The sequence below is a fragment of the Virgibacillus sp. DJP39 genome, from assembly GCF_049310925.1.
Taxonomy (GTDB): Bacteria; Bacillota; Bacilli; order Bacillales; family Amphibacillaceae; genus Virgibacillus_F.
Map to the genome: position 1 here is coordinate 1 of NZ_JBMERP010000003.1, position 57671 is coordinate 57671.

Consider the following 57671-nt stretch of genomic DNA (forward strand, 5'->3'; position numbering starts at 1 on the left):
GGAACGACTAAAAAAGAAAATATTGTGGCAACAAGAGGTTAGAAAAGTGATGGGTTATTAATCGTTTTTATAAAGGTGGTGGACCTAAATATCCACCACCACATTTGACAGAGAACCGATCTTTCTTACTGCATAAGTGCAACTAAGTGGTCATTAATACTTGGCGATAAGCAAAGTTTTCTAACGATGATTAATATTGCAATCTAAGGGAAAAACAAACATGAAGTAGGTATACATAATGGTAAATCACTGAAAAAAAGGAGGACTTTTTTAAGATGAACAAAAAAACGCTGAAGGATTTAGATTTAAAAGGCAAAAAAGTGTTTTGTCGTGTTGATTTTAACGTACCAATGTCAAATGGTGAAGTTGGCGATGACACACGAATTAAAGCTGCACTTCCAACAATAGAATATTTGACTGAACAAGGTGCAATTGTTATTTTAGCGAGTCATCTTGGACGACCTAAAGGCGAAGTAGTTGAAGAGTTGAGACTTGACCCAATTGCTAAGCGGCTGAGTGATTTAACTGGAAAAGAAGTAACAAAAACCGATACATTGTATGGTAAAGAGGTAAATGAAGCGTTGTCACGTTTAAGTGATGGTGACATTTTACTAATTGAGAATGTACGTTTTGATCCAGGTGAGGAAAAAAACGATGAGCAACTTGCCCAAAACTTTGCTGACATGGCTGATTTTTATGTTAATGACGCATTTGGTGCTGCTCATCGTGCACATGCATCAACAACAGGCGTTGCAAAAAAACTGCCTTCTGCGGCCGGCCTTTTGATGGAAAAGGAAATTGACGTGCTTGGTAAGGCTTTAGAAAACCCTGAACGTCCGTTTACTGCAATAATTGGCGGAGCAAAGGTGAAAGATAAAATTGGTGTTATCGACCATCTGCTGGATAAAGTGGACAACCTCATTATTGGTGGTGGACTTGCATATACTTTTATCAAGGCACAGGGACATGAAATCGGTAAGTCACTTGTAGAAGAAGATAAAATCGATGTAGCAAAAGAATTTATGGAAAAAGCAAAGGCAAATGGAGTTAATTTTCTAATACCTTCTGATGTAGTAGTTGCTGATGATTTTTCAAAAGATGCCAACACCAAAATAGTTGCTATTGATAATATTCCAGCTGATTGGGAAGGGTTGGACATCGGTCCAAAGACACGTGAAATATTCAGCGATATTATTGCGGATTCTAAGCTTGTTATTTGGAACGGACCGATGGGCGTTTTTGAATTAAACCCATTCGCAGGTGGTACTCAAGCAGTTGCTGAAGCTTTAGCCGAGACAAACGGTTATACTGTTATTGGCGGTGGCGATTCAGCTGCAGCCGTAGAAAAGTTTGGTTTCGCTGACCAAATGGATCATATATCTACTGGCGGTGGAGCATCATTGGAATTTATGGAAGGTAAGGAACTTCCAGGTCTAAAAGCATTAGATGATAAATAAATTAAACGAGGTGAGACGATGCGCAATAAGGTAATTGCAGGAAACTGGAAAATGAATAAAGTATTAGCTGAAGCGGAAGAATTCGTACAAGAGGTTATAAAAAAGGACCCAGCAGATCAAAATGTTGAGGCAATTGTCTGTGCACCTTTCCCATTTCTAGCGACATTGGTACAACAAACTAGAAATTCAACTGTTAAAATTGCTGCCCAAAACATGCATTTTGCCGAAAATGGAGCATATACAGGTGAAGTTAGTCCTGTGATGCTAAAAGATTTAGGCGTGACGCATGTAGTTATCGGTCATTCGGAACGCAGAGAGCATTTTGCTGAAACAGACGAAACAGTGAATAAAAAGGTAAATGCGGCATTTGAACATGCACTAACTCCAATCATGTGTGTTGGTGAAACACTTGAGCAGCGAGAATCAAACGAAACAATGAACCATATAGAAGAACAGGTTAGTGCTGGATTGAAAGGTTTAACAGAAGATCAAGTTGCAAAAACGATTGTCGCTTACGAGCCTATTTGGGCAATTGGAACTGGTAAAACAGCTTCAAGCAGCGATGCTAATGAAGTTTGCAAGCATATCCGTAATGTGATTGAAAAAGTGACATCTGAAGAAACAGCTAACCAGGTAGTCATTCAATATGGTGGAAGTGTTAAACCAGCAAATGTTGATGAATTGTTAGCACAGTCAGATATTGATGGTGCACTTGTTGGCGGTGCAAGTCTTGAGGCTGATTCATTTATCCAGCTTGTGGAGGCAGGTAAAAAATGACGAATAAAAACTTAGCTGCATTAATAATTCTTGATGGTTTTGGTCTTCGTGATACGGAGATGGGAAATGCAGTTAAACAAGCAAACACACCTAATTTTGATCGGTACTGGAGTAAGTATCCACATAATCAATTGCAGGCGAGTGGTAAGGCAGTTGGCCTCCCGGATGGTCAAATGGGTAATTCAGAAGTAGGACATTTAAATATTGGTGCTGGAAGAGTAGTTTATCAAAGTTTAACAAGAGTTAACCTTTCCATAGAGGAAGGCGATTTCTTTGAAAAAGATGCTTTTATTGGTGCTATCAAAAATGCTAAGGAAAAGAATAAGGCATTACACATATTTGGTTTATTGTCAGACGGTGGTGTTCACAGTCACATAAACCATATGTTTGCCCTGTTAAAACTGGCGAAAGATAATGGTTTAAAGGATGTATATGTTCATGCGTTTTTGGATGGACGAGATGTTGGCCCACAAACTGCTATGGCGTACATTAAACAGGCTGAAGATAAAATGATAGAATATGGAGTAGGGCAGATTGCAACAATATCTGGTCGCTACTATTCCATGGATAGAGATAAGCGATGGGACCGTGTGAAAAAAGCTTATGATGCAATGGTTCATGGTGAAGGTCCAAAGTATCAGGATACCAATTCACTGGTTGAGGACTCGTACAAAAATGGTATTCATGATGAATTTGTAATTCCATCCGTATTGACAGATGAGAATGGCGAGCCAAGAGGCACTGTTGAGGATGAGGATTCTATTATCTTCTATAACTTCAGACCAGATCGCGCAATTCAAATTTCCCGTGCTTTTTCGGATGATGATTTCCGTGATTTTGAGCGTGGTGAAAAGGTACCAAAGAATTTACATTTCGTAATGCTCACGAACTTTAGTGAATCAGTAGATGGTTATGTAGCCTATACTCCTGTTAATTTAGACAATACAGTAGGTGAAGTTTTGGCACAACAAAATATGAAGCAGCTTCGAATTGCTGAAACAGAAAAGTTTCCGCACGTCACGTTTTTCATGAGTGGTGGTCGGGAAAAAGAATTTCCTGGTGAAAAAAGAATCCTAATTGATTCGCCAAAGGTTGCCACATATGATCTGAAGCCAGAGATGAGCGCCTATGAAGTTACAGACGCGCTGTTACATGAATTGGATTCAGATACACCAAATGCGATTATCTTAAACTTTGCCAATCCAGATATGGTTGGTCATTCTGGTATGCTCGAGCCAACAATTCAAGCCATTGAAGCAGTTGATGAATGTCTTGGTAAAATAGTTGATAAAGTAGTAGAATTAGGTGGAAGTGCAATTATTACAGCAGATCATGGTAACTCTGATGAAGTAACTACACCTGAAGGTACACCAATGACAGCACACACAACAAACCCAGTTCCTGTCATTGTTACACGAGAAAACGCAACACTACGTGATGGTGGAATTTTAGCAGATTTATCTCCAACATTACTGGATCTATTAGACATTGATTTGCCAGATGAAATGACTGGCACATCATTGATTTATAAAAAATAAAAGATAAGGGAGCGATTCACATGCCATACATTACAGACGTTTATGCACGAGAGGTATTAGATTCACGCGGAAATCCAACAGTAGAAGTAGAAGTATTTACAGAATCAGGTGCATTTGGTGCTGCATTGGTACCAAGTGGTGCATCAACTGGCGAATATGAAGCAGTTGAACTACGTGATGGCGACAAAGATCGTTACCTGGGTAAAGGCGTACTTAAAGCAGTAGAGAACGTAAATGAGCTGATTGGTCCAGAACTTGTAGGATTAGATGTAACGCGCCAAAATATAATTGATGAGATTATGATTGAACTCGATGGTACAGAAAATAAAGGGAAGCTCGGTGCTAATGCAATTCTAGGCGTATCAATGGCAGTAGCACACGCAGCATCCAGTTTCTTAGAAATTCCGTTATACAACTACTTGGGTGGCTTTAATGCAAAAACACTTCCAACACCAATGATGAATATTTTAAATGGTGGAGAGCATGCAGACAACAATGTCGATATCCAGGAATTTATGGTAATGCCTGTAGCTGCTACATCATTTAAAGAAGCTGTTCGTACTGGAGCAGAAATTTTCCATGCATTGAAAAAGGTATTAAAAGATAAAGGCTACAACACTAGCGTAGGAGATGAAGGTGGATTCGCACCTAACTTGAAGTCAAATGAAGAAGCGCTGCAAACGATTGTAGAAGCAATAGAAGCTGCAGGATATAAGCCTGGAGAAGAAATTAAACTCGCAATGGACGTAGCTGCATCTGAAATTTATGAGGATGGCAAGTACAACCTTAAAGGTGAAGGTGTCGTTCGTACATCGAAAGAAATGGTTGATTGGTATGAAGAAATGGTTAATAAATATCCAATTATTTCAATTGAAGATGGGCTAGACGAAAATGACTGGGACGGCTTTAAGATGTTAACCGATCGAATTGGCGACCGTGTACAATTAGTTGGAGATGACCTTTTCGTTACAAACACGAAGAAGCTTGCACAAGGAATTGAGCAAGGTATTGGAAACTCTATTTTAGTTAAGGTGAACCAAATCGGTACATTAACCGAAACATTTGATGCAATTGAAATGGCTAAGCGTGCAGGTTACACTGCAGTAATCTCACACCGTTCAGGTGAAACAGAAGATGCAACAATTGCAGATATCGCAGTAGCAACTAACGCAGGTCAAATTAAGACTGGTGCACCATCACGTACAGACCGTGTAGCTAAGTACAACCAGCTGCTACGTATTGAAGATGAGCTTTCAGGACTTGGTGTCTACGCAGGAATGAACGCTTTTTATAACTTGAAAAAATAATTATAGGTAGTAGAAGAGGAGCAATTCAATTTTGAATTGCTCCTTTTTTGTGTTGGCTTTTTAAACATTTTATTGATGTGCTAAAATATCTATATAGTTTGGAAATAAGCAACATATATATCAAAGTCTTTTGTGAAGATTTTTTCATAAGTTTGTTGCTGTTCTATCTTCACAGTTGATACAAACTGCGACATAGTGAAAATTCTCTTGACGCCACCGTTCCGGCAGAATACTTCGCTTTCCACGGGCGCGGCCTCAGTCTCCTCAGAAGCAAAGAACGCTTCTTCCGGGGTCTTCGGACTCGCGCTGTTCCCGTAGTCTACGTATTCTGCCATCACTATGAAAAATGCGCATGACCCCTATGTTTGACTGGGAGTCCTTTACCCTTGAGAAAGAATCTATCTAAGCTGCGGAAAAATGCGAGACTCCAGTGGGAAAGGAACAGTCTGAAGACCCCGCAGCGAGCGGTTTTTGCTCCGAGGAGGCTGAAGCGTTCCCCACGGAAAGCGAGTGTTTTTCAGCAGCGCTGGATCAGCACCAATCTAATAAATGGTGGTAGAAAATCAATCCAGCTGTTACGTCGCAGTTTACAGATATTTGTGTTAAAACATATAAAACCACCTTGTAAAATCTTTGTACTAGGATAAATTAAAATAATGGAGTATTGGGGTTGCTGGGAATCAACCTTCCTTTGAAACTATCTACCATTATTTCTATATTATCGACCGTGGTTAAAATAAATCTACCGTAATACAATAAAAATCTACCTTTAACAGGATAAACATTCTATAAATGAGGTGACCACACTGGATATATTATAGGCAATAAAAGAAAGAAGATCTATACATAGTTTTAAAAATGAAGAAGTGCCATTGAATAAACTGAAAGAAATTTTTACATATGGTTCATATGCGCAAACGCACTATATGAAAGAGCCCTGGGAAATTAAGCTTTATCAGGAGCAGGGGAAAATGGAATTAATTAAACATATTATTGAAAGCTATCAGCGGATAGGTATGTTGAAAACTGACAAGGAAGCAAAGACGATAAAAATGATAGATTCCATGAAAGATTTTTTAATGCGTATTCCACATCATGCCTTAATTTATCACGAAATAGAATCTGATCCAGTCCGCGCTGAAGAGGAAAGTGCAGCAGTTTCTGCGTTTATTCAAAATGTCCAGCTAGCAGGATGGGAATTTGGTGTTGGTACGCTTTGGACGATAACACCATTCATGCACGATCAGGGATTTATAAGGGCAATAGGATTAGATGAAAGTAAGTATAAAATAGCTGCAGTATTGCAGATGGGTTATCCGAAGAGAATACCACGGGATAGAGGCCGGACCTCTATTGAACAGAAAATAGAAGTAATAAGAGGGAAGTAAACTAAAAAGTCAAGGCAGGTTTAATAATTGTTTAAAATGAGGTATACTATAGTTAGAAAGTAATATAATAATAAAGACTGAATGGTGCTAGTTACACCATTCAGCCTAAGTGCAGTAACCCTTCAAAGGGGCAGCTCACATATTTAAGGTAAATCACTAAATAATCACCCTAAACAGCTTGCATGGCAATAGGGTGGTTATTTTTTTTGATTTGACAGAATAGCAACAACCAGACTTCCAAAGGAAACCATTAGAAAAATCGTTTCAAATACTGTCATATCTTATCACCCCCTTTCGAAAAAAGGGAGTGAGCCACCACCCATGAAAGCCATCATACACTTATCCTGAGTATATCAAACTGTTTAAAAAAAAGCTTGCTATTATTTTCAGTAGAAGCGCAGAAATGTTTTAACGAAATAACGCGGCGAGGGAATATCCCTCCACCGCGTTATTTTGTTTACTGCTCTGTTTTTTCTTTTACAAACGCTACTACTTCATCTGCAGTTCCCATAGATAGTAGTGTGTCTTTATAGGACGCCATATCTGCCTTAGATAGCTGACGTAGCTGTGTTCTTGCTGGTAAAATGGATGTTGCACTCATACTGAATTCATCTAGTCCTAGTCCAAGTAAGATTGGAATTGCTATTGAATCGCCGGCCATCTCACCACACATACCAGTCCATTTTCCTTCACTGTGAGCAGCTTCAATTACGTTGTTTACCAAGTTCAATATTGCAGGATGATATGGTTGATACAGATACGAGACCTGCTCGTTCATCCGGTCTGCTGCCATTGTATATTGAATCAAATCGTTTGTTCCAATACTGAAAAAGTCAACTTCCTTGGCAAATTGTTTAGCCGTAACTGCAGTTGAGGGAATTTCAACCATGATCCCTACTTCAATGTCGTCTGAAACGTCAACATCTTCATTTAATAAATTATCCTTCTCATCCAGTAAAATAGCTTTTGCTTGTCTGAATTCTTCAAGCGTTGCAATCATAGGAAACATGATTTTCAAATTCCCGTGTACACTTGCACGAAGTAATGCTCTTAGCTGTGTACGGAAAATTGGTTCATTCTCCAGGCAGAATCTGATTGCACGGAATCCCAAGAATGGGTTCATTTCTTTCGGAAGGTCAAGGTAGCTGAGTTCCTTATCCCCACCTATATCCAATGTACGAACAACTACAGGCTTGTCTCCCATTTTTTCAAGGACGGATTTATATGCATCGTATTGTTCATCCTCTGTAGGAAGCTGATTTTTGCCCATATACAAAAACTCTGTACGGTAAAGTCCGACACCTTCGCCACCATTATTTAACACACCCTCTACATCTTCAGGGGTGCCAATATTAGCAGCTAATTCGACATGGCTACCATCAGAAGTCACAGAAGCCTCATCTTTTAACTTTGCCCATTCGTCTTTTTGTTCTTCGTATGCAGCCTGCTTTTCTTTGTAGGAATTTATTTCGTTATCAGTTGGATTTACCAATACTATGCCATTCATCCCATCAACAATAATGACATCATTTTGCTCAATGATCTTTGTACTTTCCTTTGTACCCACTACTGCAGGAATCTCCAGTGATCTAGCCATAATAGCAGAGTGAGAAGTCCGTCCACCAATATCGGTTGCAAAGCCTTTCACAAACTCACGATTAAGTTGTGCTGTATCTGACGGTGTTAAATCCTTGGCGATGACGATTACTTCCTCATCAATTAACGCAGGATCTGGAAAAGTTGCACCAAGCAGGTGAGCCATTACGCGTTTTGTTACATCATGTATATCTGCAGCGCGTTCGCGCATATATTCATTATCCATATTTTTAAACATGTCAATAAACATATCGGCTGTTTCCTTTAACGCAGCTTCAGCCATTTCATTTTCCGTCATAATTTTATCTTTAATTGGCTTGATTAATTCTGGATCACTTAACACAAGGAGATGTGCAGAGAAAATCTCCGCATGTTCGTCACCTATTTCTTTTTTTGCATGTTCCCTGATTTTTTCCAACTCGTCTTTTGATTTTGCTAATGCAGCTTCAAGACGATCTATTTCATCATTCGGATTGTCTATTTTCTTTTTTTCAAAAGTTAAATCTGGTTCTACTAGTTGATATGCCTTTGCAATTGCTATTCCGCTTGAAGCAGCTATCCCATTTATTTGTTTCATGACGTTGTCCAACCCTTCAAAATAAAGTTCATAACTTCTTTCATTTACTCATAAAACCCTTGTCTTTTCAAGGAATCAAGCATGTTTTAATCTGGAAAAAGCATGTGTAAACGCTTACTGTCGTTGAACGTTATCATTTTTAGTTCATTTGGTCTTCTAGCCATTGGTATAACAAATTAAATACCTCTTCTTTGTTTAACTCATTCAAAATTTCATGGCGGTCATCTTGGAAAAACATGGTTTTAATAGTTTCAATGCCAGCCTTTTCATATAAGTTTGCAGCTTGCCATACACCTTTCGTATAGTCCCCCACAGGATCTGCTTCCCCACTAACAAACAGCATTGGAAGATCCTTGCGTATAGCCTCATTATGCTGCTTGTCCTGGATGGTCCTGATGCCTTCTAAAAGGTCATAAAAGAATCGTGCTTTCGGAACGAATCCACAGTACGGATCTTTAATGTATTCCTGTACTACTTCTTGGTCGCGTGTTAACCAATCGTATGGTGTATGTTTATTTTCGACACGTTTATTGTATGCTCCAAACGTTAGTGCGTTCATAAGCTTTGATTCTTCTTCAGGAGGTAACCTGGATGCAAGTTGTTTACCAACCATAGATTGTGCTTTTGGAAAATAACCTGTTCCGGAAAGGATAACACCGTCTATATCCTGACTATAACGCTGTACGTATGCACGTGCCAGAAAAGAACCCATACTGTGACCTAGGATAAATAATGGTATATCCGGATATTCTTTTTTAATTTCCAAGGTTACTTCATAAAGGTCATTAGTCACTTTTTCAAATCCATTATCCTCTGCAAAATATCCTAGCGAACCTTGTTTATTTCCAGTCTTTCCATGGCCTCTATGATCATTTCCGAAAACAACTATATTTTTTTCAACCAAAAACTCACTGAATAAATCATACCGGTTAATATGCTCAGCCATCCCATGTGCCAATTGAACAATCGCTTTAGGCTTCTGATCTGGTTTAAACCATTTTTTTACATAAATTTCTGTATCGTCGTACATTGACAACCAAAATTCTTTTTCCATTATTCACTCATCCTTTTCTTTAAGTTGTTATCTCCATGATAAGATGAAATCATTGTTTAGTCCAAATATAGTAGTTTTTTACAAAATAAACTTGCTAAACAAACAAAATTTATGCTAAAGTACAAGTAGGTATTCGTACGTTTGATTATGGAGGTGTAGTACTGATATGGCTAATTTAGTAAATATAATATTGGTAATAGATGCAATTATTATGATTGTTTTAGTGGTATTACAGTCAGGTAAAAGTGAAGGATTATCTGGAGCGATTTCAGGTGGAGCGGAACAATTATTTGGTAAACAAAAAGCAAGAGGTGTTGATTTAATCCTACACCGTGGTACCGTGATAACTGGTACATTATTTATCGGTTTGGCTTTCGTAAGTGCATACATTTTACAATAGAAATTGATAATCCCTTATCACATTTGGAGTGATAAGGGATTATTTATGTTTACTTTAATAAATAATTCGTAGTTTAATGTTTTTCGTACATAGTAAAGGGTAATAATAACTAGTAGGTTTAAAAGGAGAATAATGGTATGAAAATAAAAGAACCAAAAGCATTTACATTTAAGTCCGGTGAACGTGCGGCCCTACTTTTACATGGATTCACAGGACATACGGCCGATGTTCGTATGCTTGGCAGATACCTGGAAAACCAAGGCTATACATGTCACGCACCAATTTACAGAGGACATGGTAAACCACCAGAGGAGCTTATCGAAGCAACACCGGAACAGTGGTGGCAAGACGTTAAAGATGCTTATAATCACTTAAAGGACTTGGGGCATGAAGAGATTGCTGTTGTGGGACTGTCTCTTGGTGGGGTTTTGGGATTAAAATTAGCATATTCTGAGAAAGTTAAGGGTGTAATCCCTATGTGTGCACCAATGTTCTTTGATAATGAAACGGAATTAACAAAAGGTTTTCAAACGTTTGCAAAAGAATATAAAGAGCTTGAGGGAAAGAACCATGATACAATAGAGGAAGAAGTTGCCAATTTACTAGATGAATCTGATTCTATGTTTGACCAATTGGGTAATCTTATTAATGATGTAAAAAGCAACGTCGACACTATTTATACACCAGCGTTTATTGTACAAGCTAAAAAAGATCAAATGATCAATACCAGCAGTGCCACATATATTTACAAAAATATTGAATCCGATGTGAAGGATATTAAATGGTATGAAGAATCTGGCCATGTCATTACATTAGATAAGGAAAAAGAGCAGCTGCACGAGGATATATATAATTTTTTAGAGAGTCTGGATTGGGAAAAATAGTATGATAAATTGGTAAATCAGGGTAACAATAGAAGGGAAAGAAGGTGAACAAAATGGAAGGTATTATAACAGAACAATTACAAGAATATTTTAAAGAAAATAATACAAAACCCTTGTCGGTGGATGAATTGAAAGAAGCTTTAAGCATTACTGACGCAGAGGATTATAAAAGCTTAGTTAAAGGCTTAAATGAATTAGAAGAAAACGGTTCACTTGTTCGCACCAGGAAAAACAGATTCGGCTTACCTGAAAAAATGAACTTAGTAAAAGGCAGGATCCAAATGCATGCGAAAGGTTTTGCTTTTTTAATTCCAGAAGATGATGCGCAGACGGATGTGTACATTCATCATTCAGATCTTGCTTCAGCAATGAATAATGACACGGTCCTCGTTCGATTAGAAAAAAAGGACGATGCAGGTAACCGACCTGAGGGTACCGTTATTCGTATACTCGAACGTGCTGTGCATCAGGTTGTCGGTACGTTTGAGGATAATAGGTCCTTTGGTTTTGTAATTGCTGATGATAAGCGTATTCCAAATGATATCTTTGTTCCTAAAAGCATGACTATGGGAGCAGTAAGTGGTCACAAGGTAATCGCGACAATTACGAAATATCCTGAAGGAAGAAAAAGTGCTGAAGGGGAAATCACTCAGATACTTGGTCATAAAAGTGATCCGGGAATTGATATCATATCAATTATTTACAAGCACGGAATTACAATAGATTTTCCTGATGAAGTCCTTGAGCAGGCCGGTAATGCGCCGGAAACAATTAATGAAGATGAAATTAAAAACCGTAAAGACCTGCGTGATCAGGTAACCGTTACAATCGATGGAGCAGATGCAAAGGATCTAGATGATGCTGTATCGGTCACAAAGTTAGAAAACGGTAATTACAAGCTCGGTGTGTATATTGCTGATGTCAGCTATTATATGGGTGAAAATTCACCAATGGATAAAGAAGCATTTGAGCGCGGGACAAGCGTATACTTAGTTGATCGTGTTATTCCGATGATTCCACACCGTTTGTCAAATGGGATTTGTTCCTTAAATCCACAGGTTGATCGGTTGACACTTGGTTGTGATATGGAAATTAACGAAAATGGCGAGATTGTTAATCACTCGATCTTTCAGAGTGTAATTAAAACCAATGAACGTATGACATATACCGATGTAAATAAAATTTTAGTTGATAAAGACGAGGAAGTTCGAGATCGCTACGATGCACTTGTTCCTATGTTTGAGTCAATGGAAAAACTAGCGTCGATTCTTAGAAGCAAGCGTGCTAAGCGAGGGGCAATTGATTTTGATTTTAAAGAAGCAAAAGTAATTGTGGACGACGCTGGAAAAGCGGTTGACGTTGTTATACGTGAACGTGGCGTAGCAGAACGTTTGATTGAGGAATTTATGCTTGCTGCCAATGAGACAGTTGCTGAGCATTTCCACTGGATGGACGTTCCTTTTATCCACCGTATTCACGCTGAACCAGACGAATCGAAGCTACAGCACTTTTTTGAATTCATTGGTGGCCTTGGATACAAAGTAAAAGGAACTGCTAACGATATTCACCCGCAAGCATTACAGAAGATTGTAGAGGATGTCAAAGATACACCTGAAGAGATGATTATCTCTAAGTTGATGTTACGTTCTATGCAGCAAGCGAAATATGATCCGAATAGTATTGGTCACTTCGGATTAGCAACTGATTTCTATACACACTTTACTTCACCAATTAGAAGGTATCCAGATTTAATCGTACACCGTTTAATACGTACTTATTTAATTGAGAAAAAGATGGATAACAAGACACTTTCAAATTGGAAAGAGAAAATGCCGGAAATCGGTCGTCATACCTCAGCAAAAGAACGGACTGCGGTTGATGCAGAGCGGGAAACCGACGATCTGAAAAAAGCCGAATACATGTCAGATAAAATAGGTGAAGTTTACGCAGGTGTTATAAGCTCTGTAACTAATTTTGGACTGTTTGTCGAGTTAGAAAACACGGTAGAAGGCCTTGTACATGTGAGCCAGCTAACAGATGACTATTACCATTATGACCAACGAAACTATGCAATGATTGGTGAACGAACGGGTAATATATATAGAATCGGTGATGCGGTTGAAGTACGAGTAATTGCTGTCAATACCGAAGAACGCGTGGTAGATTTTGAAATGGTTAGTCCAGGAAAAAAAGGTGAACCAACCAATTCAGGCGGAGAAAATAATAAAAACAAGAAAAAGCAAACAAAGAACAGGAAAAAATCTGGACGAAAAAATTAATTTTTATTTATGACTAATTCAGCTCAATTGCAATGAGCTAAGAATTAGTCTTTTTTTTTGAAAAAAATGGTTGCAATTGTTCAACAGATAGAATAGTCTAATCAATATAGATATGTTTCCCTTAGGAAACTTTTATAAACTAGTACAACAAGGGGGATTATTATGTCTGAAGAAGTAATATTGGCTTTTTTGTTTACCTTATTTGCAGGTTTGGCAACCGGGATAGGAAGTATACTAGCTTTTTTTACAAAAACAACAAATAAAAAGTTTTTGTCTTTTTCGTTGGGTTTTTCAGCTGGGGTAATGATTTATGTATCGATGATTGAAATATTTGTGAAAGCACAAGATGCCTTAATCGGTGAGCTGGGTGAAGTGCAGGGCAGTTGGGTGACGGTTTGTTCTTTTTTCGGAGGAATCTTTTTAATCGCATTAATTGATCAGTTTATTCCAAAGCAAACGAATCCACATGAGCTGAAAAAAGTAGAGGAAATGAAGGATACAAGTAAATCAATTAATAATCCTGACTTATTAAAAATGGGTACTTTTACAGCACTGGCAATTGGGATTCACAACTTTCCAGAAGGCATTGCAACGTTTACAGCGACTTTACAAAATCCAGAAATCGGTTTTGCGATTGCTGTAGCAATAGCAATTCATAATATACCAGAAGGAATCGCGGTATCTGTGCCAATCTATTACGCGACAAATGACAAGAAAAAGGCATTCAAATTATCGTTTCTCTCAGGATTATCTGAGCCAATTGGAGCAGTACTAGCTTTCTTGATTCTGATGCCTTTTTTGACTGATGTATTATTTGGTGTAATATTTGCGAGTGTAGCTGGGATCATGGTATTTATCTCACTTGATGGATTGTTGCCTGCAGCTAAGAAATATGATGAGGCACATACATCAATTTATGGTTTAATCGGAGGGATGGCATTAATGGCTATTAGTCTGCTACTATTCATCTAAATGGGGATTTAACGCTATTTTGGTTGGAATAGAATCGAATCTTTGATAAAATAAGGAAGCACGTAAGCAGTAGGAGGAAAGACTATGCCAAAAGGACTTGGAAAAACGTTAGCTCAAAATAAAAAAGCATCGCATGATTATTTCATAGAAGAAACATATGAGGCAGGAATCGTATTGCAGGGAACTGAAATAAAGTCCATTCGTGCTGGCCGAGTTAATATTAAAGATTCACATGCAAGAATTGATAAAGGCGAGGCTAAACTGATCAATCTGCATATTTCAACGTACGAGCAAGGGAACAGATTCAACCATGACCCAACCAGGACTCGTAAACTGCTTCTTCACCGCAAAGAAATTGATAAATTAATAGGTGTAACACAGCAGCAAGGCTATGCGCTGGTTCCATTAAAGGTATATATCAAGAATGGCTATGCGAAAGTTTTAATTGGAGTAGGGCGAGGTAAGAAAAAGTATGACAAACGGGAAGACCTGAAACAGAAGCAAATGAAGCGTGACATCGATCGTGCAATTAAAGATCGTGAGTAAAATGACCTATATACGGTTGCAATTTCTTATGATTATGCTATAATAAGGGTTGTTGTAAAAAGTTATTCACAATTTAATAGATGCTCAATTTTTTTCCGAGCGTTTCTCTTAATGGGGACGTTTAGGATTCGACAGGGATAGATTGAGCTCAGGTTGCGCGTCGAGGTTACGGCTCGTAAAACGTTACACGCCTATAATTGGCAAAAATAATCAACCTGCTTTAGCAGCTGCGTAAGTAGTTCTGAAGCGATCCTTCCTGCATTCGCCCGTGATGCAGATCGAAGGGTCTCAAATGAAGCGGGCTACACTACCATCCACCGTCTGAGGATGTTAGTTGAAACCAATCAGACTAGCTACATTGAAGCCCGTTGGTAGGCCGAGATGTTAGCGAATGATAATATACCAACTACACGCGTAGAAGCCTGAGTGGCGATATCCTTGGACGTGGGTTCGATTAGTAATTAGTCGCCTTTTGTAGTAATACAGAAGTGATAATCCGGCTTTATCGGTGAAACCTAAGTTACTTTAAAAGTAATAGGGCAATGCCGAGCGGTATGTGGAGTAATCCAACAGCCGTGTATCGACTTATAGGCTGCCATTTATGGTAGTACTAGGATGTGGAATTCAGCCTGAAAAAGGCAAAAATATATTCTGCATAAGACGCCGGAGGACCTGAATTATTCAGGTTCAAGATATAGTCAGTGCCATGTCGAAAGCATGGAAGAGCATGTCCCACCGTCTCCACCAATACATATGTTGGTGGTTTTTTTGTGTTTAATATGGTTTTAGTCATAAGTTTGTTGCTATTGGCATCTTTATGCTTAAAAGTTTACGGCAAAAATATACTGAAATTAGCTGTAGATATTAAAGTTTGCAGTTTTTTGTAGCAATATTTCGGTAATGTGTCGTATTTGTAGGCTTGTCAGTTTGGAATTAAAGAGTAAAGAATCTCTCTTCAAATAATATTTTATTACTTAACATGGTTTCATTATATTTTCCATTACGGGGAGTCACGGAATCATAGTTGCTCAAAATCCATTCGGCTCGTTTTTTCTTTCGTTCTATTCTTAAAAATGCATGAACTACACCCAAGGTTTGAAAAACATCTTCTTTTTTCTTTATGTAGAGTGTATAAGAATTTTGGAATTTTGAAGGATTATAATTTTTTTTATTATATATACCTCCACCCACTAGATTTTGAATAAAAACTAGCATTTCTTTATCATTTGAGGATATTGATATACATGGTCTTCTATGTTCTTTACTGTGCATTCGAGTCAAGGTTATACTTCCTTCACCATCTATTATTCCAGCTATATAAGCCGCTTCCCATTCTTTCATTCTTAAATCACTCCCCTTTTAATGAACGTATGTTCTCTTTTTATTTTAGTCTATTTACGTTAAGGAATCAATTTATAAATTTTATTTTATAGTGATTACAGAAGTGGATTAAATATTTTTAGACTCCCACTTTACTCTAGTTAAAAAAATAACCATCTAAGCCTGGATAAGACTTAGATGGTTATTTTTCTCTAACATTTATACTTGGTCATACTGATTCACTTCAAATAAATCAATTAGGTCAATCTTAGGGTTTTTATCTGCAAACCACTGTAGGGCAAAATTGTTTTTAAATAAAACAATATAGTTACCTTCCCGGTCCTGGACAAGCATGTTTTGTGAATCGAATAATGATGCATCTACTTGGTCTTCTTTTAACCAGCGTGGAATTCGCTCACCTATTGTTTCCAGCATAACTTCAACATTGTATTCGTTTTTCATGCGATATTTAAACACTTCATATTGTAGCTCGCCAACTGCACCAAGGATATTAGATTCACTCTTATGTCTCTTAAATAGTTGAATCGCACCTTCTTGAACTAGTTGTTCAATTCCTTTTTTAAATTGCTTGGATTTCATTACGTTGCTAGCAGTTACCTTTTTAAATAGTTCCGGTGGAAATTGTGGTAACTCGTCATATTCAAACAAACTGTTTCCTTCAACAAGCGTATCTCCAATCCGGTAAACATTTGGGTCGTAAATACCTATGATATCCCCGGGGTATGCTACTTCAACTGTATCCCTGGACGATGCAACAAATTGTTGAGTTTGCGCAAGTTTGATTACTTTATTGGATCTTGCAAGTTTCACACTCATTCCTCGTTCAAATTTACCAGAACAAACACGTAAAAATGCTACTCTATCGCGATGAGCAGGATTCATATTCGCTTGAATTTTAAAGATAAATCCTGAGAATTCAGGGTTATCTGTTTGAACAATGCCGTTAGTTGATTTTCTTGGTGCAGGCGCAGGCGCCATCGAAACAAATGTATCAAAAAATGTTTGCACTCCGAATGGTGCAATAGCGCTACCAAAAAATACAGGCGTCTGATCTCCAGACATGACTGATTCCATTGAAAATTTATCTCCCGCTTCATCAACTAATGTCAGTTCATCTTCAGCAGCCTGATAAGATTCGTGGGATACTAATTCCTGATGCTCATCTTTGGTTAACTCATCATACGGAATGTAGGTTTCTTCTTCATTACCATTATATTGAATAAACTGTTTGCCTTTACGGTCGAAAATACCAAGAAACCTTTTCCCCATTCCAACTGGCCAGTTCATAGGGTAAGTCTCAATATTTAAGACCTCCTCGATTTCTTCCAATAATTCCAGTGGCTCTTTTCCTTCACGGTCTAATTTATTTATAAATGTAAAAATAGGTATACCACGCATTTTACAAACCTTAAACAACTTTTTAGTTTGAGCTTCAATTCCCTTTGTCGAATCAATGATCATGACCACACTGTCTACCGCAGTTAACGTCCTATACGTGTCTTCACTAAAATCTTCGTGTCCAGGTGTGTCTAATATATTTATTTGGTACCCTTCGTATGGAAAGTTCATCACACTCGAAGTAACTGAGATACCACGTTGTTTTTCTATTTCCATCCAGTCAGAGGTAGCAAATTTTCCGGATTTTTTCCCCTTAACAGTTCCGGCTGAACGTATTAGGTTTCCGTACAAAATCAATCGTTCTGTTAATGTTGTTTTACCTGCATCTGGATGCGAGATAATAGCAAATGTTTTTCGTTTATTAATTTCGTCTTGTAGACTCATAAAAAATCCCTTTCGTTAGATAATTGTATGTGAAATTCGAACTAGTTACATTTGGGATTTTTAATTTACATCGGATTAATTCTCCTTTAAGAGTATCTCGTTTATTATACATCAAAAGTAGCATGTTGTGAGGGCTGAAGTCAATGTGAATCATCCTGTTACTAAAGCGATTATTTTGAATAATCCCGATCTTAAAAAGTTTATACTGTTAATCTAAATTAAGTAACTGTAAAATGAACTTGTTAAGGATTAGAAAGGAGCAATTATTTTGAGTACATACCCAAAGATGAATGAAACGAAAGAATTGATTGAACAGCTAGTATCTATCCCTAGTCCTTCAGGGAATACTGAGCAAGTAATTACATTTGTTGAAAGTTTTTTAAAAGACTTGCAGGTTGAAACAAGACGTAATCGTAAGGGCGGGTTAATCGCAACACTACCTGGAAATAACAAAGATGAGCACAGAATGTTAACTGCTCACGTTGATACACTTGGTGCAATGGTAAAAGAGGTTAAAGATAATGGGCGACTGCGCCTTGATTTGATTGGTGGATTTAAGTATAACGCCATAGAAGGAGAATACTGTGAAATACATACTTCCAGTGGAAAAGTGTTTACAGGAACAATTTTAATGCACCAGACTTCTGTCCATGTATATAAGGATGCCGGTGATGCCAAGCGTAACCAAGAAAATATGGAGGTCCGTATTGATGCTAAGGTTACAAATGAAGAGGAAATTCGTGAGCTCGGTATTGAAGTAGGGGATTTTGTATCATTTGATCCCCGTGTTCAACAAACCGATAATGGATTTATCAAATCACGCCATCTGGATGATAAAGCAAGTGTTGCAATACTCCTGCAACTTATTAAGCGCATAAAAGAAGAGAACATCACTTTACCATATACAACACATTTCCTGATTTCTAATAATGAGGAAATCGGGTATGGTGGCAACTCAAATATTTCACCTGAAACCGTTGAATATTTAGCCGTTGACATGGGGGCTATGGGTGACGGTCAATCAACCGATGAATATACGGTTTCAATATGTGCAAAAGATTCTAGTGGACCTTATCACTATGGATTACGTAAACATCTTGTCGAACTGGCAGAAGCAAACAAGATTGGTTATAAATTGGACATTTACCCATACTATGGATCAGACGCGTCCGCAGCTATTCGTGCTGGACATGACATTATCCACGGGCTTATTGGCCCTGGAATTGACTCATCACATGCCTATGAAAGAACACACGAATCATCACTGGATTATACAGAACAATTACTGTATCACTATGTGTTGTCAGGAATAGTATCTCATTAGAAAACTCTAGTTGCACTTATGCAGTAAGAAAGGATTTATGCTTTCTTACCTGCCTAGAGGGCAAGAAGAAAGACTCACCAAAATCGGTGAGTCTTCTTTTTAAAATATTTTATTCTATTATTTAACCCTGTCTTATTATAAGATAGTACTAGATTAAGTTATGCAGACAGGAGTATATTAGATGAAGAAAAAAATCTATTTTTTTAGTGGGACACTGGTGGTTTTAGCATTAATTGGGGTTGGTATAGCAGGTAATTATTTTTACGGAGAAAGTGTAAAGCGTGGTAAATCTGTAGACTTATACAGTGGTGCTTCACCGGCCAATACCATTGAAACCAATGCTGTTATTGAAGAGGCTAATCGCTGGTATAATGAACAAACTATACAGACATTTGAACTCACAACCTTTGATGGGTTAGTGTTGAAAGCAAATTATCTTTCACATCACAAGTCGACTGGTAAGGTAGTTATTCTCGCACATGGTTACCGTGGGAATAAGGAAGACATGAGTGAATATGTCAAGCTCTACTATGATTTAGGGTATGACGTTTTGATACCTGATGCACGTGGTCATGGAGAAAGCGAAGGAGATTACATAGGGTATGGATGGCATGATCGGAAAGACTACCAAGAATGGATTCAGAGATTAATAGATGAAGAAGGAAAAGATACAATTTTATTGCATGGAAATTCGATGGGCGCAGCCTTAGTTTTGATGGCAAGTGGTGAAAAACTTCCACAAGAGGTGAAGGGAATTATTGCTGATAGTGGGTATACTTCGGTTCAGGATGAACTAACCTATCAATTGAAGCATTTGTATAACCTCCCGGCTTTCCCACTTATGGGAATAACAAGTGTAATCACAAATATTCGAACTGGATACACATTTGAGGAAGCCTCAGCAATAGAACAGGTAAAGAAGAATTCACGTCCACTCTTAATCATTCACGGTGCTGCTGATCAATTGGTTCCAACAGAAATGGCTGATGAACTGTACGAAGCAGCAACTGGTAATAAAGAGTTATGGATTGTACCTGATGCTGGGCATACGGAAGCATTTACAGTTGCGCCAGTGGAATTTCAAAAACGGGTGAACGAGTTTGTACAAAAAGTAACTGATTAAGTAAGGTGTAGAGCTTGAAAAATCCATCACAAAAGCCAGATAGCTAAGAACAGTTTGGTTGATAGCCATTATGCTATAATAATGAAAGTGCAAAATGGATAGGTCTAGACGCTTCTTTGCTAATTTTAATAGTGCTCCATACAATTATAGTATAGAAAGCAGGTAATACCTTTGCGGCTTAGTATATTAGATCAGGCGCCAATATCAGTTGGCATGACTCCTCAGGGTGCGCTCCAAGCTTCGATAGAATTAGCTCAACTTGGTGATAGATTAGGATATACACGCTTTTGGATGGCAGAACATCATGATTTATCAGGATTAGCGTGTCCTTCTCCAGACGTAATGCTAGGTATAATTGGATCCAAAACAACCAACATTCGCATTGGCTCAGGAGCAGTGTTGGTACCTCATTACAGACCTTTTAAGATTGCAGAGACATATAATCTGTTGGCAACACTTTATCCGGGTCGGGTTGATTTAGGGATTGGGCGGGCACCCGGAGGTTCTGCTGAAGCCACCATAGCACTTTCCAATAATTTTCTCGACAATGTACGTAAAATACCGGAAACAATTGATGAGTTATTGAAATTTTTATACAATGACTTCTCAAAAGACAATATATACTCTAAAATTAAACCTACACCTGTACCCCAAAGTTCACCTAAACCATGGCTGTTAGGTACTAGTAAGAAGAGTGCAATGTTAGCAGCGGAAAAAGGCATGGCGTACGCGTTTGGTCACTTCATGAGCAGTCAGGATGGCCCTGAAATTGTCAGGAAATATTACAACGACTTTTCTAGAGGATACGACCTATCAAAGCCGGAAGTAGTTGTAGCCATATCCGTAATTTGTGCCGATACAAGTGAAGAGGCAGAAGCACTAGCCTTAAGCAGTCAATTATGGAGTGTAAAGCGTGGTAAGGGTGAGGATATCGGCATTCCGTCTGTTGAAGAGGCAATAAGTTATGCTTATACTGCTGACGAACGTTTATTAATTGAAAGATCTAAGCAAAAGATGGTTATTGGAAACCCTCAGGCAGTAAAAAGTCAGCTAAAAGAATTAAAGAAATTATACAATGCAGATGAGCTAATGATTGTTACCATAACCCATAGATCCGAAGCTAAATTAAAATCGTATGAATTAATTGCTAAAGAAATGCTTGCAAAATAGAATGGAGGAGTTATCTTGATTGATTTACGCAGTGACACAGTAACAAAACCAACACCAGAAATGAGACAGGCTGCCTTTGATGCAGTGGTTGGTGATGATGTATATAATGAGGACCCAACACTTCAGGAATTGGAAAACTTAGCTGCTGCTAAGCTTGGAAAAGAAGCCGCCTTGTTCGTGCCAAGTGGGACACAGGGTAATCAAATTGCCGTACTGACGCATTGTCAGCTAGGCCAGGAAATTATCTTGGAAGCGGAATCTCATATTTTTTATTATGAGGGTGCTTCCATTTCTGCTTTTGCAGGAGTACAGCCCAGAACAATTAGCGGTACTCGTGGTGTGATGGATCCTGCATTAGTGAAGGCAGCTATTCGTGATGATGATATTCATATGCCTGAAACAGGACTTATTTGCCTGGAGAATACACATAATCGTGCAGGTGGTGCAATTGTGCCGCTTGAAAATATGAAAGAGATTTATAGAATTGCTCAAGGTAATAATATCCCTGTTCACTTAGATGGTGCGAGATTATTCAACGCTGCTGTCGCCTCTGGAGTAGATGTAAAAACGTATGCAGCAGAAACAGATACTGTGCAGTTCTGTTTGTCAAAAGGACTAGGTGCACCTGTAGGCTCCATTATTGCAGGGTCAGAGGAATTTATTAAAAAAGCAAGAAAATGGCGTAAACGACTTGGTGGTGGATTAAGACAAGCTGGAATCATAGCAGCTCCTGGTTTAGTTGCCTTATCGAGCATGGTGGATCGTTTAAAAGAGGATCATAAAAATGCTGCGTTTCTTGCCTTAGGTCTAATGGAGATAAATGGAATTTCCATCGAAAATAATGTAGATACGAACATTGTTTTGGTGAACACAAAGGAAGCTGGATTAAATTCTAAAGAGTTTTTAAACAAACTAAAAGCTGAAGGCGTATTGGGTGTACCATTTGGGCCAGAAACTACTCGGTTTACTACTCATTTTGATGTAACCCGAGAAGATATTAAGAATGTTATACAAAAAGTGAGTAAGCTCATTTAATATAGGAATAATCGTGAACGAGTTCATAAATAATGAACTCGTTCTTTCATTAATTTTTAATTAAATTTGTAAATTAATTCATTTTTACCATGCAAACTAGTATATAATAAGAAATCGACGTTAATCAAATTAATAGACAAACATAAGCTTATAATAGGTAACTACGGAGGTAAGACATGGAGAACTGGATTACGGATTTCATGGAGCAATTTGGGTACATAGGTATTTTTCTTATGATGGCATTAGAAAATGTGTTTCCACCGATTCCATCCGAAATAATTCTTCCGTTTGGAGGGTTTTTGACTACTGATACTCATCTTACTATAGTAGGAGTAATTATTTCTGCAACTGCCGGATCTGTAATAGGAGCAATAATCTTATACGGAATTGGTAGGTTGGTTGATGTTGAGCGATTGGAAAGAGCTATTGACCGTTTTGGACATATCATCCGTATTAAAAAGGAAGATATTTATAAAGCAGATGCATGGTTCGATAAATATGGATACTGGACGGTACTATTCTGCAGGATGATTCCTCTCATTCGAAGCTTGATTTCGATACCAGCGGGTATGTCTAACATGAGATTTTCACTGTTCCTGTTATTTACTACAGTTGGAACGCTTGCCTGGAATATCATTCTCGTACTGATAGGGGCGGGTCTTGGGGAATCATGGCAGGACATATTGAAGTATATGGACATCTATTCCACAATTGCTTACGTTGTTATTGCAACTGGATTGGTGTTATTGTCACTGTTATATTTAAGTAGATTAGCGAAAAGAAAAAAGTAGATTAGGAGATTGCATTAAATGGACATAATGGAACTATTAAAAGCAGTTATTTTAGGACTGGTCGAGGGGCTTACTGAGTTTGCTCCTGTGTCATCAACCGGTCACATGGTTATTGTGGATGATATGTGGTTAAAATCAAAGGAATTTCTAACAGAGCCTGTGGCAAATACATTCAAAATCGTCATACAGCTAGGTTCTATTTTGGCAGTGGTTATCGTATTTAGAAATCGTTTTATTGATCTCTTAGGGTTGCGGAAAACTAAAAAAGAAACGAGTGCCGGACAGGGACGTTTAAAGTTAACCCAGGTAATTGTAGGTCTGATACCCGCAGGAATCCTTGGAGTTTTATTTGAAGATTATATTGATGAGCATTTGTTTTCAACGCAAACCGTGCTAGTAGGGTTACTAATAGGATCTGTTTTGATGATTTTTGCTGATAAATTCGCACCAAAAGAACCAATCGTTACAACAGTAGATCAAATTACTTATAGACAGGCGCTTACTGTTGGTATGGTTCAATGTTTCTCTCTGTGGCCAGGTTTTTCAAGATCTGGTGCTACTATCTCTGGTGGTGTGTTAACTGGTATGAGCCATCGAGCGGCCGCGGATTTTACATTCATTATGGCTGTCCCGATTATGATGGGAGCAAGCGGAATATCACTTTTAAGCAATTGGCAGTATTTCACGCTTGATGCATTGCCTTTTTTTGTTGTAGGTTTTATTAGTGCATTTGTGTTTGCTTTACTTTCCATAAAGTTCTTCTTAAAGCTTATAAATAAAGTGAAGTTAACACCTTTCGCTATTTACCGAATTGTTTTAGTGATTGTTATTTATTTGATTTATTTCTAAGCCGACCATATCAGAATCATTGTTGCTCCAACATACAGGTTGGAGCATTTTTGATTTTACCGCAGTTCGGATTGTCTCAACTCTCTGTATTATGTATAAATACTATAGTTCTGCAAAAGATAACACATACTAAAAATGAGGGGTTGTTTAAATGGGTATATTGTCTATAACACCAACAAACATGGATTTCTGTATAGAATCGTGTGTCAGATGTGCTAGAGCATGTGAAGAATGTACTACTGCTTGTTTGCAGGAGCCAGATGTACAAGCAAGAGTAAAGTGTCTACAAACGTTAAACGACTGTGCTGAAATTTGTTTGCAGTCGGCAGCATTTATGGCTCGGAATAGCCAATTTGCAGCAGCGCATTGTAAGCTTTGTGCTGAAATTTGTGAAGCATGTGCAGTTGAATGTGAAAAATTCAAAGATGAACACTGTCAAGAGTGTGCTAAAGTCTGCCGCGAGTGTGCAGAAGCATGCAGAAGCATGGCTCAATAATTGTAAAATCAAAAAGTTAACAAAAAACATCCCTGCACAAAAGTGTAGGGATGTTTTTAAGTATTTTTATAGTAAGCTACGGCACTCTGCAAGACATTCTTCCAGATCAGTGGAAGCGTGTTGCATTTTTTGTTTGGCAGTGTCATGTGCTTTACCCATTGCCTTGTTTAAGTGAGTTAATGCACTTTCACACTCAGTAATACATTCCTGAAGCTGTTGTTTATCCATGATAAATTCTCCTTCTGTTTTTAGTTTTTCCTACATTAATAGTGTGTGTATTATAACCCAATTTTATTAATTACCTCTTTATAATTAATAGAAAACCTCACAGATTCCTCACAATTATCGTACATACTAGTAAAGTATGATTTATGGGTATAACCACATCTCAACATAAATTAAGTGAAATTTGAGGGATACTATGGAAGACATTAACTTACTTTTAGCCTTTGCGGCAGGGGTGTTATCATTCATTTCACCATGTTGCCTTCCTTTATACCCCGCTTTTTTATCTTACATTACTGGAATGTCAGTTGATGAAATAAAAGACGGGAAGGGATTGTTACAAAAACGAGCATTTTTGCATACCACTTTTTTTCTAATGGGGTTCTCAATCATTTTCATTGCTTTAGGCTTTTCGGCTTCTCTATTGGGAGACTTTTTTACTTATTACGGTGATTTAATTAGGCAGCTTGGAGCTATACTGTTAATAGTAATAGGGCTAGTAATAGTGGGATTTTTTAAACCTTCATTTATAATGAAAGAAAAAAGAATGACTTTCAAAGACAAACCTTCTGGATATATTGGTTCAAGTATAATTGGTTTTGCATTTGCAGCTGGGTGGACACCTTGTACAGGTCCAATTCTAGCAGGAGTGATTACTTTAGGAGTTTCAAATCCTGACCAGGCAATATTTTATATGATTGCATATGTACTTGGATTTTCTGTTCCATTTTTCTTTATGTCATTTTTTATCGGGAGAATGAAATGGATAAAGAGGCACAATCGATTAATTATGAAAATTGGTGGAGTTACAATGGTCCTCATGGGAATCTTTTTGTTTTTTGACTGGATGACCAAATTAACCTCTTTTCTAGCTAGCAATTTTTTTAATGGGTTTACAGGTTTCTAGTAATCACATACTTTCTCCACATTTTATGTATATACTAGTATCGAACATAACAATCATCAGGGAGTGGAATAAAGAATGAAAAACGCACTATTATCAATACTTACAGGTGTTGCCATGTTTTTAGTTCCGTTGAATGTATTTGCTCATGGAACAGAAGAACACACGAATGAAAATGCTGTTAATTATTGGAACTATGGTTTAATGGCTTCTCTGTTAATACTTGTAATTTTACTTACATTACTTATTTTAACCAAAACAAAGACAAAACAGTTAGATTTGAAAAAAAAGGAAAATCGTGAAAAACAACAAACTTTACAGAAGAGAAACAAAATCTTTATGTGGGGTTCTATTGTATTTTTATTGTTAGCTATTTCCTCTTTGATAGCAATGAATGCAAGTGGTGAAGATAAAGTAACTTTTACACATATACACGGTCTTGGGTATACAAGTAATGGTGAAAAAATATATGTTCCTTCCCACGATGGATTAAGGGTATACAATAACGGTTCATGGGCTGTTCAGACAGTAGGAGAAAAACATGACTATATGGGATTTTCCATGTTTGAAAATGGGTTTTACAGCAGTGGGCATCCTATAAAGAGCTCTGACTTAGCGAATCCGCTTGGGATAGTGAAAAGTACGGATTATGGTAAAACCTTAGAACTCCTGGATTTATATAAGGAAATTGATTTTCACGGAATGACTGTAGGTTATGAGACAGAAGAAATTTACGTGTTTAATCCAAAACAAAACTCCTCCATGGATCAACCGGGATTTTATTATTCCACAGACGAAACAAAGACATGGAAGCAAGGTAAACTTGAAGGCCTAGAAGGACAGGCTAGTAGTTTGGCAGCCCATCCAACCAAAGAGGGTGTAGTGGCAATTGGAACAGATCGAGGTGTTTTCCTATCACAGAACCACGGTGATAATTTTGAAAAATTAGCTGTTTCAGGTCCAGTAACGGCAGTTTCCTTTGGTCATCAGAATAACTTGTTAGTTGCAACTATCACGGATGAAGTAAATCTTTCGGAGATTGATCTGACAAGTAAAAAAGTCGAGGAACTTGCTATTCCTAAATTAGGGGAAGACGTAATTAGATATGTTAAACAAAACCCTGCAACTAAGGATGAATTTGTTTTTGCTACAGACAAAAAAGATATATACATTTCCAATGATGGCGGGAACAATTGGACACAAAGTGTTGATGAAGGTGTAGCTGTGTCCCATCAATAATCATAAAAAGAAATTTAAATGAGGCATGCACATGAATAAAAGTATTTTAATTGTTGATGATGAATGGAATATGAGAAATTTAGTCAAAATCTATTTATCAAAAGAAAACTTTTCTATTGATGAAGCCAGAGATGGGAATGAAGCACTAGAGATGTCCCATCAAAACTCATATGATTTAATAATATTAGATATCATGCTGCCAGACATAGATGGGTGGGAGGTTTGCTCAACAATCCGTGAAACAAAACAATTGCCTATTCTTATGTTAAGCGCTCGAGATGATATTAAGGATCGAGTACATGGGTTAAATCTCGGTGCTGATGATTATTTGATAAAGCCATTTGCCCCTGAAGAGCTGGTTGCCCGTGTTCATGCATTACTTAGACGTCACAAAGGAACCACTATGGAAACGAGTAAGACATTAATGGATTTCGGAGAATTTTCTATCGACAATGAAAGTAGAGCAGTAATGGTAAAAGCTACTACGGTTGAGTTAACGCCGAAGGAATTTGACATACTGTATTTGGTTGCAAGTCAATCAAAAAGAGTGTTCACTCGTGAGATTATATTAGATGCCATTTGGTCCCTAAATGAATTTCGTGACATGAGAGCTATCGATACACATGTAAAAAACATACGGGAAAAGCTTCGGAAATCAGGACTATCCTATAATCCAATTAAAACTGTTTGGGGTGTAGGGTATAAATTCAGTACTCCAGAGGACCGATATTAGATGAACAAAATTGTACTGAAACTTGGCGGGACCATCATGACCCTGTTCCTGGTTGTACTATTACCACTTGGATATGTAGCGAACCAAATATTTACTAACTTTTATTATAGTCAGGTTCAAGAAGAAATAGGAGATCTATCTCAAAAGTATGCACGAAATATTACTTCACTTGAAGATGAAAAAATTATTGACATGTTTAAAAACCTGGCTGAATTGACAAACAAAGAAATCTATATTACTAACGCTAATGGAAAAGTTATAGCGGACTCTGGTGTTCAGATGGCCAACTTATCCCAACGAGCCATTAATCAACTAGCTAATGGACAAACTATCCAGAAAAAATTTGACAGCATAAATACAGGCGAAAGTTACCTAGGTTCAGGTCACCCTATAACTAAATCAAATACTTTTCAGGGATCACTTTTTGTTTTAGCATCTATAAACGATGTCCAGGGGCCTGTACAGAAAATTAGAGATTTACTAATTTTATCTGCAGTCGGTGCATTGTTTTTGGCACTTGGGTTCACATATGTAATTTCTAAAAAAATGTCAGACCCACTTATAGAAATGGAACAAGCAACTAGGGAAATTGCCAAGGGGAATCTAGATATCCAAGTAAACATTTCATCAAGTGATGAAGTGGGCTCATTAGGAAAGGCAATAAATGATCTGGCACTTGAAACAAATAGATACCGATCCAACAGAAGAGAGTTTTTAGCTAATATTTCACATGAATTACGTACACCAATATCGTATTTAAGAGGCTACGCAGAGGTACTGAACAAGGAACTTTACCGTACGGAAGAAGAAAGAAAACAGTATTTAACGATCATTGAAGATGAATCAGAACGTATGACAAGGTTAATAAGTGATTTATTCGATTTATCAAAAATGGAAGAAGGAAAAGTAGATCTGCAAATGGATGTAATGAATCTTACAGAAATTTTGGATTCAGCGCTACTTAAAGTTAGAATAGAACTTGAAAAAAAAGGATTAGCATTAAAAAGTAATATTGACTACAATGTTCCTTCTGTAAAGGTAGATGGGATTCGACTGGAACAAATCTTTACGAATTTACTGGGAAATGCGATTCGCTATACAGAAAAGGGATCAATTAATGTAATTGTCAGGGAAACAGTAAACAGAATACATGTAATCATTGAAGATACAGGCATCGGTATCCCTGAAAAGGAACTTGCTTTAATATTTGAACGTTTTCACCGTGTTGAAAAATCCCGTTCAAGAGAACTTGGTGGAACTGGACTAGGATTGGCTATTGTGAAGAATCTGGTAGAAATCCAGGATGGTTCAATCGTAGTTAATAGCAAAGTTGGTAGCGGTACAAGATTTGAACTCAGTTTCCCAATAGTCGGGGAGGGGAGGTAAGTAACATGAAAAAAATAGAGTGGCTAATAGCCGGACTGCTCATTATTGTAGGTTTAACTTGCCTCACTGTTTCCGGGACAACAATGTGGGAACCCGAATCAGTGCAGTCATATTTGAAAACGTTAATACAGCTATGTTTGTGGATGGGCTTACCAGTGGTAATTATAGGGATTATATATGTAGTAGTTCTGAAAAGAAATAAGTAAATAAGAAGACAAGAAAACAAAGAGGTGTTTTACATTGATGTCAATGATGGGTGGAAGTATGATACTTAACATGGTACTTTGGATAATTGTATTGGGCTTCGTGATATATGGAATAGTATTATTAATATCAAAACCATTCGAAAAGAAAGAAGATACATCCTTGCAAATTCTTAAAGAACGATTTGCACAAGGTGAAATTGACGAACAAGAGTATGACGACAAAAAAGCAAAGTTAAAAAGTGAAAAATAGCTATTGATATCTTAGAGGTTGCTTTTTAAAAAAATTAACATCCTCACAAATTCAACAAATTTGTTGTTTATACTAAAGGTGTCCTAGTAATAAATAAAAAGGAGACAAGAGATATGAAAATAAAAAAGCTTCGATTTGTACTATCTTTTGCTTTAGCTACTCTATTAGTTATAGGATCAACAGCATTTGCACAAGAACCAGATAATGGTGGCATGGGCAATATGATGAATGGTAATGGAATGTCAAACATGATGGAAAGTGGTAACATGTCAGGTATGATGATGCTATGAATTCTCCAGAAGGTAAAAATATGATGAACGCTTGTGGTGATTTTATAGAATCTTATGAAAGTGAAAAAGAAATGAAATAGCCAATAGTAAAAGCTTAGCGCTTCGGCTGAAAGGACCTCTTTTTATTAGAAGATGTTATTGCAATTACTTATAAAAACACCGACGATAATCGGTTACCGTCGGTGTTTTTGGTACACTATATTTTCATGAGAAATTATCTTACATCTCTTCCTTTATCCCTTTCTTAACTAAAAACCAGTTAGCGGGATAACTTGTAAGAAAGCCTAAAATCATTGCTATTTGCATCATGAACCAATAAGTAGGCTCAGAGGGGTGCGGGGGTGTAGTAAACAGAACATAATGGACAATCGCCATCCAGCCAAACATGCCGATTTCAAATGCAATCAAAGAAAAAGAGTCTGCTTTAACAGCATCCTTAATGGATTTCATTACACCCTGATCCTTATTCATTGGGTGGATTGCGTAAAATTGAAAAATAATACCGAATACATATGCTAAAATAAATTCAACAGCATAGTGCGCAAATAAGGTAGATCCTGCTATGGTTAGACCGCCTAATACTACAATTGGTACCCCTAGAGCATCACCTAGTGTACAACCAGATGAACAATGACTAGTAGATACAAAGACTTTTGATGGTCTGCCACGGTTATCCTCTAAATCTAAATTTTTAGCTTTTAGTCTTCCCCATTTGAAATATGTCCACAAAGCAAATGGACCAAAGAACCATCCATTGATTGGCCAAACGAAGTTCATGACCTTCATCATTTGGGGATGTTTAATAATATCAACTATAATTATAATTGAGCAAAGTAAGCCTATTCCAAGTGCAATCCAAGAAATAGTCGCTAGCATTAAAATCACCTCTTTTTAAAATTAGCAGCTGTTTTCTAAAAGGTTGTTGTTTTTTACACAAAATCTATAAACTGCGACGTATGCGCTGTTCTTATTTCCTACCAACGCTGCGGAAAAACACTCGCATTTCCGTGGGGAACGCCTTAGACTGTTCCTTTCCCACTTCAGTCTCGCATTTTCCACAGCTTAGGTATCTTTCTTTTAAATGGAGTTAGAGTCCCATGAAACATAGGGGTTCATGCGCATTTTTCTATCTTAGTGAAGGCAGAATACGAAGACTCCTATGGGAACAGCGCGAGTCCGAAGACCCCGGAAGAAGCGTTCTTTGCTTCTGAGGAGACTGAGGCCGTGCCCGTGGAAAGCGAAGTATTCTGCCGAAACGGTGGCGTCAAAAGAATTTTCACTACGTCGCAATTTACATCAAATGCAAAGGTTAAAGAGCAACAAAACTTACGAAAAGAGCCAAATTTTTGTTTATATAATTAGTGTAATACCCACTTATAATGATTTGTTAAACATCTGCTTTTGTAAGGCAGTTTGATGGCTGCATATACAAAAAAATAAGTTTGAGGTGAAAAAGTATGGGAAAATGGTTTCCGAATATTTACGATGTAGCTATGAAGCCGCTGGAGAAAAATAGATTTAAAAAAATTAGAAAAAAGCTTATAGATAATGCTTCAGGAAGGGTGCTGGAAATAGGATCAGGTTCAGGTATTAACTTCTCTTATTATAAAAATGTTGATCAGGTAGATGCGATTGAACCTAATCCTGAAATGAGTAAGTTAGCACAAAAAAGAATTCATGCGGCAGATATCCCTATTCAAACGCATGCAGTCGGTGCAGAAGGTTTGCCATTTAATGATGATACCTTTGATTGTGTGGTAGCAACGCTTGTATTTTGTACCATCCCAAATCCCATAAAAGCAATTAACGAAATTCAAAGAGTTAGTAAACCAGGAGCAAAATTATTATTCTTTGAACATGTCAGAATGAATCAGAAAGTATTGGCAAAATTACAGGACGGGCTAACGCCAGTGTGGAAAAAGCTTTGTGATGGTTGTCATTTGAATCGGGATACATTAGGATTATTGAGTAAAACGGGGATTGTTATTGAACAGGTTGATTATTATTATAAAGGTCTTTTTCTAACTACTAAGGCGAAAAACAATAAGGAACCCATTAGACTTTCAAACCTGAAGCAGGACAAGTAAGTAAATCGCTAACATCTAAAATTAGTAACATCAGACGAAGTAGAGAAGCAGATCAATTAATCTTTAGTTGATCTGCTTTAATAATTGGAGAAGTAACTTTAATAACACCTTTCATTCCTAATTCAGCGTGACCAGGAATTGTACAGGAATAATAATAGATTCCTGATTTCGTTGGAGTAAATAATACTTGTTCCTCTTTACCGGGCATACTATGTATCTGTTTTTCTTTCTGTTTATCATGATGGACTCCTGTATTCATTCTTTCTAATTCTAAAGTGTGTTCAGTTTTCCCATTATTTTTTAAAACGATGGTTACACTTTCTCCGACAGGTGTCTCGACTTTGTTTGGAGTAAAAGAGAATTCGTTAGCTTGAATCACCAGATTAGAAGTATTCATGACCATATTCAATTGATTGGTATGATTTTGGGGAGGGATAAGTGGATTCATCTGGTTATAACCAACGATAAAAACAACAAAAAAACAAAGAACCACAACTTTGTTATGCATAAATGGTTTATTTTTATTAAAAAATTCCTCTTTCATTACCGTAAGTAGAATTAGAGTAAATGCAACAAACAGTAAAAACATCAATCTAACAGCAGACTCCTGGTACTCCGGCATAATCATTTCACCAAGCATTGCACCCATCATGCCCCCCATCATACCCGACAATGATCCGTCTAAGAGAGCTATCATACTTATAGGTAATCCTGCCAAGAATCCCACAACAATCCCAATAGTTATCCCTAACACTGTAGAATAAAACAGGTTACCTGATAAAAGAATACCCAGTATTACCCCTGTTGTTAACCCCACCGTCATTCCAAGTGTCATTGCAATCATCATACCAACCATAGAAGAAATTTTCCTGCGATGATAAATTGTGGTGCCTATTACACATATAGTCAAACTAACAATACAGAAAAAAGTGATATATAAAGCGACTGTCATCTTGTTTATCCCCCTGTACCTTGTCTCATTAGTACATTGTATGCCTGAATTTCTTTGCTAATTCACTAGAAAAAAGTTCAAAATTTCGTCTAACCTGGATTAATACGCCTTAGGTCTTAGTAAAAGATATGGCTGAGGATCATTATACGAAACTTAATTAGTCGGTATGATAGGTATAGATAAAAGAAAGGAGGCAAAACAAATGAAAAAATTTATGATGTTTGTTGGGGGATTGATTGCGTTGATGATTCTATTTTCAACGCTTGGCCCGATGATAATATTAGGAATCAGTGCGTGGTTACTTTACGTCATTTTTAAGCAGTTTGTTAAAAGTAATTCAACTGTTGGAAAAATCGGATGGGTAATTGCAGGTCTTATTGTTCTTGGAATTGGATTGTCTAATATTTACGCAGTAATAGGAGTTGCTGCAGTTTTAGCACTGTACTTAATCGTCAAGAATTGGAAAAGCGATAAGCATGATTCAACTGATGATCACTCAATAGTAAAAGACAACGATCCATTTAAAAACTTTGAAAAACAATGGGCGGAACTAAATAACTAAGAATAAAAGGAGAGATGTAAGATGGCTAACGTATTTACCCGAATGACGGAATCAATTTCAGCAGATCTTCATGATTTAATGGATCAAAAAGAACAGAAAAACCCGATTGGTGCATTAAATCACTATCTACGTCAAAGTGAGCAAGAGAAAGAAAAGGTAAGAAAACTTGTTGAGCGTCAATATCGTTTAAGAGATGAGTTTACAAGAGAGTACCACATTGCACAGGATCTTGCTGATAAACGCCAACAGCAAGCAAGTATTGCGGAACGAGCAGACGAGGAGGAAATGCTTGCCTTTGCCTCAAAAGAACACGAGGAATATCAGGCAAGAGCAAACAAACTAAAAGTTTCACGTGACGAATCTGTTGCGCAGCTGGAAATGCTGGAACAAAAATATGAAGAAATGAAGTACAAATTAAAAGACATGCATTTGCGCAGGATGGAGCTTATGGGTCGTGAAAATGTAGCTCATGCGAACCATCAAATAAATCGTGTCGTAGAACATTCTCCGTCAAAACCGATTGCTAGGTTTGAAGAGATGGAGCGTTATATTGAGGATTTGGAGTTTAAAGTAAACAGTTCATACTACCGCAACACGTTTGACAGCAAAATTGAAAAACTAGAAAGAAAATTAAACAGTAACGAATCAGCAGAAACAAAATAAACAGTTGAGTGCTGAGCTCACTAAAAAGATGATATACTGAACAGGCATATTGAGAATGTGCCTGTTCAGTATTTAGAATAATAGTACATAACTAACTTAGGAAAGGGGGTCACCTTTATGTTTAAAAGATTATCAACTGATACAGTAAACTGGATTTTAATTGTTGGGGTGATCCTCTTTACCATTGAAATAGTATTTTTCGGTGGGGGCATGATTATAAGTGCCTTATTTTTCGGATTATTTATATATGTTGGCTGGAAAAGATTCTACAAGTTATGGGGGAAAATATTTTTCTGGTTTGGTTCTATCGGGTTAACTTTCGCTATCTTTAATATGATGGCAATTCGATTTTTTGTTGTAGCTGCAATAGTACTTTTTATTATAAATTATTCTAAGTCTAAAAAAGAGGCCGATTATATTCAACCGAGTAATCAATTCCAAGACGACAGTAATCAGGAAACTATTATCAAAACCACACCATTGTTTAGCCATAGGATATTTGGCAATCAACAAACGACTAACCAAGCATATCAATGGAAGGATATTAATATACATGGTGCTTTTGGTGACAGGGTTATAGATCTTAGTAACACCGTATTGCCAGATGAAACGGCTGTTATCTCAATACGTCATCTGGTCGGCAATATTGAAATCTTCGTTCCATATGAGGTGGAGGTAAGTGTTCACCACAGTGCGGTATTTGGTCGTGCGCATATATTGGGAACAGATCATAATAAACTTATGAATCAAACACTTTTTTATAGAACTGCAAACTATCAGTCCACCTTACCCCGTGTCAAAATAATTACAACCTTGTTGTCTGGGGACATTGAGGTGAAGCGGATATGAATATAATTGTTCGCCATGTATTAACTGCAGTCTTATTCAGTGTATTCATATCGGTTGTTGGAATTGGTGTAACCCTATTAACTTTTCCGTTAGATGGATGGACACTACTTCTGCACCAGGAATTTTTAAATGTTTCTTATTTGTTATTAATTTTTATTATTCCAGTTATTGCTGGTTTTATAATTGGAACTTCTACGGGCCTGTATTGGCGTCAACGACTTCATAGAATTGATCGTCAATTAGATCAATTAATAAAAGGTCAGAAATTGGCTGTGGAAGATGAAGGTTATAAAGAGTTAAAGATAATTGAACAACGGATGGAACAGATTCAGGACAAGTTTCGATTGCAGGCAGAGCATTCCCAACGGGTTGCAACAGAACGGGCAAATGAACGGGAAAAGAGCCTTCAGGAAGTGGTTGTGCAGGAAAGAAACCGCTTAGCAAGAGAATTACATGATTCTGTTAGCCAACAGTTATTTGCTGCATCAATGATGATGTCTGCCCTAAATGAAACCGACTCAGCTGATAAGAAAAAAACGAAACACCAGCTTCAATTAGTTGAAAAAATGATTAATCAGTCACAATTGGAAATGAGAGCGTTATTGCTTCATCTTAGACCAGTTGCCCTGAAAGGAAAGTCAATACAGGAAGGCGCCGAGGAGCTTTTGCTTGAATTAAGACAAAAAGTACCTCTTGCGATTGAATGGAAAATCGAGCAGTTCACAGTGGAGAAAGGGGTTGAAGATCACCTCTTTCGAATTTTGCAGGAATCAATATCCAATACCCTAAGACATGCCAAGGCAACAACGCTTGATGCACTTCTAATTGAACGTGATGACAATATCATCCTGCGGGTAGTGGATAACTGAATTGGGTTTGACGTTGAAAAAGCTCGTACAAGCTCATACGGTATAATAAATATGGGTGAACGAGCGAACGAAATAGGTGGAATTTGTAAAATCGTTAGTTTACCCAATGAGGGAACACGAGTAGAAGTTAAGATTCCACAACTGGAAAAAGAAGGTGAATTAAATGATTAGGGTTTTGTTTGCAGATGATCACGAAATGGTACGGATTGGTGTTTCTGCTTATCTATCTGCACAGCCAGATATTGAGGTAGTTGCAGAAGCTGATGATGGTGGAGAGGCAGTTAAATTAGCATTGGAACATAAACCTGATGTAATCTTAATGGATCTTGTAATGAAAGAAATGGATGGTATAGAAGCAACCAGAAAAATAATCGAACAGTGGTCAGAGGCAAAGGTAATAATTGTAACTAGCTTTATTGACGATGAAAAAGTTTATCCTGCTTTAGAAGCTGGAGCGACGAGCTATATGTTGAAAACATCTAAGGCAAGTGAAATTGCAAAAGCAATACGATCTACCTTCGCAGGACAATCAATTTTAGAGCCTGAAGTAGCTGGAAAAATAATGAATAGGATGCGGAATAAATCAGGCACCCCATTACATGATGATTTGACTGGAAGAGAAAAAGAAATCCTGCTTTTGATAGCACAAGGAAAAACAAACCAGGAGATAGCCGATCTATTATTTATTGCATTAAAAACGGTAAAGGTACATGTTAGTAATATTTTAGGCAAACTCGAAGTTCAAGATAGGACGCAGGCAACAATATATGCTTTTCAACATGATCTCATCCAATAAGTGCCAGAAGAAAAGGTTCAAATCGATTCACTGATTTGAACCTTTTAAAATTTTCCAAAAAAACAGTTGCATTTTATAACTAAATAGCATACTCTGTATTATAACAACAAATCAATACCACTAACTGTTATATATAAGGAGGAGTATTATGACAATCGTTCAATGTCAACAATGTGGGGAAAGGTTTGATAGCAAAAGTCTTATGCTTGAATGCGAACACTGTTTATCAAAAAAAGAAGAGTAATTTTTTTGTTTCACCTGTATTATAACAATATATATTTAGTTAATTTGTTATGTAACAATATTGAGTGGAGGGAATACATGATTAAATCAGGAGAAAATATACACATTAACAAGTTAGTTGAACATAACGAAGCAATTGAAAAAATTTTATCGTTTGAGGCGCTATGCTTTTTGGAAAATATTCACAACAAATTTAATGATAGAAGGAAAAGCTTGCTGAAAAGCAGGGCAGATGTTCAAGAAGAATTTAACAAAGGTAAGAAGCCCGACTTTTTGGTTACTACAAATCATATTAGAGAATGCGGCTGGACAATTGCACCACTTCCTGAGGACTTGTTAGATCGCCGTGTTGAAATAACAGGACCAGTTGATAGAAAGATGATTATTAATGCATTAAATTCTGGGGCTAAAACATTTATGGCAGACTTTGAAGATTCTTCTTCTCCCACTTGGGAAAATATGATGAATGGGCAGAAGAACCTGTACGATGCTATTCGTAAAAATATTGATTTTAAAAATGATAGTGGTAAGGAATATAAACTTAATAATGATACTGCAGTGTTAATGGTACGACCACGTGGATTACATTTACTTGAAAAAAATATGACTGTCAACGGTACTGAGATGTCCGCTAGTTTAGTAGATTTTGGACTATATGTTTTTCATAATGCACGTGAATTGCTAGCGAATGGTTCTGGTCCTTATTTTTATCTTCCAAAGCTTGAGAATCATTTAGAAGCCCGACTCTGGAATGATGTGTTTGTATTTGCTCAACAGGAATTAGGTATTCCTATAGGTTCAATCAAGGCAACTGTATTAATTGAGACAATTCCGGCTGTCTTTGAAATGGACGAAATTTTATACGAATTAAAGGATCATTCGGCTGGATTAAATTGTGGTCGTTGGGATTATATTTTTAGCTTCATCAAAAAGTTTCATCAGGATCCAAGCGTGCTATTTCCTGACAGAGCTGTTGTAACTATGGAAACACACTTTATGCGATCTTACTCACAGCTGGCAATCCAAACCTGTCACAAACGTGGCGCGCCGGCAATAGGTGGTATGGCAGCTCAAATTCCTATCAAAGGCGACGAACGAGAAAATCAAAAAGCCTTTGCTAAGGTCAAAAAAGATAAAGAGCGTGAAGTGAATGATGGTCATGACGGTACATGGGTTGCACATCCAGGGATGGTTAACCTGGTTCTTGATATTTTTAATAAGCATATGCCATCTAAAAATCAGATTACGAAGCCTTTACGTTATGTCCAGGTTACACAAAAAGATTTACTTGCACTGCCTGAAGGTACAATTACTGAAGAAGGACTACGGACGAATATTCGGGTTGGAATTCAGTATATTGCTGCTTGGTTACAAGGTAAAGGCGCAGTTCCAATTAATAATTTAATGGAGGATGCTGCAACGGCGGAGATATCACGTGCACAAGTTTGGCAATGGACACATCACCCTGATGGTGTACTAAGTGATGGGCGCAAGATAGATTATGCGCTAGTTGATCAAGTACTAGCAGAAGAATTACAACTGATTATAGACAATGGGACGTATGAAATTGTTAGTTATGCCGAAGCGGCTAAACTCTTCAATCAATTGATTAAGGATGATCTGTTTGCCGACTTTTTAACAATTCCTGCATACAATTTATTAAATCAAGGGGGAAATAGGTAATGGGACAAAAACGAATAGCTGAGCTAAATGAACAATGGGAAAGTGATGTAAGATGGGTTGGGATTAAACGACCATTTAAAGCAGAGGATGTTATCAGACTTAGAGGTTCTGTTGATATCGAGCATACTTTAGCTAAGAGAGGTGCTGAAAAATTATGGCAGATTCTAAACGGTGAGGGCTATATCAATGCATTAGGAGCTTTGACTGGGAATCAGGCTGTCCAACAGGTTAAAAGTGGATTAAAAGCAATTTACTTAAGTGGCTGGCAAGTGGCGGCTGACGCAAATTTGGCAGGTCATATGTATCCGGACCAGAGTCTTTATCCAGTGAATAGTGTCCCCCAGGTAGTCAAAAAAATTAATCAGGCATTACAACGCGCTGATCAAATTCACTTTTCAGAAGGTGATACGGAAATTGATTGGTTTGCACCAATTATTGCAGATGCGGAAGCGGGATTTGGAGGCCAATTAAACGTATTCGAACTGATGAAGTCTATGATTGAATCAGGTGCTGCTGCTGTTCATTTTGAAGATCAACTATCTTCAGAGAAAAAATGTGGTCACCTTGGTGGCAAAGTATTGCTTCCAACCCAAACGGCTGTCAAAAATTTAATTGCTGCTCGATTTGCAGCTGATGTTATGGGAACATCGACTCTTGTAATAGCGCGTACCGATGCAAATGCTGCAGATTTAATTACGAGTGATTTTGATCCACAAGACCAAGAGTTCATTACAGGGGAGCGAACACAGGATGGTTTTTATAGAACGAAAGCAGGAATTAATCAGGCAATTGCACGTGGCTTATCATATGCACCATATGCAGACCTGATTTGGTGTGAAACTTCTGAACCAAATTTAAAAGAAGCACAACAATTTGCTGACGCTATTCACGAAAAATATCCTAACAAATTGCTGGCTTACAATTGTTCTCCTTCATTTAATTGGAAAAGCAAATTAACAGATAAGGAGATTGCAATTTTTCAAAATGAATTAGGTAAAATGGGATATAAGTTCCAATTCGTTACACTCGCTGGATTCCATGCATTGAACCATAGCATGTTCGAATTAGCAAGAAAATATAAGGACAAGGGGATGGCTGCCTACTCGGAGCTTCAACAAGCAGAGTTTGCAAGTGAACAATATGGGTACAGCGCAACAAGGCATCAGAGAGAGGTTGGAACCGGCTATTTCGATGAAGTGGCACAGGTTATTTCCGGTGGTACTTCATCAACTACTGCTTTAAAGGGTTCAACAGAATCGGAACAATTCACATGATAAAACTATAAAGAAATACCACTCTTAATTAGAAGAGTGGTATTTCTTTGGCAGCTAAGAAAGTATAAATCCCTTCTTACTGCATAAGTGCAACTAAGGCTTGGAGATAAGCCAAGCCAAGTGTTCTAATTATTCATCCATACAATGACAGAATTTCGTAACGAGATTTGAGATAGACACTAATTCATACAAAATAATAAGTTCTGGTGTAAAGTGAGTAGGATGATGTTCATTATTTGTTGTAATATCCCCGTTATCTTCCCAAAATTGCTTCATTAATAAATTCAGTTGTATTTGATGCTTGTTTTCATTATAATCGGTGGGATTTTGCAAGCTTGCGGCTAACTCGTTTACTGCAGTCAAAATCATATTTCGTTCATCCTGTGACCAGGATATATCCAACATTTGAGTATTCAATACGTTATCCAAGTGGTATTGAATCATTCGCAATACCGCTAGTTGCTTTTCTGTTCCAAGAAAAGTTGCTTGTTCACTGCCTACTAATGGGTGAAACTTACTCTCATCCTTTTGAAATTGTACTAGCTTTTCTGTTCTATCCGATTTTTTGTCTAGTTTTAGAATCATTTCCTGTTTATTTGTATTTTCATCGGTTGATTTATCCAAGATACCAAAAAATATTTTTTTAATGAGAATGCCAGTATCTTTTGCAGTAGTTTGTACACTCTTACTAATTTCTTTTGTATAGTGTGGGGGTAAAACAAACATATTAACAGCAGTAGAAACTAGTAAACCAACAGTAGTAGTACCCAGTCGAATAAAAAAAGAAATAAGATAATTACTGTGAATAACGTCGACCATGGCAACTGACGTAAGTGTTGCTACAAGTAAGCCAGCATGCAGATTAAGTTTAAAACATATTGCAATTGTAAAAACTGCAGCAAATGTGTACGTAATTGGAGAGTCACCAAAAACCGATATGAAGAACACTGCAAATGCTGAACCAATTGCGGATGCTGGAAATCGAATAATTCCTTTTTTAATAGAATCAGACACAGTGGGTTCAACTGTTACAATTGCTGTAATAACAGCAAATACCGGTGGCCAATTTAATAACTCACAGATCCATGCAGTTAAGAAAATAGCGACACCGGTTTTAATTACTCTACTACCAACAAATTGAGATATTTTCATGATTGAACTCCTTAGGGTATGATAGTCTAGATTCTATCTTTTCAGTTAAAAGGGTATTTTGCAACTATTTTTTTAAAACGATTCGTGTAAGGAATAGGAAAATGGGGTAAATGATAAAATATAACCTATATGGAGAGTATGAGTAAATGATAACGATAGTAGCACAAAACCAGAATGAGTCAGTTAAAGAAGTAACATTAGAAGATTTTAAAAATAAGTCCTATGATTGGTATTGGGTTGACCTTGACACTCCGAGCGATGTAGAAACAAAGCTTTTGGAAACTGATTTTGGATTTCATCCATAAGCTGTTGAAGATTGTGTTCATGATTTGCAACGACCAAAACTTGATTACTATGATGACCATACTTTTTTTGTTATTCATTCAATAGAAGAAAAGTCATTAACTAAAAGGGAAATAGACATTTTCATTGGTGATGATTATATTGTAACGTATCATAAGCAACCTTCAACATATACAGATTCGGTGAAAAGTTTATTAAGAAGAAGTAATGACAAGGATGCATTTGATGAATATTATGTTTTCTATCAATTACTGGACTTTGTTGTGGATCAATATTTCCCAATAGTATATGAAATAGAAGACCATATAAATGAGATCGAGGACAATACAAAGAAACTGTCAATGGAAAATTTGTTGGAGCAGTTATTTGACCGAAGAGGAGAACTACTTCTGCTACGTCAAATTATTCACCCAATGCGTGATTTGTTATATAGAATTCTTAACTCTCATCATCTTGATGGGGTCCAGGAACGGAAGGAGTACTTTGCGGATATTCATGACCATTTGATAAAAGTAGCGGACATTACCGCATCAAATCGTGAGTTAACACAGGACGTTCGAGACAGTTATTTATCTTTAAATGCACACCAGACAAATAGAACCATGCAGGTACTTACCATTATCTCAGTTATTTTCATGCCATTAACGTTTATCGTTGGAATTTATGGAATGAATTTCACACATATGCCTGAGCTGGACGAAAAGTACGGTTACCTTTTCATATGGGTCATTATGATTACAATTTCAGTTACAATGTACCTATGGTTTCGAAAAAAAGGTTGGTTCGAGTAAAAGAGTGCGCTTATCTGCAATACGTGGATAAGCTATTTTTTTACAAAAAAAATGAAAGCTTTGTAAATAAATTAATGACGGTTTAGCTTGTGGCCTAGGTTTATCGAAACTTGTCCTTCATCGTAAATTAAATTTAATGTAAATTCAGAGAGGATTTCATCAAAAATGAAACATAATTGTAATATTACTATAACATGCGTGTCACTTTAAGATGATATACTACGAATTGCCTAGGAAATCTAGAATGTTTTAATACATAAAAAAAATAGATATAGAGGACACCATCATATATTTGAGAAATAGGGGAAGCGGGGAATTTAATTGAAGAAATTATCAGTTACACTGACTACTATAGTGGTAGTTGGTTTAGGAAGCCTTTTCGTCAATAACCCAGTCCAGGCTGATACCATAAATACGAAATCAGAAATACATAGTGAAAAAGCAGAAATAAAAGCTAATCTATCAAAAGCTGAGAGCGAACTGGCGGATGTTATGATAGAACTAGATGAACTGGATAAAAAAATTGAGGAAGTAGAAAAATCCTTAAAAGAAAATCAAGAGAAAATGAATGAGATTGAAAATAAGATAGAAGATAAGCAAGCGGAAGTAACTGCACTAGAAGCTGAAATTGAAAAATTGGAAGCTGAAATTAAAGCTCGGTTTGAGATATTGCAGGACCGTATGGTTTCCTACCAAAAAACTGGTGGAAATATTGGGTACATGGACGTAATTTTTGGATCTAGTAGTTTTGGAGAATTCATTAGTCGTGTAACAGCAGTCAACAAGATTACTAGCTCCGATGCTAAATTAATGGAAGAACAGCAAAAGGCACAGGATTTAGTAAAGGAAAAACAAGCTGACATTGAAAAGAATCTCGCAGATTTAAATGACATGAAAGATGAACTTAAAGGTGTTAAAGACACCATTTTAAAACAAAAAAAAGAAGCCGAAGCTGAAAAAGAAAAACTTGAAGGCAAAAAACAAGATTTACAAAAAGTAAAAGAAAATTTAGAAATAAAAGACCAAAGAATGGATGCTTTAGAAGCTGAAATCAGCGAAAGAATTGCACTAAGCTACATGGAACAGCAGAGTTCAGATGAAAATAATAATTTGGAAACACTAGGTAAGAAAGAAACGCAGGATACTAACCAAACAGTATCACGGGGATCTGGTAATCTACAATGGCCAACTATAGGCGGTTATGTATCTAGTAATGTAGGAATGCGTTGGGGCCGTATGCATAAGGGAATGGATATTGCGAGACCGAGCAACCGAGCTATCCTAGCAGTTGATAATGGCGTAGTTGTAGAAGCGAGAAGTTCTGCCGGATTTGGTAACAAAATTGTAATTGATCACCAGAATGGAATGAAATCGATTTATGCACATCTCTCTTCTATCCAGGTTCAACCAGGACAAAGAGTTGGACGTGGAAGTAAAATAGGTATTATGGGTTCAACAGGAAATTCAACAGGCGTTCATTTACACCTTGAAATTTACGTAAATGGAGCATTAAAAAGACCATCCGATTATTTTTAAATGATTTATGAGCTTATACGGGGAACTCTGAAAAATAGATTCTATTTTTCAGAGTTTTTTTGTATGGCATTTGAAAAAAAGTTTAATTGACAAAATCTATAAATTGCGACGTAACCTACCGTTACGGAAATAAACTCGCGCACCTTAGGGAGGCTGGTGAGCCCCCTCGCGCTACGTACTACGCGGTCGCACCGATGTCTTTCCTCCCGCAGAAGTCTTCGTGTATTTCCTTCGCTGGCATAGCGCATAAAAACGACCATCATAATAAATACAAATAGCTTTATACTGATTGATTGAAGCGTAGGACAGTCGACTCCTGCGGGAACAGCGCGAGTCCGAAGACCCCGGAAGAAGCGTTCTTTGCTTCTGAGGAGACTGAGGCCGTGCCCGCGGAAAGCGACTGCCCGGAGCGGAAATCAGTGCAGTAGCAACGTCGCACTTTACATCAACTAGGAAGCTTTGCGTAAGTATAACCTTACACACTAGAACTTCTATGAATGCTTTGAAGATAGTGTTTGGGCTGGTCAAGCCTTATTTTATTTGTTAAAAATCCCCTAGTAGTGTACCGTTGAAAAGGTTAACTCTACCAAACTCTTAAAATTGATTTTTTCACTGGTGAGCTCTGATATTATAAAGACGAATTATGCAGTGTAATCTTGGCTTTTTCAAACATATTAAGGTGAAGCATTACTTGTCATCTATTTTTCAGGGTTTAAAAAGTGGAAAAAGAGGAAACGATATATATGTTAATCTCACATATATATTGTTTCGAAGTGCGCACTCACTCATTTATTTATTGCAAAAAATCATAGGCGAAAGAAAGGACTAATAATGGAAAAACATACATATAAAAATCCTGTATTCTTCATTTCAGTAACAATTGTAGCATTCTTGGTAATCTTCGGTGCATTTTTGCCTGTAAAATTTGGGAATGTAGCAACAAAACTACTTAAATTAACTACTTATAACTTTGGTTGGTTTTTTCTGTTATCAGTATTCATATTTGTTTTATTTTTAATTGGAATCTCTATTACCAAATATGGAAAAGTCCGACTTGGTCCTGCAGACTCCAGACCGGAATACCCATTTTTCACCTGGATCGGCATGCTTTTCTCAGCAGGGTTTGGTGCTGGTTTAGTATTCTGGGGAGTAGCAGAGCCAATGAGTCACTTCTTTGCTACACCGTTTGCAAACGTAGACGGTCAGACCGAAGAAGCTGCAAGAATAGCAATGGGATATGCCTTTTTTCATTGGGGTGTAAGCCAATGGTCTGTCTTCGCAATTGTCGGGCTGGTTATAGCCTTTTTGCAATTTAAAAAAGGTAAAAAAGGATTAATATCAAATTCTATCAAACCTGTCATAGGAAAAAATAAAGGTATCGCTATAACGATTGATTCCTTAGCTGTAATAGCAACTGTTATGGGCGTGGCAACCTCATTGGGACTAGGTATCCTACAAATGAATGGTGGATTAAAAACAGTATTCGGTGTCCCTGACTCCTTGTGGATACAAATAGCAATTGCTGGAGTCATGTTATTAACATATTTACTATCCTCTAGTACAGGATTGAATAAAGGCATTAAATGGCTAAGTAACCTGAACTTAGGTCTTTGCTTATTACTTTTACTATTCGTATTTTTCACAGGTCCTACAGTATTTATATTAAATACATTTGTACTGGGTCTAGGGGATTATTTTACAAACTTTATTCAGTATAGCTTACGTTTGTCACCATATACCGGTGATACTTGGGTACGTGATTGGACAATTTTCTATTGGGCATGGGCAATTGCTTGGTCGCCTTTTGTTGGCGCATTCGTAGCGCGTGTTTCAAAGGGAAGAACGATTAGAGAATTTGTCTTTGGTGTCCTAATCGTGCCACCTGTAATTGCTTGTTTATGGATCGCAGCATTTGGGGGCACTGCATTATTCAGTGACTTGAATAATGGAACGCAAATTGCAGAAGCAGTTAACAATGATCTAGCTGTTGCTTTATTTCAAACATTTGGCAGTCTACCGTTAACCAACATTATGTCGATACTGGCAATATTTTTGATTTTCACTTTCTTAGTGACATCAGCCGATTCAGCAACATATATTTTAGGGAGCATGACATCAAAGGGTAGTTTAAATCCTGGAATTGGTGTGAAGATAATATGGGGCACTTTAATCACTGCTATTGCAGTAGTGTTACTGGTAGCTAAAGGACTAGAAGCATTACAAACCGCTTCACTCGTTTCAGCATTACCTTTTACCATTATATTGCTGTTAATGTTAGTATCATTTCTGAAGATGCTGAAGAAGGAAAAAATACCAACTAAAAATGATTAAATCAAAGCGTAGTTAAAGCCTTTTCCTTTAACTGCGCTTTGTCAGTTTTCATCACTAAGTGAAGTGACTGCGGAAGTGGTGATTCCAATCACGACAATCATAATGGCTGAAAAGAAAATATGCGCCTGGGGCATGAGTAACCAGCCCAAAAGTATTACAAATATATCCATGAAAAAAATGAGTATCCCCACATTAATAGCTGTCATTTTTGAAATCATCAACGCTAATAAATCCGTACCACCTGCGCTAGATTTAGCTTTTAGCATCATTCCAATACCTAACCCTATAAGTGTACCGCCACTAAGTGCAGAAGTTAGGATTGGAAAAGAGGAAACATGAGATAATGGATGGAACAAGTCAATAAAGAAAGAGCTGATTAATAAACCATGTATACCATTGTAGAAGTAGCTTCTGACATATTTCCAGGCAAATAAATATACAGGCAGACTTAAAAGTATAATTGTTAAACCGGGTTTTAAGTCGAAGGTGTATTTTGCTATTAATCCAATTCCTATTATCCCTCCATCAAGCAAGTGGTTGGGTATGACAAAGAGGTTTATACCTAATGCAATGAACAAGCTTCCAATTAGAATTACTATCATCTTTTTAATCATATATACGCCACCCTTGTCCCAATACTGTATATGTATGCATGATAGGTGAGTATATATACTTATGTTAGACTTGAGATTGAGTTTAGCTTATAATTTATATAAAAGATGTCATTTAATAACATACATAAATGAATTTGTGTAATTATTGCCCCAAAAAATGATTGCTTCACATTTAATCAATTCAGGAGGTGAAATCCTTGTATTTCAAGTACAAGGATGCTAATTGGTAATAGTAAACTTACTCATGGTTGTCATATTGATTGTTTTGACAGCTTTCTTTGTGGCAACAGAATTCGCAATAATAAGGGTGCGAGCTACACGTTTAGATAACTTAATAGCTGAAGGAAATAAAAGTGCGGTATCTGCAAAAAAACTTGTAGATAACTTAGACGCATATTTATCAGCGTGTCAATTGGGAATAACAGTTACTGCATTAGGGCTAGGCTGGTTAGGAGAGCCAACTGTAAAACACTTATTGGATCCAATTTTTATTAATTGGGGTGTCAATGAGGGGACGTCTGAAATACTATCTTTTATAATTGCTTTTTCTGTTATTACATTCCTACATGTAGTTCTGGGTGAGTTAGCACCGAAAACAATTGCAATTCAAAAGGCCGAAAAAATCACATTGCTCTTAGCCCGACCATTAATATTCTTTTATAAACTGATGTATCCATTCATATGGCTGTTAAATGGTTCAGCACGGATTTTTATTCGCATGTTTGGATTTAATCCTGTGAATGAACACGAAGTTGCACATTCTGAGGAAGAACTTAGACTTATTCTTTCTCAAAGCTATAAAAGTGGTGAAATAAACCAGGCTGAAATGAGATATGTTACAAATATCTTTGAATTCGATGATCGAGTCGCAAGAGAGATTATGATACCGCGAACGGAAATGATTTGTTTTTTTGCAGAAGATAGCTTTGAAGAAAATCTTGATGTAATAAAAGAAGGACAGTTTACCCGCTATCCAGTGGCAGATGAAGATAAAGATCATATTATTGGATTGGTAAATATTAAAGAAATATTCACAGGACATATCACAAAGGGAAAAGAAACTTTAGAGGATTATATCCGTCCGATTCTGCATATTACGGAGGCTACACCGATTAAACAAGTGTTAATAAAAATGCAGAAAGAGCGTATTCATATGGCAATTGTTATTGATGAATATGGTGGCACTGCAGGATTGTTAACAGTAGAAGATATCTTAGAAGAAATTGTTGGTGATATCCGTGATGAGTTTGACACGAATGAAAAGCCAATGATTGAGAAAATAAATGAAACTACAACATTGGTAGACGGTAAGGTCCTTTTAGATGAAATAAATGAGCTATTTGGCATTGACTTGGAAGATGATGAAGTAGATACCATTGGCGGATGGATAATTACACATAATATGGACGCTGTAAAAGGGAGTAGTATTGATTTTGAAAATCATCAATTTATTGTCGAAGAAATTGATGGGTATCAAATAAAGAAAATAAAAGTAATAAAAGCTTAGGGACATACTTGGAATATAAACGAAGGTATAAAGTCCGGGGGGGTATCTATTTAGATATCGTTTCGGACTTTTACTTTTAGGGAGTGCAATGGCTTTGAAAAATGAATGGAACATAGTATTTGTAGCAGGTTTATTTGAAATTGGATGGGTTGTTGGATTAAAGCACGCGGACAGCTTGTTGGGTTGGATTGGTACTGTTATATCGATTTATGTTAGCATGCAACTCTTAATTATTGCTTCAAAAAAGTTACCAGTGGGGACAACCTATGCGGTTTTCACAGGAATTGGGACAGCTGGAACAGTAATTTTGGACATTGTAATGTTCGATGAGCCATTTAGCCTGTTAAAAATTAGTTTAATTATAGTGCTGCTTGGCGGTGTAATGGGATTAAAAACTGTATCCTTTGAAGAAAAGGGGGGAAAGGAATAATGGCTTGGTTGTTTTTGGCTATTGCTGGTGTTGGTGAAGTTATTGGTGTAATTGGAATAAATAAGATTAATAATAATAAAAGCTGGCAATCCTTTGCCCTTTTATTTGGAGGATTCAGCGGCAGTTTCCTGTTTTTAACACTCGCAATGGAAACGATTCAAATGAGTACTGCCTATGCAGTTTGGACAGGAATTGGAACGGTTGGAAGCGTATTAATAGGGATGTTTTTATATAAAGAGTCAAAGGACTGGCGCAGGTTGGTTTTCATAGGTATGATCTTGGTTGCAGCTGTTGGGCTTAAATTGATTAGTTAATTGATGTTTACTAACTTAAAAATTCGGTAATACAAGTAATGACATTATTTGTAAAGGAGTTTGATACTGTGGATTTCTCAAAACAAATAAATCATTTGGAAAAGGTAAACAAAGATAATTCGAGTAAAGTTTTTTCGATGTATTTAAATACCGACCCATCAGATCCTGAACAACAAGGTGGTAAATGGAAAATTCATTTGAAAAAAGGATTGAAAAACTTTGAGAGTTATTTAACAAAAGATGATAACCAACAAGAACTGCGGGACTTTCAAACTGTTAAAGAAAAAGTACGCAATTTTGTAGTAGAAAATGAACAAAATTTTCGTAAAGGGATCATTTTATTTGCCACTGCTGATGATGAAGTATGGTTTGCGGAACGCGTTCAAATGAGGGTTAAGACTGAATTTTTCTGGGAGAATGAACCGATTACTGACCAACTTAAACAATTACACGAAAATTTCCCGAAGTCCGGAATCATACTGGTACAGCAGGATAGAATTAAGCTTGTGGATGCAGAATTGGGAGAAATTAATGATACTGATAACTATGCGTTAGATATTGAGACAGATAATTGGAGACAAATGACCGGTCCACATAAAGCGGATTCCTCTATGGGGAGTGGAGGTAAAAGCACCCAAAAGGATAATTTTAACGCCCGATTTGAGGCAAACAAACATAGGTGGTATAAGAGTATAGCACCAACTGTAGACAAAAAAGCTAAGGAACATCAGTGGGAGAAAATCTTCATTGTAGGTAATAAGGATGTAGCGAGTGAAATTGAAACAAACATGAATAAGTCTGCAGATCGTATTATTCAGAAAAATTTGTTGGATCATGATGAATCGAAAGTTCTTGAGGAAATATTTGCGTAAACGTTTAGAGCTGAATGAAAATTCAGCTCTATTTTTAAATTTCACTGTTTTGTAAAAGATTGTTGTTTTTGATACATAAAATGTATAAACTGCGACATAACTGCTGTGTTGACTTCCTACCACCTTTGCTAAATTGATGCTGATCCAGCGCTGCTGAAAAACACTCGCTTTCCGTGGGGAACGCTTCAGCCTCCTCGGAGCAAAACCCGCTCACTGCGGGGTCTTCAGACTGTTCTTTTCCCACTGGAGTCTCGCATTTTACCGCAGCTTCAGATAGCTTTATTCTCAAGGGAGAAGGGGTTCCGTGAAAATATAGGACTTAGACGCCGTTACGGCAGAATACGAAGACTCCTACGGGAACAGCACGAGTCCGAAGACCCCGGAAGAAGCGTTCTTTGCTTCTGAGGAGACTGAGGCCGTGCCCGTGGAAAGCGAAGTATTCTGCCGGAACGGCGGCGTCGAAAGAATTTTCACTATGTCGCAGTTCATATCAACTGCGAAGATTAAAAACAAAATATCTTATTAAAAGTGCCTTAAATTTCATATAGTATGAAATAAACAAATAGAAATGATACAGATAATGAGCATAAAACATATGTAATTGCTTTCAAGTATTTTTTATCTAAAACTAATTGCAGAGTCTCATTTCCAAATGTAGAAAAGGTTGTGAATGCTCCACTAAAACCCACACCAAGAAATATCCACGTCCAATCTGCAAGTATATTTGTTAAATGCAATCGAAACAAAACTGCTAAAAAAATAGAGCCAGTAATATTAGCAATCCAGGTCCCAATCAGATTTTTATTGAATTTGATGGAAATGTAAAATCGAAGTATACTACCTAAAAATCCCCCAAGCGAGACTAGTATTATAGTCATGAATCAACACACCTTCTATTTGCTACCCAAAAACCCGTGTAACAAAAAAGTAACCCACCTACAATACTAAGAAAAACGTATCCCAGGGCGAGTACGATAGTTGAGTTGTACAAGTTCACAGTTTCTACCATGAATGTTGAAAACGTTGTAAAAGAACCAATGACACCCGTGGTAATTGCTGCGAAAAGGTGAGGAGCAATTTTTTCTTTTATAGCAGGTTGTCCTAGTATAAAGCTTAATAAGAAACATCCGATAAGATTTGCTGTTAAAGTCCCATATGGAAAGCCAATTTCAACTGGCGTAAGAGATGAAATACCATAACGGCCCACAGCACCAACCATGCCACCAAATCCTACTGCTAGATAAATGCTTCTGGATTGAGAATCTATTTTCATGCAGTTTTACATGAGGGACATAGCCCATAAATCTCAAATTTATGACCCTCAACCAGGTAATTCGCTAGCGTATTTTCAATTTCATTCATTGGGCAGACAGCTATCTCTTTGGTTTTTCCGCAATCTTTACAGATAAAATGATGGTGATGGTGGTGGGAACATGATATTCTGAATTGCTTTTCTCCATTGAGTTCAGTTGTCTCTAAGATACCAACCTCATTAAACAGGTGTAAATTACGGTAAACCGTGTCAAAGCTGATTCCTTCATAGCTTGATTCCAAATAGGTGATCAGGTCTTTTGCTGTTCGATAACCATCAGTTTTAGCAAAATAGCCTATAATATCTTTTCTCTTCGTAGTTGTTTTATAACCTGATTCGTTTAATTTATCCATAGCATCCTGCAACTTCATTTAATTCACCACTCTCTTTCCAGGAAATTTTTTGATTCCAATTGAAATGAGTAAAATAATAATGGAGATAAGTACAATCGTTCCACCAGGTGGAATACTGAAATAGTAACCAGAGAACAATCCTAGAATAACAGCCAATTCTCCAAATATTACCGATAAACCAATCGTTTGTTTAAATCCTCGTGACAATTGCATGCTTGCAGCAACAGGTAAGGTCATTAAAGCAGATACTAGAAGAACTCCTACGATACGAATCGAAGCTGCGATCACTAAAGCTGTTAATACAATGAAAAGAAGATGAATTGCCTTAGAATGTATCCCGGATACACTTGCATGTTCTTCATCAAAAGATAACGTAAATAATTCCTTGTAAAATAAAATAACGACTAGGACTACAAAAATTGATACACCTAAAATAGATAAAAAGTCTTTTTGACTCACAGCTGAAACAGAACCAAATAGGTAATTGAATAGTTCAGTATTAAAGCCATCTGCAAGTGAAATAAAAATAACACTCAATCCTACTCCACCTGATAAAATAATCGGAATCGCAAGTTCCTGGTAGGATGTATAAATCCCCCTTAGCTTTTCAATCAGAATTGAGCCCAGCACCGAGAAAATCATTCCCCCGTAAAGTGGAGTTATAATGGTAGTCGCAAACTTTTTTTCCAGCAATAGACCGAATGCAATCCCAGCTAGCGTGACATGGGATAGTGCATCTGCAATTAATGATAAACGTCTAACAACAATGAACGTACCAAGCAGTGGCCCGATTATACCAATTAAAAGTCCTGTTAAAAATGTATTTCTTAAAAATTCATATTCTAATATATCTGCAAACATAAAGTATCCTCCGTATTAATGATCGTGTGTAACTAGGTTTATTGGGTGGCCATAAAAATGAGAAAGATCCTGCTTCGTTAAAGATGAATATTCTGCTGGATCACCATGAAAATATAATGTTTTGTTTAGGCAAACGATATCTGTTGCATGTTCCGTCATAATACCTGTGTCGTGGGTTACCAACAATAAGGTAATATTACGTTCTTGGTTTAGTTGATGCAGCAGTTCATAGAAGCGTTGAACATTTTCGTTATCGACACCGACAGTCGGTTCATCTAAAATTAATAGCTTTGGATCATTAACCAAGGAGCGCGCTATAAAAACACGTTGTTGCTGTCCACCTGAAAGATTACCAATGTTTTGATGAGCATAGTCACTCATGCCAACTTGGTTAATAGCCTGCGAAACTTTAGCCTTATCTTTTTTGGTGAAGAATTTCAGGTAACCAATCCTCGCAGTCAACCCCATTGAAACAACTTCAAAAACAGTAGCGGGAAAACCTTTATTAAACGTATTGGATTTTTGAGATACAAAACCAATGTGATTCCAGTTTTTAAACTTTCCAATTGGCTCATCAAACAGTGAAACTGAGCCGTTATCAGGCTTTAATAAACCTAAAATCAATTTAATTAGTGTGGTTTTTCCTCCTCCGTTTGGACCAACCAAGCCCATAAACGCGCCTTGGGGTATGTCGAAGTTGATGTTAGTTAGTACTGGTTTTTTTTCATACGCATAATCAACGTCTTTCAATGAAATAATAGTTTTACTCATTTGATATTCACCACCTATAATTAATTCTGGCCTTTTTAATAATTATTCCATTAGTTCGTAGCTTGATCCAGGACTTCAAGATTACGTTTCATTAAAGATAAGTAATCCTCTTCATTTTTAATATTCTTTTCTGTTAAAACAGAAAGGTTATGAATATAAAGAGCCTTTGCGTCTATCTGCTCCTGAATTACTTTTGAAACACGGTCAGATCCATTTTGTTCAAAAATAACGTATTCAAGATTTTTTTCTTTAGCTTTATCAATAATTTGTGTCAGTTCTTTTTGGGAGGGTTCATCACTTGTAGTGAGACCATTTATAGAAATTTGCTTAATTCCGTAACGCTCTTCCCAATAACTGTATGCAGCATGAGAAACTAAAATCTCTGTATGCTCCTTTGCTTGAAGTGTTTTTTGAAAACGTTTATCCAGGGCCAATAAGTCATTTTTCAGTGATTCAAAGTTTTCACTGTAAACCTCTTTTTTTTCTGGGTTTAACTCAATAAGCTTTTCTTTTATTATTTCAGACATCTCAATCATTCGAACTGGATCTAACCAGATATGTGGGTTGTGATCACCGTGTGGATGTCCATCCGATGGTGTTTCTTCATGATGGTCTGCTTCATCTTCTTTTTCATCAGTATGGAACAGACCTTCGTGTGCCCCTATTTCTAGCAAAGCAACATTTTCATTTTTCAGTGCATCTGCAGCGTTTTCCGCAAATCCTTCCATCCCTGCACCCATATAGATGAATGCACTACTTTTTGCAATCGAAGCCATCATTTTTGATGTAGGTTCATATGTATGTGCATCAACACCAGGAGGATAAACGGACTTAACATTAACAGTGGAGCCACCAATTTGTTCTGTCGCATACTGGATCGGGTAAATGGACGTATAAATATCCACCATCCCATCTTGCTGATCTCCATCAGAGGAAGGGGAATTACAACCAGTTACAATAAGTAATGAGAAAAATAATGAAATAAACGTGATGAATTTGGTCAAAATAAGTGCCTCCTCAATTTTTAACACGCAACGAACCTTCGCCATTAAATCCTGACGATAAGCCATCTTTTCTAATACTAAAAATATCATATCGTAATCATTACGATTTGTAAACAGTAATGATTACGATATTAATTTGACACAAATTAGTGCATTTTATACAACCTTAACTATTGATAGTAAAACAGCAATGCTTATCTCAGTAAATGGACAAAATCGCTGAATTGTTGCTGTTATTGATACCATAAAAGAATCTACTGTTGAGACAGTCAGGCAAGTAAAGGAACATGGACTTGTAGTTATTACGCCACTGGGGAAAATGAACGTACTGCGCAGGTAATTGCAAGTCAGGTTGGAATAGAAAAGTTATTGCACAGGTTTTACCAAAGGAAAAAGCGGATAAAGTAATAGTATACAACAAAAAGGTAAAATGGTGGCAATGGTTGGGGATAGTATTAATGATGCTACAGTTCTTGCAGTTGCCGACATTGGAATAACCCTTAACACAGGAACTGAAACAGCTATTGAAGCAGTCGAAGCAACGATTCTTGATAGTGACCTGCTACTTATATCTAAAGCAATTCGATTAAGTGATTCTACCGTCCGAAATAGTAGACAGAATCTATTTAGGGGCTTTTGCCTATAAAATAATGCAGGAATTTGAATTACATTTGCAGCATTAGGTTTATTGGCACCATGGATTGTTTGTGCAGCTATGGCGTTCAGCTCAGTATGTGTTGTTACAAACTCGCTGATATTAAAGCGAGTAAAACTATAAAATTGAAAGAGGGATTGTTATGCAAACAACATTAGATGTTCGTGGAATGACGTGTGATCACTGTCAAAAAGCAGTGAAAGGTGCATTAGACGAGTTAAGAGGGGTTAAAGGTGTGGAGGTACATTTGGCTGCAGGGAAAGTCGATGTCAGTTACGATGACGCTGAAGTCACCGTTTCTGAGATGCGTGAAGCAATAGAAGATCAAGGGTATGACGTAGTAGCATAGACGAAAATGCTCCCCTTAGTTGGGGGGCAATTTTAAACTATTACTGAACCAAAAAAAAAAGTAGATTTTAGTAAAAAAATGTATATTTCTTTTTGTGAAAAAATGATAAACTATAGAAGCTTGGAAACATTGTTTTGTATAGGATTGGGGGAGGAAACTGATGGAGAAATTGATGCGTAACTTTTTTTTATTCTTGTCGAAAAATAAAGTACTCACAAAGCTTGCTAAAAAGTATGGTCTTAGGTTCGGGGCCGCTCGTTTTGTAGCAGGAGTTGACATTGACCATGCTGCAACGAAAATTAAAGAGATAAATGAAAAGGGATATGTCGTAACAATAGACCACTTGGGTGAATTTATCGACAACGAAAAAGAGGCAAGAGAGTCAGTTGAAGAATGTATTCATGCAATTGAAGTAATTGATGAACAAAAACTAGATTCACAGGTTTCTTTAAAATTAACTTCAATGGGCTTAGATGTATCAGAAGAACTCGTGATGAAAAATATGCGTGATATTCTGGATGCTGGAAAGAAGCATGGTGTTACAGTCACAATAGATATGGAAGACCACGAACGTCATAGAAAAACAATGGATATTTTTAAAGAATTAAAAAAAGAATACGAAAATCTTGGTACCGTTCTTCAAGCTTATTTATATGAGTCTGAAGATGATCTTGATGAGTTAAATGAATTTAATCCTTATTTGCGGCTTGTAAAGGGCGCCTATAAAGAGGCACCAGAAGTAGCATACCCAGTTAAAAAAGATGTAGACGATAACTACAAAAAAATTATAAAGAAGAACTTATTAAATGGTAATTATACAGCAATAGCAACTCACGACGAAGTTATTATTGATTATGTGAAAGAACTTGAAGAGGAACTTAGCTTGTCCCGTGAACAATTTGAATTTCAAATGCTTTTTGGAATTCGCAAAGATTTACAGAAAAAATTAATGGATGAAGGATATAAAATGCGTGTTTACGTACCCTATGGCAATGACTGGTATGGTTACAATATGCGCCGTTTAGCTGAACGTCCTGCTAACGTTTTGTTTGTATTAAAGGGTGTATTTAAAAAGTGATACGTAAAGGGTGTCTTGTGAAGACACCTTTTGAATTTATAAAACGCAGGCGAAAAATTGGAGCAAAATTATCTTGAAGAATTTTACTGATATTTATTGCGAAATGTCAGACTATAATATATAGTAAGTATTAGATGGATAGGCAACTATCTTTTATTTTTAACAGTAAAAATGAATGAGTATTCATTCAAATAAAGGTAGGGGGATATAACATGAAGCAAACAATCAAGCGCGCCGCGGTACTCGGCTCTGGTGTAATGGGATCCGGAATTGCTGCCCACTTGGCTAATGTAGGTATACCAACAATTATGCTCGATATTGCGCCTCGTTCTTTATCAAAAGTAGAAGAAAAAAAGGGATTAACATTAGAAGATCGTGTGGTTCGAAACAGGATTGCAGCTCAAAGTAAAGCAGCGCTTCTAAAACAAAAGCCAGCACCACTTACATCGAAAAGTAACCTTGAGTTGATTGAGGTTGGTAATATGGATGATGATATGGAAAAATTAGGCGATGTCGATTGGATTATTGAAGTCGTCGTTGAAAATCTGGATATTAAGAAAAAGGTTTTTGCAAATGTTGATAAATATAGAAAAAAAGGATCAATTGTAAGTTCCAATACTTCTGGTATTTCGGTTGAAGCTATGACTGAGGATTGTTCGGCTGATTTCCGTGAACATTTTCTAGGGACACATTTTTTCAATCCACCACGTTATCTGAAGCTACTTGAGGTTATACCTACTAAGGCTACTGACCCAGAAGTATTATCCTTCATGAAAACATTTGGTGAAGACGTTTTGGGGAAAGGTGTTGTCGAAGCAAAGGATACACCGAATTTCATTGCAAATCGTATTGGTACGTATGGACTTCTGGTGACTGTACAAGAAATGCTGAAGGGTGGATACAGTGTAGGTGAAGTCGATTCTGTAACAGGTCCAATGATTGGACGTCCAAAGAGTGCAACATTTCGTACATTGGACGTTGTCGGATTAGACACTTTTATTCATGTAGCTAACAATGTATATGATCAGGTTGATGGTGAAGAAAAAGAAATATTTAAAGTACCTGACTTTCTACTTAAAATGCAGGAAAACGGATGGTTTGGAGCGAAAAGCGGGCAAGGTTTTTTCCTTAAAAAGAAAGGCGAAAAAGGTAGTGAAATTCATGAGCTCAATCCTGAAACACTAGAATACGAGAGTCGCAAAAAACTTAAAACGCCAGCAACTGAAATGGCAAAACAAGCAAAAGGAACAAAAGGTAAATTGAAAGCGCTTGTAACTGCTAAAGGTGATAAGGCAAGCGATCTTATCTGGAACATTTCAAAGCCTGCATTAATCTATTCAGCAGATCTGCTTGGAGAAATTGCGGATGATATCGTGTCAATCGACCAGGCAATGCGCTGGGGATTTGGTTGGGAACTCGGACCGTTTGAAATGTGGGATGCTATTGGACTTCGCAAATCAGTTGAACGCATGCAATCTGAGGATGCAACTGTTCCAAGTTGGATACTAAAGATGTTGGAAGATGGCAATGAATTTTTTTAC

General features: G+C 37.0%; 60 protein-coding genes, 1 other RNA gene and 1 pseudogene (1 of these 62 running past the window's edge). 45 read left to right on the forward strand and 17 right to left on the reverse strand.

The annotated features are described in order from the left end of the window. The first annotated feature begins 275 nt into the window (after positions 1-275). From ACOI1D_RS01815 to eno, 4 genes are read left to right on the forward strand one after another with little or no spacing between them, the layout of a single operon-like run. Positions 276-1457, forward strand: coding sequence for a phosphoglycerate kinase (locus tag ACOI1D_RS01815; RefSeq protein WP_422498782.1), 1182 nt, complete (start codon positions 276-278; stop codon positions 1455-1457). Between the two features lie 18 nt (positions 1458-1475). Next, positions 1476-2234 carry a triose-phosphate isomerase gene (gene tpiA, locus ACOI1D_RS01820; RefSeq protein WP_422498784.1) on the forward strand — a complete coding sequence of 253 codons (759 nt, stop codon included), beginning with the start codon at positions 1476-1478 and terminating at the stop codon, positions 2232-2234. Next, positions 2231-3772, forward strand: coding sequence for a 2,3-bisphosphoglycerate-independent phosphoglycerate mutase (gpmI, locus tag ACOI1D_RS01825; RefSeq protein ID WP_422498786.1), 1542 nt, complete (start codon positions 2231-2233; stop codon positions 3770-3772). Before tpiA ends, gpmI begins: the two co-directional genes overlap by 4 nt. A 20-nt stretch (positions 3773-3792) precedes the next feature. Then, a complete protein-coding gene (gene eno, locus ACOI1D_RS01830) occupies positions 3793-5079 on the forward strand; it encodes a phosphopyruvate hydratase (RefSeq protein ID WP_422498789.1) in 1287 nt (428 codons plus the stop codon). An 89-nt stretch (positions 5080-5168) separates the two neighbouring features. On the opposite strand, the gene ACOI1D_RS01835 is transcribed toward eno, so the two are convergent. Next, on the reverse strand, positions 5169-5414 hold the full coding sequence (locus ACOI1D_RS01835) for a hypothetical protein (RefSeq protein WP_422498791.1): 246 nt from the start codon (positions 5412-5414) through the stop codon (positions 5169-5171). 489 nt (positions 5415-5903) lie between these two features. Between ACOI1D_RS01835 and ACOI1D_RS01840 the strand changes: the two genes are divergently transcribed. Beyond that, a complete protein-coding gene (locus ACOI1D_RS01840) occupies positions 5904-6467 on the forward strand; it encodes a nitroreductase family protein (protein ID WP_422499002.1) in 564 nt (187 codons plus the stop codon). A gap of 197 nt (positions 6468-6664) precedes the next feature. On the opposite strand, the gene ACOI1D_RS01845 is transcribed toward ACOI1D_RS01840, so the two are convergent. From ACOI1D_RS01845 to ACOI1D_RS01855, 3 genes are all read right to left on the reverse strand, one after another. Next, positions 6665-6745 carry a putative holin-like toxin gene (locus ACOI1D_RS01845; RefSeq protein WP_422499003.1) on the reverse strand — a complete coding sequence of 27 codons (81 nt, stop codon included), beginning with the start codon at positions 6743-6745 and terminating at the stop codon, positions 6665-6667. Between the two features lie 179 nt (positions 6746-6924). Further along, positions 6925-8640, reverse strand: coding sequence for a phosphoenolpyruvate--protein phosphotransferase (gene ptsP / locus ACOI1D_RS01850; protein ID WP_422498793.1), 1716 nt, complete (start codon positions 8638-8640; stop codon positions 6925-6927). A gap of 139 nt (positions 8641-8779) precedes the next feature. Continuing rightward, positions 8780-9694 carry an alpha/beta hydrolase gene (locus ACOI1D_RS01855; RefSeq protein ID WP_422498795.1) on the reverse strand — a complete coding sequence of 305 codons (915 nt, stop codon included), beginning with the start codon at positions 9692-9694 and terminating at the stop codon, positions 8780-8782. Positions 9695-9860: 166 nt separating this feature from the next. On the opposite strand from ACOI1D_RS01855, the gene secG reads away from it, so the two are divergent. The 6 genes from secG to ssrA all read left to right on the forward strand — a co-directional run bounded on the left by secG (position 9861) and on the right by ssrA (position 15232). After that, positions 9861-10094, forward strand: a complete 234-nt coding sequence (gene secG, locus ACOI1D_RS01860; RefSeq protein WP_422498797.1) for a preprotein translocase subunit SecG — start codon at positions 9861-9863, stop codon at positions 10092-10094. Between the two features lie 137 nt (positions 10095-10231). Further along, positions 10232-10978: an alpha/beta hydrolase gene (locus ACOI1D_RS01865; protein ID WP_422498799.1), complete on the forward strand. Its 747-nt coding sequence runs from the start codon at positions 10232-10234 to the stop codon at positions 10976-10978. A gap of 53 nt (positions 10979-11031) precedes the next feature. Then, positions 11032-13257, forward strand: coding sequence for a ribonuclease R (gene rnr / locus ACOI1D_RS01870; protein WP_422499004.1), 2226 nt, complete (start codon positions 11032-11034; stop codon positions 13255-13257). A gap of 162 nt (positions 13258-13419) precedes the next feature. Continuing rightward, positions 13420-14229, forward strand: coding sequence for a zinc transporter ZupT (gene zupT / locus ACOI1D_RS01875; RefSeq protein ID WP_422498801.1), 810 nt, complete (start codon positions 13420-13422; stop codon positions 14227-14229). 84 nt (positions 14230-14313) lie between these two features. Beyond that, positions 14314-14775: an SsrA-binding protein SmpB gene (gene smpB / locus ACOI1D_RS01880; RefSeq protein ID WP_422498803.1), complete on the forward strand. Its 462-nt coding sequence runs from the start codon at positions 14314-14316 to the stop codon at positions 14773-14775. A 121-nt stretch (positions 14776-14896) separates the two neighbouring features. Further along, positions 14897-15232: a transfer-messenger RNA gene (gene ssrA / locus ACOI1D_RS01885) on the forward strand. A gap of 476 nt (positions 15233-15708) precedes the next feature. Here ssrA and ACOI1D_RS01890 read toward each other — a convergent pair. Beyond that, positions 15709-16116, reverse strand: a complete 408-nt coding sequence (locus ACOI1D_RS01890; protein ID WP_422498804.1) for an LAGLIDADG family homing endonuclease — start codon at positions 16114-16116, stop codon at positions 15709-15711. Positions 16117-16314: 198 nt separating this feature from the next. Continuing rightward, the gene (locus ACOI1D_RS01895; protein ID WP_422498806.1) at positions 16315-17898 is read right to left on the reverse strand and encodes a peptide chain release factor 3; all 1584 of its coding nucleotides are present in this window, start codon (positions 17896-17898) and stop codon (positions 16315-16317) included. 286 nt (positions 17899-18184) lie between these two features. On the opposite strand from ACOI1D_RS01895, the gene ACOI1D_RS01900 reads away from it, so the two are divergent. The 7 genes from ACOI1D_RS01900 to ACOI1D_RS01930 all read left to right on the forward strand — a co-directional run bounded on the left by ACOI1D_RS01900 (position 18185) and on the right by ACOI1D_RS01930 (position 24686). Continuing rightward, positions 18185-19222: a M42 family metallopeptidase gene (locus ACOI1D_RS01900; RefSeq protein WP_422499006.1), complete on the forward strand. Its 1038-nt coding sequence runs from the start codon at positions 18185-18187 to the stop codon at positions 19220-19222. A gap of 181 nt (positions 19223-19403) precedes the next feature. Continuing rightward, entirely contained in the window at positions 19404-20345 is a 942-nt protein-coding gene (locus ACOI1D_RS01905; RefSeq protein WP_422498808.1) for an alpha/beta hydrolase, read from the forward strand. A 171-nt stretch (positions 20346-20516) separates the two neighbouring features. After that, positions 20517-21515 (forward strand): LLM class flavin-dependent oxidoreductase, encoded by a 999-nt coding sequence (locus ACOI1D_RS01910; protein WP_422498810.1) that lies wholly within the window; start codon positions 20517-20519, stop codon positions 21513-21515. A gap of 15 nt (positions 21516-21530) precedes the next feature. Further along, entirely contained in the window at positions 21531-22550 is a 1020-nt protein-coding gene (ltaE, locus tag ACOI1D_RS01915) for a low-specificity L-threonine aldolase (protein ID WP_422498812.1), read from the forward strand. A 176-nt stretch (positions 22551-22726) separates the two neighbouring features. Continuing rightward, positions 22727-23341: a DedA family protein gene (locus tag ACOI1D_RS01920; protein ID WP_422498814.1), complete on the forward strand. Its 615-nt coding sequence runs from the start codon at positions 22727-22729 to the stop codon at positions 23339-23341. An 18-nt stretch (positions 23342-23359) separates the two neighbouring features. Next, positions 23360-24190: an undecaprenyl-diphosphate phosphatase gene (locus ACOI1D_RS01925; protein WP_422498817.1), complete on the forward strand. Its 831-nt coding sequence runs from the start codon at positions 23360-23362 to the stop codon at positions 24188-24190. 151 nt (positions 24191-24341) lie between these two features. Further along, complete coding sequence (locus tag ACOI1D_RS01930) at positions 24342-24686, forward strand: four-helix bundle copper-binding protein (protein ID WP_422498819.1); 345 nt, start codon at positions 24342-24344, stop codon at positions 24684-24686. A 66-nt stretch (positions 24687-24752) separates the two neighbouring features. On the opposite strand, the gene ACOI1D_RS01935 is transcribed toward ACOI1D_RS01930, so the two are convergent. Further along, positions 24753-24914, reverse strand: a complete 162-nt coding sequence (locus ACOI1D_RS01935) for a hypothetical protein (protein ID WP_422498821.1) — start codon at positions 24912-24914, stop codon at positions 24753-24755. Between the two features lie 193 nt (positions 24915-25107). On the opposite strand from ACOI1D_RS01935, the gene ACOI1D_RS01940 reads away from it, so the two are divergent. The 7 genes from ACOI1D_RS01940 to ACOI1D_RS01970 all read left to right on the forward strand — a co-directional run bounded on the left by ACOI1D_RS01940 (position 25108) and on the right by ACOI1D_RS01970 (position 29919). Beyond that, positions 25108-25818, forward strand: a complete 711-nt coding sequence (locus tag ACOI1D_RS01940) for a cytochrome c biogenesis CcdA family protein (RefSeq protein WP_422498823.1) — start codon at positions 25108-25110, stop codon at positions 25816-25818. A gap of 75 nt (positions 25819-25893) precedes the next feature. After that, positions 25894-27054, forward strand: coding sequence for a F510_1955 family glycosylhydrolase (locus ACOI1D_RS01945; protein WP_422498824.1), 1161 nt, complete (start codon positions 25894-25896; stop codon positions 27052-27054). 31 nt (positions 27055-27085) lie between these two features. Then, complete coding sequence (locus ACOI1D_RS01950) at positions 27086-27787, forward strand: response regulator transcription factor (RefSeq protein WP_422498825.1); 702 nt, start codon at positions 27086-27088, stop codon at positions 27785-27787. Beyond that, on the forward strand, positions 27788-29173 hold the full coding sequence (locus ACOI1D_RS01955; RefSeq protein ID WP_422498826.1) for an ATP-binding protein: 1386 nt from the start codon (positions 27788-27790) through the stop codon (positions 29171-29173). Positions 29174-29178: 5 nt separating this feature from the next. Next, complete coding sequence (locus tag ACOI1D_RS01960) at positions 29179-29379, forward strand: hypothetical protein (protein ID WP_422498827.1); 201 nt, start codon at positions 29179-29181, stop codon at positions 29377-29379. Between the two features lie 37 nt (positions 29380-29416). Then, positions 29417-29629, forward strand: coding sequence for an SHOCT domain-containing protein (locus ACOI1D_RS01965; protein ID WP_422499007.1), 213 nt, complete (start codon positions 29417-29419; stop codon positions 29627-29629). A 113-nt stretch (positions 29630-29742) separates the two neighbouring features. Further along, positions 29743-29919: a hypothetical protein gene (locus tag ACOI1D_RS01970; RefSeq protein ID WP_422498828.1), complete on the forward strand. Its 177-nt coding sequence runs from the start codon at positions 29743-29745 to the stop codon at positions 29917-29919. 219 nt (positions 29920-30138) lie between these two features. Here ACOI1D_RS01970 and ACOI1D_RS01975 read toward each other — a convergent pair whose 3' ends face one another. Next, entirely contained in the window at positions 30139-30795 is a 657-nt protein-coding gene (locus ACOI1D_RS01975) for a DUF4396 domain-containing protein (protein ID WP_422498829.1), read from the reverse strand. Between the two features lie 581 nt (positions 30796-31376). On the opposite strand from ACOI1D_RS01975, the gene ACOI1D_RS01980 reads away from it, so the two are divergent. After that, complete coding sequence (locus tag ACOI1D_RS01980; RefSeq protein ID WP_422498830.1) at positions 31377-32006, forward strand: class I SAM-dependent methyltransferase; 630 nt, start codon at positions 31377-31379, stop codon at positions 32004-32006. Positions 32007-32058: 52 nt separating this feature from the next. Here ACOI1D_RS01980 and ACOI1D_RS01985 read toward each other — a convergent pair whose 3' ends face one another. Next, positions 32059-32958, reverse strand: coding sequence for a plastocyanin/azurin family copper-binding protein (locus ACOI1D_RS01985; RefSeq protein WP_422498831.1), 900 nt, complete (start codon positions 32956-32958; stop codon positions 32059-32061). A gap of 202 nt (positions 32959-33160) precedes the next feature. Between ACOI1D_RS01985 and ACOI1D_RS01990 the strand changes: the two genes are divergently transcribed. From ACOI1D_RS01990 to aceA, 7 genes are all read left to right on the forward strand, one after another. Continuing rightward, the gene (locus ACOI1D_RS01990) at positions 33161-33520 is read left to right on the forward strand and encodes a flagellar basal body rod protein (protein ID WP_422498832.1); all 360 of its coding nucleotides are present in this window, start codon (positions 33161-33163) and stop codon (positions 33518-33520) included. 21 nt (positions 33521-33541) lie between these two features. Continuing rightward, a complete protein-coding gene (locus tag ACOI1D_RS01995) occupies positions 33542-34183 on the forward strand; it encodes a PspA/IM30 family protein (protein ID WP_422498834.1) in 642 nt (213 codons plus the stop codon). Positions 34184-34300: 117 nt separating this feature from the next. Then, positions 34301-35032 carry a cell wall-active antibiotics response protein LiaF gene (gene liaF / locus ACOI1D_RS02000; RefSeq protein WP_422498836.1) on the forward strand — a complete coding sequence of 244 codons (732 nt, stop codon included), beginning with the start codon at positions 34301-34303 and terminating at the stop codon, positions 35030-35032. Next, on the forward strand, positions 35029-35901 hold the full coding sequence (locus ACOI1D_RS02005) for a sensor histidine kinase (RefSeq protein WP_422498838.1): 873 nt from the start codon (positions 35029-35031) through the stop codon (positions 35899-35901). Before liaF ends, ACOI1D_RS02005 begins: the two co-directional genes overlap by 4 nt. 163 nt (positions 35902-36064) lie before the next feature. Then, positions 36065-36697, forward strand: coding sequence for a response regulator (locus ACOI1D_RS02010; RefSeq protein WP_422498840.1), 633 nt, complete (start codon positions 36065-36067; stop codon positions 36695-36697). A 321-nt stretch (positions 36698-37018) separates the two neighbouring features. After that, positions 37019-38623 carry a malate synthase A gene (gene aceB, locus ACOI1D_RS02015; protein ID WP_422498842.1) on the forward strand — a complete coding sequence of 535 codons (1605 nt, stop codon included), beginning with the start codon at positions 37019-37021 and terminating at the stop codon, positions 38621-38623. Next, the gene (gene aceA / locus ACOI1D_RS02020; protein ID WP_422498843.1) at positions 38623-39897 is read left to right on the forward strand and encodes an isocitrate lyase; all 1275 of its coding nucleotides are present in this window, start codon (positions 38623-38625) and stop codon (positions 39895-39897) included. The genes aceB and aceA overlap by 1 nt, the downstream gene beginning before the upstream one ends. A gap of 129 nt (positions 39898-40026) precedes the next feature. Here aceA and ACOI1D_RS02025 read toward each other — a convergent pair whose 3' ends face one another. Continuing rightward, entirely contained in the window at positions 40027-41049 is a 1023-nt protein-coding gene (locus ACOI1D_RS02025; RefSeq protein ID WP_422498844.1) for an aromatic acid exporter family protein, read from the reverse strand. A gap of 146 nt (positions 41050-41195) precedes the next feature. Here ACOI1D_RS02025 and ACOI1D_RS02030 point away from each other — a divergent pair, with 146 nt between their 5' ends. The 4 genes and pseudogenes from ACOI1D_RS02030 to ACOI1D_RS02045 all read left to right on the forward strand — a co-directional run bounded on the left by ACOI1D_RS02030 (position 41196) and on the right by ACOI1D_RS02045 (position 46010). After that, complete coding sequence (locus ACOI1D_RS02030) at positions 41196-41354, forward strand: hypothetical protein (protein ID WP_422498845.1); 159 nt, start codon at positions 41196-41198, stop codon at positions 41352-41354. Positions 41355-41369: 15 nt separating this feature from the next. Continuing rightward, positions 41370-42143: pseudogene (corA, locus tag ACOI1D_RS02035) on the forward strand (magnesium/cobalt transporter CorA); the annotation flags it as partial. A gap of 321 nt (positions 42144-42464) precedes the next feature. Next, positions 42465-43679: a murein hydrolase activator EnvC family protein gene (locus ACOI1D_RS02040; protein ID WP_422498847.1), complete on the forward strand. Its 1215-nt coding sequence runs from the start codon at positions 42465-42467 to the stop codon at positions 43677-43679. Between the two features lie 831 nt (positions 43680-44510). Then, positions 44511-46010 (forward strand): BCCT family transporter, encoded by a 1500-nt coding sequence (locus ACOI1D_RS02045; RefSeq protein ID WP_422498849.1) that lies wholly within the window; start codon positions 44511-44513, stop codon positions 46008-46010. A gap of 41 nt (positions 46011-46051) precedes the next feature. Here the strand turns inward: ACOI1D_RS02045 and ACOI1D_RS02050 are convergent, their stop codons facing one another. Beyond that, positions 46052-46624 (reverse strand): YitT family protein, encoded by a 573-nt coding sequence (locus tag ACOI1D_RS02050; protein WP_422498851.1) that lies wholly within the window; start codon positions 46622-46624, stop codon positions 46052-46054. A 223-nt stretch (positions 46625-46847) separates the two neighbouring features. On the opposite strand from ACOI1D_RS02050, the gene ACOI1D_RS02055 reads away from it, so the two are divergent. The 4 genes from ACOI1D_RS02055 to ACOI1D_RS02070 all read left to right on the forward strand — a co-directional run bounded on the left by ACOI1D_RS02055 (position 46848) and on the right by ACOI1D_RS02070 (position 49747). Continuing rightward, entirely contained in the window at positions 46848-48131 is a 1284-nt protein-coding gene (locus ACOI1D_RS02055; protein WP_422498853.1) for a hemolysin family protein, read from the forward strand. An 88-nt stretch (positions 48132-48219) separates the two neighbouring features. Further along, on the forward strand, positions 48220-48561 hold the full coding sequence (locus tag ACOI1D_RS02060; RefSeq protein ID WP_422498855.1) for a DMT family transporter: 342 nt from the start codon (positions 48220-48222) through the stop codon (positions 48559-48561). Further along, on the forward strand, positions 48561-48875 hold the full coding sequence (locus ACOI1D_RS02065; protein WP_422498856.1) for a DMT family transporter: 315 nt from the start codon (positions 48561-48563) through the stop codon (positions 48873-48875). The genes ACOI1D_RS02060 and ACOI1D_RS02065 overlap by 1 nt, the downstream gene beginning before the upstream one ends. Positions 48876-48913: 38 nt before the next feature. Beyond that, the gene (locus tag ACOI1D_RS02070; RefSeq protein ID WP_422498858.1) at positions 48914-49747 is read left to right on the forward strand and encodes a VLRF1 family aeRF1-type release factor; all 834 of its coding nucleotides are present in this window, start codon (positions 48914-48916) and stop codon (positions 49745-49747) included. A gap of 533 nt (positions 49748-50280) precedes the next feature. On the opposite strand, the gene ACOI1D_RS02075 is transcribed toward ACOI1D_RS02070, so the two are convergent. The 6 genes from ACOI1D_RS02075 to ACOI1D_RS02100 are packed head-to-tail and all read right to left on the reverse strand — an operon-like array spanning position 50281 to position 54138. Beyond that, on the reverse strand, positions 50281-50625 hold the full coding sequence (locus ACOI1D_RS02075; protein ID WP_422498860.1) for a FluC/FEX family fluoride channel: 345 nt from the start codon (positions 50623-50625) through the stop codon (positions 50281-50283). Next, a complete protein-coding gene (gene crcB / locus ACOI1D_RS02080) occupies positions 50622-51020 on the reverse strand; it encodes a fluoride efflux transporter CrcB (RefSeq protein WP_422498861.1) in 399 nt (132 codons plus the stop codon). Before crcB ends, ACOI1D_RS02075 begins: the two co-directional genes overlap by 4 nt. Next, entirely contained in the window at positions 51017-51430 is a 414-nt protein-coding gene (locus ACOI1D_RS02085; protein WP_422498863.1) for a Fur family transcriptional regulator, read from the reverse strand. The genes crcB and ACOI1D_RS02085 overlap by 4 nt, the downstream gene beginning before the upstream one ends. Next, entirely contained in the window at positions 51431-52273 is an 843-nt protein-coding gene (locus ACOI1D_RS02090) for a metal ABC transporter permease (RefSeq protein ID WP_422498864.1), read from the reverse strand. A 15-nt stretch (positions 52274-52288) separates the two neighbouring features. Continuing rightward, positions 52289-53044 carry a metal ABC transporter ATP-binding protein gene (locus tag ACOI1D_RS02095; protein ID WP_422498865.1) on the reverse strand — a complete coding sequence of 252 codons (756 nt, stop codon included), beginning with the start codon at positions 53042-53044 and terminating at the stop codon, positions 52289-52291. Positions 53045-53094: 50 nt separating this feature from the next. Then, positions 53095-54138, reverse strand: coding sequence for a metal ABC transporter solute-binding protein, Zn/Mn family (locus tag ACOI1D_RS02100; RefSeq protein WP_422498867.1), 1044 nt, complete (start codon positions 54136-54138; stop codon positions 53095-53097). 343 nt (positions 54139-54481) lie between these two features. Here ACOI1D_RS02100 and ACOI1D_RS02105 point away from each other — a divergent pair, with 343 nt between their 5' ends. The 4 genes from ACOI1D_RS02105 to ACOI1D_RS02120 all read left to right on the forward strand — a co-directional run. Then, on the forward strand, positions 54482-54694 hold the full coding sequence (locus ACOI1D_RS02105) for a hypothetical protein (protein ID WP_422498868.1): 213 nt from the start codon (positions 54482-54484) through the stop codon (positions 54692-54694). Between the two features lie 151 nt (positions 54695-54845). Further along, complete coding sequence (gene copZ, locus ACOI1D_RS02110) at positions 54846-55052, forward strand: copper chaperone CopZ (protein WP_422498869.1); 207 nt, start codon at positions 54846-54848, stop codon at positions 55050-55052. A gap of 160 nt (positions 55053-55212) precedes the next feature. Beyond that, positions 55213-56130 (forward strand): proline dehydrogenase family protein, encoded by a 918-nt coding sequence (locus ACOI1D_RS02115; RefSeq protein WP_422498870.1) that lies wholly within the window; start codon positions 55213-55215, stop codon positions 56128-56130. 212 nt (positions 56131-56342) lie between these two features. Further along, on the forward strand, positions 56343-57671 hold the 5' portion of the coding sequence (locus ACOI1D_RS02120) for a 3-hydroxyacyl-CoA dehydrogenase NAD-binding domain-containing protein (protein WP_422498871.1). The gene runs 1071 nt beyond the window's last position; the window shows 1329 of its 2400 coding nt (coding positions 1-1329); the start codon lies at positions 56343-56345; its stop codon lies off the right edge, out of view.

Coding starts and splice junctions, on each gene's coding strand:
- ACOI1D_RS01815 (WP_422498782.1), top strand. CDS start 276: ATGAACAAAAAAACGCTGAAGGATTTAGATTTAAAAGGCAAAAAAGTG.
- tpiA (WP_422498784.1), top strand. CDS start 1,476: ATGCGCAATAAGGTAATTGCAGGAAACTGGAAAATGAATAAAGTATTA.
- gpmI (WP_422498786.1), top strand. CDS start 2,231: ATGACGAATAAAAACTTAGCTGCATTAATAATTCTTGATGGTTTTGGT.
- eno (WP_422498789.1), top strand. CDS start 3,793: ATGCCATACATTACAGACGTTTATGCACGAGAGGTATTAGATTCACGC.
- ACOI1D_RS01835 (WP_422498791.1), bottom strand. CDS start 5,414: ATGGCAGAATACGTAGACTACGGGAACAGCGCGAGTCCGAAGACCCCG.
- ACOI1D_RS01845 (WP_422499003.1), bottom strand. CDS start 6,745: ATGACAGTATTTGAAACGATTTTTCTAATGGTTTCCTTTGGAAGTCTG.
- ptsP (WP_422498793.1), bottom strand. CDS start 8,640: ATGAAACAAATAAATGGGATAGCTGCTTCAAGCGGAATAGCAATTGCA.
- ACOI1D_RS01855 (WP_422498795.1), bottom strand. CDS start 9,694: ATGGAAAAAGAATTTTGGTTGTCAATGTACGACGATACAGAAATTTAT.
- secG (WP_422498797.1), top strand. CDS start 9,861: ATGGCTAATTTAGTAAATATAATATTGGTAATAGATGCAATTATTATG.
- ACOI1D_RS01865 (WP_422498799.1), top strand. CDS start 10,232: ATGAAAATAAAAGAACCAAAAGCATTTACATTTAAGTCCGGTGAACGT.
- rnr (WP_422499004.1), top strand. CDS start 11,032: ATGGAAGGTATTATAACAGAACAATTACAAGAATATTTTAAAGAAAAT.
- zupT (WP_422498801.1), top strand. CDS start 13,420: ATGTCTGAAGAAGTAATATTGGCTTTTTTGTTTACCTTATTTGCAGGT.
- smpB (WP_422498803.1), top strand. CDS start 14,314: ATGCCAAAAGGACTTGGAAAAACGTTAGCTCAAAATAAAAAAGCATCG.
- ACOI1D_RS01890 (WP_422498804.1), bottom strand. CDS start 16,116: ATGAAAGAATGGGAAGCGGCTTATATAGCTGGAATAATAGATGGTGAA.
- ACOI1D_RS01895 (WP_422498806.1), bottom strand. CDS start 17,898: ATGAGTCTACAAGACGAAATTAATAAACGAAAAACATTTGCTATTATC.
- ACOI1D_RS01900 (WP_422499006.1), top strand. CDS start 18,185: ATGAATGAAACGAAAGAATTGATTGAACAGCTAGTATCTATCCCTAGT.
- ACOI1D_RS01905 (WP_422498808.1), top strand. CDS start 19,404: ATGAAGAAAAAAATCTATTTTTTTAGTGGGACACTGGTGGTTTTAGCA.
- ACOI1D_RS01920 (WP_422498814.1), top strand. CDS start 22,727: ATGGAGAACTGGATTACGGATTTCATGGAGCAATTTGGGTACATAGGT.
- ACOI1D_RS01925 (WP_422498817.1), top strand. CDS start 23,360: ATGGACATAATGGAACTATTAAAAGCAGTTATTTTAGGACTGGTCGAG.
- ACOI1D_RS01930 (WP_422498819.1), top strand. CDS start 24,342: ATGGGTATATTGTCTATAACACCAACAAACATGGATTTCTGTATAGAA.
- ACOI1D_RS01935 (WP_422498821.1), bottom strand. CDS start 24,914: ATGGATAAACAACAGCTTCAGGAATGTATTACTGAGTGTGAAAGTGCA.
- ACOI1D_RS01940 (WP_422498823.1), top strand. CDS start 25,108: ATGGAAGACATTAACTTACTTTTAGCCTTTGCGGCAGGGGTGTTATCA.
- ACOI1D_RS01945 (WP_422498824.1), top strand. CDS start 25,894: ATGAAAAACGCACTATTATCAATACTTACAGGTGTTGCCATGTTTTTA.
- ACOI1D_RS01950 (WP_422498825.1), top strand. CDS start 27,086: ATGAATAAAAGTATTTTAATTGTTGATGATGAATGGAATATGAGAAAT.
- ACOI1D_RS01955 (WP_422498826.1), top strand. CDS start 27,788: ATGAACAAAATTGTACTGAAACTTGGCGGGACCATCATGACCCTGTTC.
- ACOI1D_RS01960 (WP_422498827.1), top strand. CDS start 29,179: ATGAAAAAAATAGAGTGGCTAATAGCCGGACTGCTCATTATTGTAGGT.
- ACOI1D_RS01965 (WP_422499007.1), top strand. CDS start 29,417: ATGTCAATGATGGGTGGAAGTATGATACTTAACATGGTACTTTGGATA.
- ACOI1D_RS01970 (WP_422498828.1), top strand. CDS start 29,743: ATGAAAATAAAAAAGCTTCGATTTGTACTATCTTTTGCTTTAGCTACT.
- ACOI1D_RS01975 (WP_422498829.1), bottom strand. CDS start 30,795: ATGCTAGCGACTATTTCTTGGATTGCACTTGGAATAGGCTTACTTTGC.
- ACOI1D_RS01980 (WP_422498830.1), top strand. CDS start 31,377: ATGGGAAAATGGTTTCCGAATATTTACGATGTAGCTATGAAGCCGCTG.
- ACOI1D_RS01985 (WP_422498831.1), bottom strand. CDS start 32,958: ATGACAGTCGCTTTATATATCACTTTTTTCTGTATTGTTAGTTTGACT.
- ACOI1D_RS01990 (WP_422498832.1), top strand. CDS start 33,161: ATGAAAAAATTTATGATGTTTGTTGGGGGATTGATTGCGTTGATGATT.
- ACOI1D_RS01995 (WP_422498834.1), top strand. CDS start 33,542: ATGGCTAACGTATTTACCCGAATGACGGAATCAATTTCAGCAGATCTT.
- liaF (WP_422498836.1), top strand. CDS start 34,301: ATGTTTAAAAGATTATCAACTGATACAGTAAACTGGATTTTAATTGTT.
- ACOI1D_RS02005 (WP_422498838.1), top strand. CDS start 35,029: ATGAATATAATTGTTCGCCATGTATTAACTGCAGTCTTATTCAGTGTA.
- ACOI1D_RS02010 (WP_422498840.1), top strand. CDS start 36,065: ATGATTAGGGTTTTGTTTGCAGATGATCACGAAATGGTACGGATTGGT.
- aceB (WP_422498842.1), top strand. CDS start 37,019: ATGATTAAATCAGGAGAAAATATACACATTAACAAGTTAGTTGAACAT.
- aceA (WP_422498843.1), top strand. CDS start 38,623: ATGGGACAAAAACGAATAGCTGAGCTAAATGAACAATGGGAAAGTGAT.
- ACOI1D_RS02025 (WP_422498844.1), bottom strand. CDS start 41,049: ATGAAAATATCTCAATTTGTTGGTAGTAGAGTAATTAAAACCGGTGTC.
- ACOI1D_RS02030 (WP_422498845.1), top strand. CDS start 41,196: ATGATAACGATAGTAGCACAAAACCAGAATGAGTCAGTTAAAGAAGTA.
- ACOI1D_RS02045 (WP_422498849.1), top strand. CDS start 44,511: ATGGAAAAACATACATATAAAAATCCTGTATTCTTCATTTCAGTAACA.
- ACOI1D_RS02050 (WP_422498851.1), bottom strand. CDS start 46,624: ATGATTAAAAAGATGATAGTAATTCTAATTGGAAGCTTGTTCATTGCA.
- ACOI1D_RS02060 (WP_422498855.1), top strand. CDS start 48,220: ATGGCTTTGAAAAATGAATGGAACATAGTATTTGTAGCAGGTTTATTT.
- ACOI1D_RS02065 (WP_422498856.1), top strand. CDS start 48,561: ATGGCTTGGTTGTTTTTGGCTATTGCTGGTGTTGGTGAAGTTATTGGT.
- ACOI1D_RS02070 (WP_422498858.1), top strand. CDS start 48,914: ATGACATTATTTGTAAAGGAGTTTGATACTGTGGATTTCTCAAAACAA.
- ACOI1D_RS02075 (WP_422498860.1), bottom strand. CDS start 50,625: ATGACTATAATACTAGTCTCGCTTGGGGGATTTTTAGGTAGTATACTT.
- crcB (WP_422498861.1), bottom strand. CDS start 51,020: ATGAAAATAGATTCTCAATCCAGAAGCATTTATCTAGCAGTAGGATTT.
- ACOI1D_RS02085 (WP_422498863.1), bottom strand. CDS start 51,430: ATGAAGTTGCAGGATGCTATGGATAAATTAAACGAATCAGGTTATAAA.
- ACOI1D_RS02090 (WP_422498864.1), bottom strand. CDS start 52,273: ATGTTTGCAGATATATTAGAATATGAATTTTTAAGAAATACATTTTTA.
- ACOI1D_RS02095 (WP_422498865.1), bottom strand. CDS start 53,044: ATGAGTAAAACTATTATTTCATTGAAAGACGTTGATTATGCGTATGAA.
- ACOI1D_RS02100 (WP_422498867.1), bottom strand. CDS start 54,138: ATGATATTTTTAGTATTAGAAAAGATGGCTTATCGTCAGGATTTAATG.
- copZ (WP_422498869.1), top strand. CDS start 54,846: ATGCAAACAACATTAGATGTTCGTGGAATGACGTGTGATCACTGTCAA.
- ACOI1D_RS02115 (WP_422498870.1), top strand. CDS start 55,213: ATGGAGAAATTGATGCGTAACTTTTTTTTATTCTTGTCGAAAAATAAA.